General features: G+C 60.5%; 57 protein-coding genes and 1 tRNA gene. 48 read left to right on the top strand and 10 right to left on the bottom strand.

Going from position 1 to position 48,646, the window contains the following annotated elements:
- Positions 1 to 112: 112 nt before the first annotated feature.
- The 23 genes from KVQ74_RS27165 (at position 113) to KVQ74_RS27055 (ending at position 17,556) form a co-directional block, all read left to right on the top strand.
- Positions 113 to 445: a phage holin, lambda family gene (locus KVQ74_RS27165; protein WP_085731213.1), complete on the top strand. Its 333-nt coding sequence runs from the start codon at positions 113 to 115 to the stop codon at positions 443 to 445.
- Positions 446 to 640: 195 nt separating this feature from the next.
- Positions 641 to 955, top strand: a complete 315-nt coding sequence (locus KVQ74_RS27160; protein ID WP_217834454.1) for a hypothetical protein — start codon at positions 641 to 643, stop codon at positions 953 to 955.
- Positions 956 to 1,006: 51 nt separating this feature from the next.
- Positions 1,007 to 1,630: a putative metallopeptidase gene (locus tag KVQ74_RS27155; protein WP_217834453.1), complete on the top strand. Its 624-nt coding sequence runs from the start codon at positions 1,007 to 1,009 to the stop codon at positions 1,628 to 1,630.
- A 31-nt stretch (positions 1,631 to 1,661) separates the two neighbouring features.
- A complete protein-coding gene (locus KVQ74_RS27150) occupies positions 1,662 to 2,138 on the top strand; it encodes a DUF2280 domain-containing protein (protein WP_217834452.1) in 477 nt (158 codons plus the stop codon).
- A complete protein-coding gene (locus KVQ74_RS27145; RefSeq protein WP_217834451.1) occupies positions 2,110 to 3,411 on the top strand; it encodes a terminase large subunit domain-containing protein in 1,302 nt (433 codons plus the stop codon). Before KVQ74_RS27150 ends, KVQ74_RS27145 begins: the two co-directional genes overlap by 29 nt.
- Positions 3,408 to 4,826 (top strand): DUF4055 domain-containing protein, encoded by a 1,419-nt coding sequence (locus KVQ74_RS27140; RefSeq protein WP_217834450.1) that lies wholly within the window; start codon positions 3,408 to 3,410, stop codon positions 4,824 to 4,826. The genes KVQ74_RS27145 and KVQ74_RS27140 overlap by 4 nt, the downstream gene beginning before the upstream one ends.
- Positions 4,801 to 5,889 (top strand): minor capsid protein, encoded by a 1,089-nt coding sequence (locus KVQ74_RS27135; RefSeq protein WP_217834449.1) that lies wholly within the window; start codon positions 4,801 to 4,803, stop codon positions 5,887 to 5,889. The genes KVQ74_RS27140 and KVQ74_RS27135 overlap by 26 nt, the downstream gene beginning before the upstream one ends.
- Before the next feature lie 24 nt (positions 5,890 to 5,913).
- Positions 5,914 to 6,525, top strand: coding sequence for an Asp23/Gls24 family envelope stress response protein (locus tag KVQ74_RS27130; protein ID WP_217834448.1), 612 nt, complete (start codon positions 5,914 to 5,916; stop codon positions 6,523 to 6,525).
- Positions 6,526 to 6,617: 92 nt separating this feature from the next.
- Positions 6,618 to 7,346, top strand: a complete 729-nt coding sequence (locus KVQ74_RS27125) for a beta-N-acetylhexosaminidase family protein (protein WP_217834447.1) — start codon at positions 6,618 to 6,620, stop codon at positions 7,344 to 7,346.
- Between the two features lie 12 nt (positions 7,347 to 7,358).
- Positions 7,359 to 8,321, top strand: coding sequence for a major capsid protein (locus tag KVQ74_RS27120; RefSeq protein ID WP_217834446.1), 963 nt, complete (start codon positions 7,359 to 7,361; stop codon positions 8,319 to 8,321).
- Positions 8,322 to 8,366: 45 nt separating this feature from the next.
- A complete protein-coding gene (locus KVQ74_RS27115) occupies positions 8,367 to 8,957 on the top strand; it encodes a hypothetical protein (protein WP_217834445.1) in 591 nt (196 codons plus the stop codon).
- A 57-nt stretch (positions 8,958 to 9,014) separates the two neighbouring features.
- Complete coding sequence (locus KVQ74_RS27110; RefSeq protein WP_217834444.1) at positions 9,015 to 9,518, top strand: DnaT-like ssDNA-binding protein; 504 nt, start codon at positions 9,015 to 9,017, stop codon at positions 9,516 to 9,518.
- A gap of 16 nt (positions 9,519 to 9,534) precedes the next feature.
- Positions 9,535 to 9,903: a hypothetical protein gene (locus tag KVQ74_RS27105; RefSeq protein ID WP_217834443.1), complete on the top strand. Its 369-nt coding sequence runs from the start codon at positions 9,535 to 9,537 to the stop codon at positions 9,901 to 9,903.
- The gene (locus KVQ74_RS27100) at positions 9,900 to 10,556 is read left to right on the top strand and encodes a hypothetical protein (RefSeq protein WP_217834442.1); all 657 of its coding nucleotides are present in this window, start codon (positions 9,900 to 9,902) and stop codon (positions 10,554 to 10,556) included. Before KVQ74_RS27105 ends, KVQ74_RS27100 begins: the two co-directional genes overlap by 4 nt.
- Positions 10,553 to 10,981: a phage tail terminator-like protein gene (locus KVQ74_RS27095; protein WP_217834441.1), complete on the top strand. Its 429-nt coding sequence runs from the start codon at positions 10,553 to 10,555 to the stop codon at positions 10,979 to 10,981. Before KVQ74_RS27100 ends, KVQ74_RS27095 begins: the two co-directional genes overlap by 4 nt.
- A 39-nt stretch (positions 10,982 to 11,020) precedes the next feature.
- Positions 11,021 to 11,680, top strand: coding sequence for a phage tail protein (locus KVQ74_RS27090; protein WP_217834440.1), 660 nt, complete (start codon positions 11,021 to 11,023; stop codon positions 11,678 to 11,680).
- Between the two features lie 9 nt (positions 11,681 to 11,689).
- On the top strand, positions 11,690 to 12,070 hold the full coding sequence (locus KVQ74_RS27085; RefSeq protein WP_217834439.1) for a phage tail assembly chaperone: 381 nt from the start codon (positions 11,690 to 11,692) through the stop codon (positions 12,068 to 12,070).
- Between the two features lie 53 nt (positions 12,071 to 12,123).
- Positions 12,124 to 12,393 carry a DUF1799 domain-containing protein gene (locus tag KVQ74_RS27080; protein WP_217834460.1) on the top strand — a complete coding sequence of 90 codons (270 nt, stop codon included), beginning with the start codon at positions 12,124 to 12,126 and terminating at the stop codon, positions 12,391 to 12,393.
- 27 nt (positions 12,394 to 12,420) lie between these two features.
- Complete coding sequence (locus KVQ74_RS27075; protein WP_217834438.1) at positions 12,421 to 15,477, top strand: phage tail tape measure protein; 3,057 nt, start codon at positions 12,421 to 12,423, stop codon at positions 15,475 to 15,477.
- Positions 15,477 to 15,815, top strand: a complete 339-nt coding sequence (locus tag KVQ74_RS27070; protein WP_217834437.1) for a phage tail protein — start codon at positions 15,477 to 15,479, stop codon at positions 15,813 to 15,815. Before KVQ74_RS27075 ends, KVQ74_RS27070 begins: the two co-directional genes overlap by 1 nt.
- 9 nt (positions 15,816 to 15,824) lie before the next feature.
- The gene (locus KVQ74_RS27065) at positions 15,825 to 16,574 is read left to right on the top strand and encodes a phage minor tail protein L (protein ID WP_217834436.1); all 750 of its coding nucleotides are present in this window, start codon (positions 15,825 to 15,827) and stop codon (positions 16,572 to 16,574) included.
- 2 nt (positions 16,575 to 16,576) lie between these two features.
- Positions 16,577 to 17,341 carry a C40 family peptidase gene (locus tag KVQ74_RS27060; protein ID WP_217834435.1) on the top strand — a complete coding sequence of 255 codons (765 nt, stop codon included), beginning with the start codon at positions 16,577 to 16,579 and terminating at the stop codon, positions 17,339 to 17,341.
- A gap of 26 nt (positions 17,342 to 17,367) precedes the next feature.
- Positions 17,368 to 17,556 (top strand): hypothetical protein, encoded by a 189-nt coding sequence (locus tag KVQ74_RS27055; protein WP_217834434.1) that lies wholly within the window; start codon positions 17,368 to 17,370, stop codon positions 17,554 to 17,556.
- On the opposite strand, the gene KVQ74_RS27050 is transcribed toward KVQ74_RS27055, so the two are convergent.
- Entirely contained in the window at positions 17,547 to 17,771 is a 225-nt protein-coding gene (locus tag KVQ74_RS27050; RefSeq protein WP_217834433.1) for a hypothetical protein, read from the bottom strand. The genes KVQ74_RS27055 and KVQ74_RS27050 overlap by 10 nt on opposite strands.
- 81 nt (positions 17,772 to 17,852) lie before the next feature.
- Positions 17,853 to 18,158, bottom strand: a complete 306-nt coding sequence (locus KVQ74_RS27045) for a hypothetical protein (protein ID WP_217834432.1) — start codon at positions 18,156 to 18,158, stop codon at positions 17,853 to 17,855.
- A 678-nt stretch (positions 18,159 to 18,836) separates the two neighbouring features.
- Here KVQ74_RS27045 and KVQ74_RS27040 point away from each other — a divergent pair.
- From KVQ74_RS27040 to KVQ74_RS26995, 10 genes are all read left to right on the top strand, one after another.
- Positions 18,837 to 19,181, top strand: coding sequence for a hypothetical protein (locus KVQ74_RS27040; protein ID WP_217834431.1), 345 nt, complete (start codon positions 18,837 to 18,839; stop codon positions 19,179 to 19,181).
- 88 nt (positions 19,182 to 19,269) lie between these two features.
- Positions 19,270 to 19,836: a tail assembly protein gene (locus KVQ74_RS27035; RefSeq protein ID WP_217834459.1), complete on the top strand. Its 567-nt coding sequence runs from the start codon at positions 19,270 to 19,272 to the stop codon at positions 19,834 to 19,836.
- A gap of 58 nt (positions 19,837 to 19,894) precedes the next feature.
- Positions 19,895 to 23,449: a host specificity protein J gene (locus KVQ74_RS27030; RefSeq protein ID WP_217834430.1), complete on the top strand. Its 3,555-nt coding sequence runs from the start codon at positions 19,895 to 19,897 to the stop codon at positions 23,447 to 23,449.
- A 1-nt stretch (position 23,450) separates the two neighbouring features.
- The gene (locus KVQ74_RS27025) at positions 23,451 to 23,753 is read left to right on the top strand and encodes a hypothetical protein (protein WP_217834429.1); all 303 of its coding nucleotides are present in this window, start codon (positions 23,451 to 23,453) and stop codon (positions 23,751 to 23,753) included.
- On the top strand, positions 23,753 to 24,607 hold the full coding sequence (locus KVQ74_RS27020) for a hypothetical protein (RefSeq protein WP_217834428.1): 855 nt from the start codon (positions 23,753 to 23,755) through the stop codon (positions 24,605 to 24,607). Before KVQ74_RS27025 ends, KVQ74_RS27020 begins: the two co-directional genes overlap by 1 nt.
- 63 nt (positions 24,608 to 24,670) lie before the next feature.
- Positions 24,671 to 25,672, top strand: a complete 1,002-nt coding sequence (locus KVQ74_RS27015; protein ID WP_217834427.1) for a phage tail protein — start codon at positions 24,671 to 24,673, stop codon at positions 25,670 to 25,672.
- A gap of 10 nt (positions 25,673 to 25,682) precedes the next feature.
- Entirely contained in the window at positions 25,683 to 25,973 is a 291-nt protein-coding gene (locus tag KVQ74_RS27010; RefSeq protein ID WP_217834426.1) for a hypothetical protein, read from the top strand.
- Positions 25,970 to 26,212: a hypothetical protein gene (locus tag KVQ74_RS27005; RefSeq protein ID WP_217834425.1), complete on the top strand. Its 243-nt coding sequence runs from the start codon at positions 25,970 to 25,972 to the stop codon at positions 26,210 to 26,212. The genes KVQ74_RS27010 and KVQ74_RS27005 overlap by 4 nt, the downstream gene beginning before the upstream one ends.
- Before the next feature lie 57 nt (positions 26,213 to 26,269).
- Positions 26,270 to 26,695, top strand: coding sequence for a cell wall hydrolase (locus tag KVQ74_RS27000; protein WP_217834424.1), 426 nt, complete (start codon positions 26,270 to 26,272; stop codon positions 26,693 to 26,695).
- Positions 26,695 to 27,201: a lysis system i-spanin subunit Rz gene (locus KVQ74_RS26995; RefSeq protein ID WP_217834423.1), complete on the top strand. Its 507-nt coding sequence runs from the start codon at positions 26,695 to 26,697 to the stop codon at positions 27,199 to 27,201. Before KVQ74_RS27000 ends, KVQ74_RS26995 begins: the two co-directional genes overlap by 1 nt.
- Positions 27,202 to 27,366: 165 nt before the next feature.
- Here the strand turns inward: KVQ74_RS26995 and KVQ74_RS26990 are convergent, their stop codons facing one another.
- The 4 genes from KVQ74_RS26990 to KVQ74_RS26975 form a co-directional block, all read right to left on the bottom strand.
- On the bottom strand, positions 27,367 to 28,080 hold the full coding sequence (locus KVQ74_RS26990; RefSeq protein WP_217834422.1) for an SOS response-associated peptidase family protein: 714 nt from the start codon (positions 28,078 to 28,080) through the stop codon (positions 27,367 to 27,369).
- 121 nt (positions 28,081 to 28,201) lie between these two features.
- Entirely contained in the window at positions 28,202 to 28,585 is a 384-nt protein-coding gene (locus tag KVQ74_RS26985; protein ID WP_318837882.1) for a hypothetical protein, read from the bottom strand.
- A gap of 79 nt (positions 28,586 to 28,664) precedes the next feature.
- Positions 28,665 to 28,874, bottom strand: a complete 210-nt coding sequence (locus tag KVQ74_RS26980; RefSeq protein WP_217834421.1) for a hypothetical protein — start codon at positions 28,872 to 28,874, stop codon at positions 28,665 to 28,667.
- Between the two features lie 200 nt (positions 28,875 to 29,074).
- Positions 29,075 to 29,162 (bottom strand) — tRNA-Ser (locus KVQ74_RS26975).
- A gap of 123 nt (positions 29,163 to 29,285) precedes the next feature.
- On the opposite strand from KVQ74_RS26975, the gene KVQ74_RS26970 reads away from it, so the two are divergent.
- Positions 29,286 to 29,957 carry a Bax inhibitor-1/YccA family protein gene (locus KVQ74_RS26970; RefSeq protein ID WP_217834420.1) on the top strand — a complete coding sequence of 224 codons (672 nt, stop codon included), beginning with the start codon at positions 29,286 to 29,288 and terminating at the stop codon, positions 29,955 to 29,957.
- A gap of 87 nt (positions 29,958 to 30,044) precedes the next feature.
- On the opposite strand, the gene KVQ74_RS26965 is transcribed toward KVQ74_RS26970, so the two are convergent.
- Both KVQ74_RS26965 and KVQ74_RS26960 read right to left on the bottom strand, forming a co-directional pair.
- Positions 30,045 to 30,371, bottom strand: a complete 327-nt coding sequence (locus tag KVQ74_RS26965) for a YceK/YidQ family lipoprotein (protein ID WP_217834419.1) — start codon at positions 30,369 to 30,371, stop codon at positions 30,045 to 30,047.
- Positions 30,372 to 30,428: 57 nt separating this feature from the next.
- Positions 30,429 to 30,866, bottom strand: coding sequence for an Lrp/AsnC family transcriptional regulator (locus KVQ74_RS26960; RefSeq protein WP_038368669.1), 438 nt, complete (start codon positions 30,864 to 30,866; stop codon positions 30,429 to 30,431).
- Between the two features lie 149 nt (positions 30,867 to 31,015).
- Here KVQ74_RS26960 and KVQ74_RS26955 point away from each other — a divergent pair, with 149 nt between their 5' ends.
- Positions 31,016 to 31,909, top strand: coding sequence for a DMT family transporter (locus KVQ74_RS26955; RefSeq protein ID WP_217834418.1), 894 nt, complete (start codon positions 31,016 to 31,018; stop codon positions 31,907 to 31,909).
- A 3-nt stretch (positions 31,910 to 31,912) separates the two neighbouring features.
- Here KVQ74_RS26955 and KVQ74_RS26950 read toward each other — a convergent pair whose 3' ends face one another.
- Together KVQ74_RS26950 and KVQ74_RS26945 are read right to left on the bottom strand one after the other, a co-directional pair.
- Complete coding sequence (locus KVQ74_RS26950; protein ID WP_217834457.1) at positions 31,913 to 32,953, bottom strand: FUSC family protein; 1,041 nt, start codon at positions 32,951 to 32,953, stop codon at positions 31,913 to 31,915.
- 46 nt (positions 32,954 to 32,999) lie between these two features.
- Entirely contained in the window at positions 33,000 to 34,625 is a 1,626-nt protein-coding gene (locus KVQ74_RS26945; RefSeq protein ID WP_217834417.1) for an NADP-dependent glyceraldehyde-3-phosphate dehydrogenase, read from the bottom strand.
- Between the two features lie 278 nt (positions 34,626 to 34,903).
- On the opposite strand from KVQ74_RS26945, the gene KVQ74_RS26940 reads away from it, so the two are divergent.
- The 13 genes from KVQ74_RS26940 to KVQ74_RS26880 form a co-directional block, all read left to right on the top strand.
- Entirely contained in the window at positions 34,904 to 35,266 is a 363-nt protein-coding gene (locus KVQ74_RS26940; protein ID WP_217834416.1) for a c-type cytochrome, read from the top strand.
- 76 nt (positions 35,267 to 35,342) lie between these two features.
- On the top strand, positions 35,343 to 36,671 hold the full coding sequence (locus KVQ74_RS26935) for a D-arabinono-1,4-lactone oxidase (RefSeq protein WP_217834456.1): 1,329 nt from the start codon (positions 35,343 to 35,345) through the stop codon (positions 36,669 to 36,671).
- Positions 36,672 to 36,745: 74 nt separating this feature from the next.
- Positions 36,746 to 37,954 (top strand): DSD1 family PLP-dependent enzyme, encoded by a 1,209-nt coding sequence (locus tag KVQ74_RS26930; RefSeq protein WP_217834455.1) that lies wholly within the window; start codon positions 36,746 to 36,748, stop codon positions 37,952 to 37,954.
- Between the two features lie 481 nt (positions 37,955 to 38,435).
- On the top strand, positions 38,436 to 39,047 hold the full coding sequence (locus tag KVQ74_RS26925; protein ID WP_217834415.1) for a transposase: 612 nt from the start codon (positions 38,436 to 38,438) through the stop codon (positions 39,045 to 39,047).
- A 67-nt stretch (positions 39,048 to 39,114) separates the two neighbouring features.
- Entirely contained in the window at positions 39,115 to 40,713 is a 1,599-nt protein-coding gene (locus tag KVQ74_RS26920) for a ShlB/FhaC/HecB family hemolysin secretion/activation protein (protein ID WP_217834414.1), read from the top strand.
- Positions 40,714 to 40,726: 13 nt separating this feature from the next.
- A complete protein-coding gene (locus tag KVQ74_RS26915; protein WP_217834413.1) occupies positions 40,727 to 42,526 on the top strand; it encodes a DUF2341 domain-containing protein in 1,800 nt (599 codons plus the stop codon).
- 11 nt (positions 42,527 to 42,537) lie between these two features.
- Positions 42,538 to 42,963 (top strand): ExbD/TolR family protein, encoded by a 426-nt coding sequence (locus tag KVQ74_RS26910; protein ID WP_217834412.1) that lies wholly within the window; start codon positions 42,538 to 42,540, stop codon positions 42,961 to 42,963.
- A 3-nt stretch (positions 42,964 to 42,966) separates the two neighbouring features.
- On the top strand, positions 42,967 to 43,671 hold the full coding sequence (locus KVQ74_RS26905) for an energy transducer TonB family protein (protein WP_217834411.1): 705 nt from the start codon (positions 42,967 to 42,969) through the stop codon (positions 43,669 to 43,671).
- Positions 43,672 to 43,710: 39 nt separating this feature from the next.
- On the top strand, positions 43,711 to 45,408 hold the full coding sequence (locus KVQ74_RS26900) for a putative porin (RefSeq protein WP_217834410.1): 1,698 nt from the start codon (positions 43,711 to 43,713) through the stop codon (positions 45,406 to 45,408).
- Between the two features lie 17 nt (positions 45,409 to 45,425).
- Positions 45,426 to 46,055, top strand: a complete 630-nt coding sequence (locus KVQ74_RS26895) for a DNA repair protein (RefSeq protein WP_217834409.1) — start codon at positions 45,426 to 45,428, stop codon at positions 46,053 to 46,055.
- Positions 46,056 to 46,073: 18 nt separating this feature from the next.
- Complete coding sequence (locus tag KVQ74_RS26890; RefSeq protein WP_217834408.1) at positions 46,074 to 46,547, top strand: YbjN domain-containing protein; 474 nt, start codon at positions 46,074 to 46,076, stop codon at positions 46,545 to 46,547.
- A complete protein-coding gene (locus KVQ74_RS26885) occupies positions 46,544 to 47,491 on the top strand; it encodes a peptidylprolyl isomerase (RefSeq protein ID WP_217834407.1) in 948 nt (315 codons plus the stop codon). Before KVQ74_RS26890 ends, KVQ74_RS26885 begins: the two co-directional genes overlap by 4 nt.
- A gap of 194 nt (positions 47,492 to 47,685) precedes the next feature.
- Positions 47,686 to 48,646: LysR family transcriptional regulator (locus tag KVQ74_RS26880; RefSeq protein ID WP_217834406.1), on the top strand; the 961-nt coding region annotated here is incomplete at its 3' end.

Below are 48,646 nucleotides of genomic sequence, written 5' to 3'. Positions count from 1 at the left end.
CCCATGGTTCCGTCCATCGTTTTGCTGTAGGGCTGTGACGATAGCACGGAGCTATATACCCGCCACCGAGCGGGCTTTTTTATTCCTTACTCCCTTACGGGGAGGAACCGAGATGCCAAACATGCCAGACAAACCAGACACATGGGCGATAGCGCTTGCGTGGTTGAGCCAGCATTCGCCGATCCTCTATGCGGCTGCGCTGTCCTGCGCCATGGCTGTATTGCGGATCACCTACGGAGGCGGCACCCGTCGCCAGATGTTGGTGGAAGGCGCGATCTGCGGCGGGCTGACCCTGACCATCATCAGCGGCCTGGACTTCTTCGGCCTACCACAGAGCATGGCCACCTTCGCCGGCGGCTGGGTTGGCTTCCTGGGCGTGGAGAAGATCCGCAACATCGCGGATCGGGTGACCGACTTCAAATTGCCGACTCGCAAAGCCGAGTAAGTTGCGACACGTTTCGCGAGTCATCAAATCGTGTCGCGATACGTGATAACTGGACAGATATCGAAAAAACGCCGTGAATTAATTTGTTACAAATAACTCGTTAATTTTTCAATGAAATGGCCGTTTTTTGCGATTTTGGTTGTAGTCGCCCACTAAATACCTATGCCAATCCTGGCTAAACAAAAAGGTATGAAAGTGAACATCACAACACAATCCATCCGTTTCAAGACGGCATCGCACAACACGTCCATCTATTTGTCTCGTCCCATCTGGTCCGAGCGAACCACTGTCCAATTCATTCGGGACGGTTGGTTTGTACCCGGTCAGATTGAAACCTTCACCTCGAAGGACGAGGCACTGACCTACGGATTAACCGTACTGAAGAACAAAATTGACGACGAAATAATGTCAATCAACGTTGAAGTATCGTGTGAAATGCTGACCGGCCAAGAGGTCGTGGACCTACTGGGTGAATCCGGTATTCAACTGACGACCGTCAATTTCGTCTGATGACAACGTTTACTCCTCAAGGACCAGACCCTCCCCTGATAGGTAATCACCATGAAAAGGCCAATGCCACCAAAGAGCCTTGGCCTGTTGAGTGACAGCGACAGCTCCCCGTCTAGCGTTATCCCAGCTCCCGAAGTGTGGGACTGGCTCCAAGCCGAGATCCTCGCCGACACCGGCAGTATCCACAACGAAGAACACGCCCATCTAATTGATGCGGACATTCGTGTGATGTGGGCGTCTGCTGCCTTTACGAAGAAGGGGCGCACGGTGGTTGGCCAGGCCGAGCAGGTAGCGTTCCGTGCCGGCGGTTGGCAGAAAGCCCGGATGGAGCAACAGATGCGAGATTGGTTCGGCGATGTGCCGGCCTACATCATCACACTGGCAGCCGACTACTGCGCCCAGTGCTCCGACGCTGACTTCTGCGCCCTGGTTGAGCACGAGCTGTATCACATAGCCCAGGCTACCGATAAGTACGGTCAACCAGCTTTCACCCAGGAAGGACTGCCCAAGCTTGAAATGCGCGGACACGACGTCGAAGAGTTCGTCGGTGTTGTCCGCCGCTACGGTGCAAGCCCTGCGGTACAAGAGCTGGTGGATGCTGCAAACAATCCTGCCGAGGTAGGGCAAATGAACATTGCGAGGGCCTGCGGAACCTGTCTGCTCAAGTCGGCCTGATGTGAGACAGGCATGAGACGGAATCCAATCTATGGCAGCCCTGAAAAACGATGTCAAAGCCTTCATCGTTCAGGCTTTGGCGTGCTTTGACACCCCGACGCAAGTCTCACAAGCGGTAAAGCAAGAGTTCGGCGTTGATGTGAGCCGCCAGCAGGTAGAGCAGCACGACCCAACGAAGCGTGCCGGGGCGAACCTGGCCGTCAAATGGCAGACCCTGTTTCACGATACCCGCCAGCGTTTCCGCGAAGAAACCGCCGAGATCCCGATTGCAAACCGTGCCTACCGCCTCCGCGCCATGAACCGGTTCGTCGAGAGGGCCGAGTCGATGAAGAATATTGGTCTGGCTATGCAGATTCTGGAGCAGGCCGCGAAGGAAGTCGGCGACGTCTACGTGAACCGGCAGAAAAAGTCCGACGACGAGAGTGAACCCTCAGTGCCGACCGCTGTGACGGTTCAAGTGATCAATGCGAGGAAACCGGATGCCGAGCCTGAATGTTCCGCAGGCTGATTTCCTCCAGCTTCCGCATAAATTCCGTGGTTTCGTTGCTGGCTTCGGCTCGGGCAAGACGTGGGTTGGATGCGCGGCGCTGTGTAAGCACGTATGGGAATGGCCGGGCATCAACTCCGGCTACTTCGCACCGACCTACCCGCAGATCCGCGACATCTTCTTCCCGACGATCGAGGAAGTGGCCTACGACTGGGGGCTGAAGGTCAAGACGAAGGAGAGTGACAAAGAGGTCGATTTCTACAGCGGCCGGCAGTACCGCAGCACGACGATCTGTCGCTCGATGGAGAAGCCGCAGACCATTGTCGGTTTCAAGATCGGCCACGCGCTGGTGGATGAGCTCGACGTTCTCCCGTCGCTGAAGGCTCAGCACGCCTGGCGCAAGATCATCGCCCGGATGCGCTACAACGTGCCTGGGCTGAAGAACGGCGTGGATGTGACGACGACCCCGGAAGGGTTCAAGTTCGTCTTCCAGCAGTTCGTGAAGCAGCTCCGCGAAAAGCCGGCGCTCAAGGACATGTACGGTCTGGTGCAAGCCAGCACGTTCGATAACGAGCTGAACTTGCCGGATGACTACATCCCATCGCTGATGGAGTCGTATCCCGAGCAACTGATCCGCGCTTACCTGAACGGCCAGTTCGTCAACCTGACGTCTGGATCGATCTACCACGCTTACGACCGCAAGCTGAACCAGTGCTTCGACAGTGTGCAGCCGGGCGAGCCGCTGTTCATCGGCATGGACTTCAACGTCGGCAAGATGGCGGCGATCACCCACGTCAAACGTGATCAGGGTCTGCCGCGCGCCGTGGATGAGCTGATGGATGGCTATGACACGCCGGACATGATCAAACGCATCAAGGAACGATATTGGCGGCACAACGGCAACGACTTCGAGAAGACCTGTGAGATTCGGATCTACCCGGACGCCTCGGGTGATTCGCGAAAATCGGTCAATGCCAGTGTCACCGATATCGCCATGCTCAAGCAGGCAGGCTTTACGGTCATCGCGCCGGCGGCCAACCCGCCAGTGAAAGATCGGATCAACGCCATGAACGCCATGTTCTGCAATGCGCAGGGCGAGCGTCGTTACCTGGTCAACCCGTTCACCTGCCCGACATACGCCGACGGCCTGGAGCAACAGATCTGGGCGCCCAACGGCGAGCCGGACAAGAGCCAAGGCAACGACCACGCCAACGACGGCGGCGGTTACTTCATTCACCGCGAGTACCCGATCATCAAACCGGTCACCGCCATCAAAATGGGATACGCCCGATGAGCAACGACGTCTCCTTCAAGCGGGCGGATTACATCGAAGCGCTGGAGCGCTGGTCGACCGTTCGCGACGTATGCGCCGGCCAGCACCGAGTTGTCGACCGACTGCCTTACATCAACGCTCATGATGCTTCGCCTGAAAATAAGGATCGCAACAAGGCTTACCGTGAGCGAGCGGTGTTCAAGAACGCCACCGGTCACACCCGAAACGGACTGCTCGGCCTGGCCTTCCACAAGGACCCGACGCTGGCTGTTGGAAAGAAGCTGGAGTACCTGCAAGACAACGCCAACGGATCCGGCGTGAGTGTCTACCAGCACTCGCAAGGCACGCTGGAAAAGGTGCTTGAGGCCGGGCGGCATGGTCTGTACGTCGACTATCACCAAGACGACGGAACCGGTGGCCATTCCGTGATCCTGTCCTACTGCGCCGAAGACATCATCAACTGGCGTACGGGCATGGTGAACGGTCACAGCGTGCTGACTCTGGTGGTCCTGCGCGAATCGCCGGAGATCGAAGACGGCTTCGGTTTCAAAGTGGTTGAGCAGTACCGGGAGCTGGCACTTGAGGCTGACGGCTTTGTTTGTCGAGTTTGGCGCCGGTCCGGGCCGAAAGGTGGTGGGCCGCTGGCGGTGGTTGAAGAGTTCAAGCCCATCGGTACCGCCGGGCGCTTGAAGGAAATCCCGTTCACCTTCGTCGGTGCGCAGAACAACGATCCGAGCATCGATGAGTCGCCGCTCTACGACATCGCCATGATCAACCTGGGCCACTACCGAAACAGTGCCGACTATGAAGACAGTGTCTTTTGGTGCGGCCAGGCCCAGCCATGGATTTCCGGCCTGGATGAGCAGTGGCGCGACTGGATGGAGAAGAACGGCGTTTACGTCGGTTCCCGCGCACCGATGATGCTGCCTGCCGGTGGTCAGTTCGGTTACGCCCAGCCTCTGCCGAACACGCTGGTGAAGGAGGCCATGGCAGACAAGAACCAGATGATGATCGAGCTGGGCGCCCGGATGGTTGTGGCTTCTCTCTCGTCCAAGACGGCGACCGAAGCTCGTGGTGATCAGTCTGCATCGACGTCGGTGCTCGCAGGCTGCGTGGCCAACGTCAGCGAGGCGTACACCCGCGCGATCATGTGGTGCTGCAACTACATGGGTGTCGACGACGCGAAGGTCGCCTATCAAATCAATCAGGAGTTTGTGGAGCTGACGGCTGATCCGCAAATGATCACTGCACTGGTCGGCCTTTGGCAGAACGGCGGCTTCGCCAAGGCAGATCTGCGGGCGTACCTGCGCAAACTGGGTCTGATCGCGCCGGAGCGCACTGACAAGCAGATCGATGGCGAGCTGGCAGAACAGGGCGACGGCCTGGGCCTGGACGATGAGGATCCACTAAATGGCGGTCAATCAAGCGGTACTTGATGCCACAATCCGGCACGCGGTCTTTCTCGAAAAGCTCAAGGCCGGGGAGGTTGGCAAGTTCGCCCCCTTCTTGAAGGAGATCGACCGCTCGATCCGTGATCGGCTCACACAGTCGGATCTGACTGAGTACAACGTGAAGCGACTGGAGGCGCTGCTGAAGGAGGTCGACAGTCTGCTGCTGGGCATCTTCGACCGATATAGCGCGCTGCTGAACCTCGACCTGATTGATATCGCTAACTACGAGGCTGAGTTCGAGGCGTCGAGCCTGGCTCGCTCTGCGCCGGTCGGTGTTTCGCTGGATGTGGTAGCGCCAACGGCAGCGGCTATCCGTACCGCAGTGCTGACCAATCCTCTCAGCGTACGCGGCACCGGCGGCGGCAAGCTGCTGAAATCGTTCATCAAGGGATGGACCAGTGCTGAGCGCGATCGAGTGACCGGCACGATCCGACAGGGCTTCTTCGAAGGCCAAACGAACTTCCAGATTATCCGCAACATTCGTGGCACCAAGGCTGCCGGATACAAGGACGGCGTTCTCGCCACCACCAACCGCAATGCCAGCACGGTCGTGCACACGGCTATTCAGCATGTGTCGTCACAGGCGCGCATGGAGGTGGCCAAGGCCAACACTGACATCGTGTCCGAGGTTGAGATGGTTGCCACGCTGGACAGTAAGACCAGCCAGCAATGTCGGTCGATGGATAAGCGAAGGTTTCCGGTCGATTCAGGGCCGCGTCCGCCTTTTCACCCCAATTGCCGTACAACGTTCGTGCTGCTGACCAAGATCAGCGAGATCTTCGCCAAGGGCGCTACCCGAGCGTCGGTGGGCGCCAATGGTGCGGGGCAGGTGAGTGCCAGCCTCGATTATTACCACTGGCTTCAGCAGCAGCCTACGTCTTTCCAAGACGTGGCAATCGGCCCTGTGCGGGCCAAGTTGTTTCGTGAGGGTGGATTGAGTGTTGAGCGCTTCACAGAGCTACAACTCGATCGCAATTTCGCGCCGTTGACCCTATTGCAGATGAAGGGGTTGGAGCCGCTAGCCTTCGAGCGAGCAGGATTGTTATAACGCCTTCATTCAAAAGGAGGTGGCATGAAATATTTAACAGTTTTGGGAGTGATCATTGCATTCGTCCTCGGTGGCCTATTCGGTTTGACAGCAGGAATAAATCTAAATCCAGATGCGACAGTCCGGTTTGTGCCGAATTGGGGAAGCGTCGGCGATTGGGTCTCTGGAGTGGGAGCACTGTTAGCGGTCGTAGTCGCTATATGGCTGGCGGACACCCAGCGAAAAGATAACGCGGAAAAGCTGAATCTGAAGTGCGCAGTAAAGCCGGTCAGCGATGCCTCTATGATTTTTGGAGGTAAAGATCTCGTCGTGGAGTTGATTTCATCAGGTAACAGGCCAGTGAGGGTGAGCGGAGCGCAAATCGGTGCAAAAGGTAAGGAGGGCGGATGGACGGCGCATATGGCGGGCCCTACAGGGAAGGGATTTCCATTCACCCTTAACTATGGTGAGCACGAAGAAATACGGCTTTCGTTCCGTGATGTGAGTGACGTACTCGAGCACTTCAATAGTCAGCACAACGGAAACCTATCCAACGCCCGAGCTAGAGTCTTCTCCACGCTCGGTCACTGGGAAGTGGACGTATCAGATACGTTGCTAGAGCTGAAAAAGCTTCGAGATAAATTAAGCAATAACTAACTACAAATTCACGAATTCAATGAACCCCGGTGCTTGCTGGGGTTTTTTTATGCCTGCAAAGCGGGCAACACATACCCAAGGGGTGCATCAACGTGGCAGAAGAAAACGAAATCGACCTGGAGAATCCGGCAATCAAGGCCGCTATCGCGACTGCCGTTGAGGCCTCCGTTTCTGGTCTGAAAACCAAAAACTCCGAACTTCTGGGCAAGCTGAAGGACACCACTACCAAGCTGTCGCAGTTCGAAACTCAATTCGAAGGCATCGACATCGACGCCGTCAAAGGCTTGCTCAGCCGGGCCGGCCAAGACGAAGAAACCAAGCTGCTGACAGAGGGCAAAGTGGACGAGGTATTCAACCGCCGCACCGAGCGCCTGCGTGGCGACTATGACAAGCAGTTGAAGACCGTCACAGCGCGCGCCGAGAAGGCCGAAGCATTCGCCACCAAGTTCCAGGGCAAAGTTCTGGGCGATTCGGTACGTGGTGCGGCACTCAAAGCCGGCGCACTGCCGGAAGCAACCGACGACATCATCCTGCGCGCCAAGGGCGTGTTCACCTTGAACGAAGAGGGTGAAGCGGTCGCCGTTGATGAATCCGGCCAGGTCATCCTCGGTAAAGACGGCAAGACCCCTCTGACCCCGCTCGAATGGGCGGAATCCTTGCGCGAAAGCGCACCTCATCTGTGGCCAAGGGCTACAGGAACAAATGCCCCGGGCGGGGGTGGCGGCCAGGCTGCATTGAAGCGCTCCGAAATGAATGCCGAGCAGAAGCGCGACTACCAGCGCAAGCACGGCCAAACCGCATACCTGCAATTGCCCAAGTAAGGGGATTCACCCATGGCAACGACTGTGAACAGCGACCTGATCATCTACAACGATGAGGCGCAAACCGCATACCTGGAGCGTGTCCAGGATAACCTGGATGTGTTCAACGCATCGTCCAATGGCGCGATCGTGCTGGACAACGAGTTGATTGAAGGCGACTTCCGCAAGCGCTCGTTCTACAAGATCGGCGGCTCGCTGGAGCATCGCGACGTCAACTCCACCGGCAAGGTGACCGCGAAGAAGATCGGTGCCGGTGAGGCCGTTGGCGTGAAAGCGCCGTGGAAATACGGCCCGTACCAGACCACCGAAGAGGCGTTCAAGCGTCGTGGCCGTCCGGTTGACGAATTCTCCCAGATCATCGGCGCCGACGTCGCTGATGCGACTTTGGAAGGCTTCATCCAGTACGCCACTGCTGCGCTGCGCGCTGCAATCGGCTCCAACGCCGGCATGGTGGTCACCGCCAACATCGAGACCGACGGCAAGAAGACCCTGACCCGGGGCATGCGCAAGTTCGGCGACAAGTTCGGCCGTATTGCTCTGTGGGTCATGCACTCCAGCGCCTACTTCGACATTGTCGACGAGGCGATCACCAACAAGATCTACGAAGAAGCAGGCGTCGTCATCTATGGCGGCCTGCCTGGCACTCTCGGCAAGCCGGTGCTGGTAACCGACAGTGCGCCGGCCGATGTGATTTTCGGTCTGCTGCCGAATGCAGTGGTGATCACCGAGTCCCAGGCCCCGGGCTTCCGCTCCTACACGGTCGACGACGAAGAAAACCTCGGTATCGGTTACCGCGCCGAAGGGACCGTGAACATCGACGTGTTGGGCTACAGCTGGAAGGACGCCACCGGTGGTTCGAACCCGACGTTGGCTGCGGTCGGATCCGCCGCCAACTGGGTCAAGCACGCCGAAAGCAACAAAGTCACCGCCGGCGTGATGATCACCCTGACCACTACGCCACCAGCCGGCGGCTGATTCTGGCCCTGACAGCGGCCAGCGATGGCCGCTACGGAGACTTTTATGGAACTGGTTTACTCCACTCAGAATTCGGATTTCGATCCGGAAAAGCGGTACCGCAATCCGGCTCACTTTGATCGGCCAGAGTCCGGTGTGAGCCACGCGGTCGTGATTGGCGACTGGCCGAAGGTGGTCGACGCATATGAGGCGTTAGGCGTCGAGGTTTCGGTACTGCAGCCTATGATCAGCCAACCGATTGATTCGGGTAGTGCTGACGCCATTGTCGGTCTGGAACAGGACAACGCCGCGCTGCGCGCTGAGCGCGACGGCATTTTGCGACTGATCGACGCCGTCGAGGGGCAATCGGATCTGGAGCATCCTGGCGCTGGCGAATTGCCGATCCGCTTGTTCGGTGCGCTGAAAGCCATTCATGATGGATTCGAAAACCTCACGGGCGAATGCGACACCCTGGCACGAGAGGCCGAATCGCTGCGCGTTGAAATCGTACAGCTCAAGGCGGCAGCAGGACCGGGCGACAGTGCGGAGAAGATCGCAGGCCTGAAAGCGCAACTCGACACTGCCGGCGTGCCTTACCGGGCGAACGCTTCGGTAGAGTCGCTGGAAAAAGCGGTCGCTGAGCTTCCGAAGGCGTAATAATCCGGGTGCCCGGTAACGCGGCGCCCGACCCAGAACACCACAGCGAGCTGATTCATGACTCTCATCATCGAGGATGGCACTGGAAAGCCTGACGCCGAAAGCTATGCATCCGCCGAAGACCTGGCCATGTACGCCGTGAAATTCGGTGTGGTCATCCCGGCGGAAGTGCCAGCACAGGAAGCGCTGCTGCGTCGTGCCGCACTGGCGATGGATGGCATGACGTGGAAAGGGCGGAAGACCAGCAGCGAGCAGGCCTTGTCCTGGCCGCGCAGGGGCGTTGAACTGGATCGCGAGATCAAGCCTGACAACTACCTGCCAGCGCGGATCCAGTACGGCCAGATGGCGCTGGCTGCCGAGATCCACACCGACGACGTCGACCCTATCGAGAAACGCAAAGGCGCGGTGACGCTGGAACGAGTCGAAGGCGCGGTGACACGCGAGTACGCAACGATCCCCAACACCAGTGGGCGACTGTTGCCAGCAGCCCCGGATCGACCGAGTGCGACGCAGTTCGCGGACTATCTGCAAAAGCGAGGGCTGTTCGCCGTCCGCGCATAGCTGAACAGGAGCCACCATGGCCTTCTACGACGAAATGGCCGTGATGGCTCTGGAGATGATTACAGAGTTAGGCCAGCCGGTAATCATCCGCGCCACAACCGTCGGCGAGTACGACCCAGAAGCCGGTTCGGCACCTCCCGACAGCACCAAAGAGCAGACTGCCCAAGGCATCCTGCTCGACTTCACCGGTCAGGAATTTCAGAACAACAGCCTCATCAAGCAGGGCGACAAGAAGCTGAAGATCGCCGCGCAGGGGCTGGAGTGGGTGCCGGATCTTCTGAACAAGGTGATCATTCAGGGGCGCACCTGGTCCATCGTGCCGCCGTTGAAAGAGGTCAGTCCGGCCGGTACGCCGATCCTGTATGAGCTGCAGGTGCGGTCATGAGTCGGGCAGGTGCCGGCCAATCCGGCAGTTTCGCCCTGAGCCTCGCCAAGTTCGCCGCCCAGACCAGCGAAGCAATCGACGCCAGTGTGCGCGAGATCATCATCGAGCTGGGCAGTAGCCTGATTCGCATGTCGCCCGTGGGCAACCCTGAGATCTGGGCAGCGAACGTCGCTCACCGGCAGGCGAACACCCGGGCGGCCGACGATTACGACTTCAAGGTGGCTGTGCGGAACACGCTCATCAACTTGGACGAAAGCAATTTCAACAAGGCCGGGAAGCTGAAGCGGGGCGTGAAGTATGCCAAGCCCCTGACCAAGGCTGAGCGAGACCAGAACTTCAATGTGAACGGTTTGGTTGCTGGCAAGGACTACGTCGGCGGTCGATTCCGGGCGAACTGGCATCTGTCCATCGGCGTTGTCGAAAACGTCACATTCGACGAGGTGGACCCGAGCGGAGCCGAGACTATCGCGGCATTGGTTACCGCCATCAGCGACTTCACCGCCGGCCAGATGGTCTACCTCATCAACAACTTGCCCTATGCGATTCCGCTGGAGTTCGGACACTCGACCCAGGCTCCGAACGGCATGGTTCGGGTAACTGTGGCTCGCTTCCAGCAGATCGTGCAGGAGGCCATCAGGAACAATCAGGTATGAGTCACGCACGCGCCCGTCAGGCCATCGAAACGAAGCTGGCCACATGGTCGGCTGCGCGCCCGATACGAGTGGCCTTTCCGAATCAACCATTCACACCGAATCCTTCTGAAACCTACCTTCGTGCCTTTCAACTTCCTGCCAGCACGACCTGTCGATATCTCGGCGGAGAGGCCTACGAGTACACCGGCATCTATCAAATCAGCATCGTTTGCCCGGCTGGCCAAGCCATGGCTACGGCAGAGGCGCTCGTTGAAGAGCTGACACGGCTCTTTCGCGTAGACACGCCACTGGATCGCAACGGGTTCGACGGCCTCATCACTGAACCAGTGGATCAGGGGCCAACTATCACAGAGTCGGCGACCTATACGGTCCCGGCCAGCTTCACCTACGCAGGTGTCGCAGACCAACCGCCCGCTGGGGCATAACCTACCGCCGTCAGGCGGGCATTCAAGAGGAAACACACCATGGCCGCACGCTTTCCGCTGCCGAACGGCGCTGTGCTGGAGATCGCCAGCATCATGGGATCCGCCGTCCCTTTCACTGCTTTGACCAATGCGAAGCCGCCGGTAGCGTCCTCCGTTGGCCACGACATCGAAAACGGCGATGTTTTGCTGATCGACTCCGGCTGGGCGCTCATCAATGATCGCGCCGTAAAGGCGTCCGGCGTTACCGCTGATGCTTTTTCGTTGGCAGGCCTTAATACCACCAATACCGACAAGTACACCGTCGGAGCAGGGGTCGGATCCGTTATTCCGGTGTCTGGCTGGACGCAAATCTCGAAAGTCACCTCTTTCACCTCTTCCGGCGGTGAGCAGCAGTACCAAACTGTCGGCTACCTGGAAGATGACGATGACAAGCAGTTTCCAACGAACCGCAACCCAACCACGATTACCATCGTGGTCGAGGATCAGCCAACCGCTCAATACGTCGAGACCGTTGAGGGCTTTGACGACACCAAGGAGCTTGCCGTCGTGCGCATGAAGTTGCGCAATGGCGATCAGATCCTCTACCCGGGTTATGTGAGCATCACTCCAGATCCGACGATGGAGCGCAACAACGTCATGACGCGAACCATCAGCATCGGGCTTTCTGCCCGCTCGCTCCGCTATCTGGCTGGCGCATAAGGAGTTCCCATGGCAAAGATCAGGATCGCTCAGAACCCTACGTTCAAGACTCTCGTACACATACCCATTGTCGGGTGTGAACCCGAGGCAATCGAATTCACCTTCAAGTATCGCGATCGCCCGGCGCTCGCCGCTCTGTTCGACGAGTGGAATTTGAAGGCGAAAGAAATGCGCGCGGGATTTGGTGAAGCCACCACGCTGTCGGATGTCGTCGCTGCCGAGACCGAGTATCAGGTGCAGCAGATCAAGGATCTGGTCGCTGGCTGGGCGTTCGATGACAAGTTCGATGACAAGAGCATCATTGCCCTCGTGAAGTCCTGTCAGGGTACCGCCGAAGCGGTGGTGAACGCCTATCAGAGCGCATTCAATCAGGCTCGCCTGGGAAACTGACGGCGGCAGCCAAAGCACTTTACGAAACAGGGCCATCTGCTGAGCAGTTGGCCATCCTCGGGCTGACGGCTGCCGATTTGTCAGATGACGATGTTGAGGTCTGGCCATGCAATTGGCCGTCGTTCCTTCTGTTCAACCGAATGTCCACGCAGTGGCGGGTCGGCGCCGGGGGCGCCATCGGCCTGGATTACAACTGCATCCGCGACGTCGCCGGATTTCTCGGCATCAAGAAAAAGAAACTCGCTGAAATCTTTCCTGACCTTCAGGTGCTGGAAGGCGAAGCCCTGCGCGTCATGGCGGAGGAAAGGGAAAACAGCCCGTAAGCACGGGCACTTATTCAAGGTGAGTCGATGAACATTTCCGAACTCGGCATCAAGATCGACTCGGCCGATGCAATCGAGGCAAAAGCAAGCCTTGATGATATGGCGAAGGCTGGCGGCCGGGCCGAGCAATCCGCCGTTTCGCTGATGAATGAAATGCAGGCGCTGGAGAAGTCGCTCTCTACCAACGCCAAGACCACGCAGGACCTGGCTAAACAGCGTGACGCGCTGGCCAAGCTGACGAAGACCGGCGCCTATGGCGAAGCCGAAGCCGCGAAAATCTCTGCGCAGCTCGACAAGCAGCAGGTGGCCCTGGCCAAGTCGGCCATGGATGAGCAGAAGGCGCTGAACAGTCTTTTGGGCGCCATTGACCCGGCACGCGCAGCGCTGGCGAAGTTGGACACTCAGGTCGAGCAGCTCGGCAAGCACTTGGATGTCGGCCGTATCAGCCAGGAGCAGTACAACGCCGCGCTGAGCAAGATCGACAAGGACTATGACAAGCTCAACAAAACCACCACCGGCTTCGACAAGCTGCGCCTCGGCACCCGTCAGGCGCAGGAAAACGTCGTGCAGTTGGGGAATGCGCTGTCTTCGGGTGATTGGGGTAGCGGTGTTCGAGCAGTTGCGCAGTTGGGTGCCGGTGCAGGCGCTGGTGCTGCGGGGTTACTCGCAATGCTTGCGCCAATCGCGCTCGCTACGGCGGCCATTGGCGGCCTGGCGTACGCCTTCTACAAGGGCAGCGAGGAGCAGGACAGCTACAACAAATCGCTTATCCTGACTGGCAACTATGCCGGGGTAAGTGCCGGGCAATTGGGCGACATGGCTCGCCAGGTCAGCGCAACCGTTGGCACCACCGGCCAGGCCGCAGCCGTGCTGGCGCTACTGGCCGACAACGGCAAGATCGCCGGTGAGAGCTTCACCAGCATCACCCAGGCTGCGGTGTCGATGCAGGAAGCAACTGGCAAGGCCGTGAGCGAGACGGTGGCCGAGTTCTCCAAGCTCGCAGACGACCCGGTCAAGGCGTCTGCCGCGCTGAATGAGCAGTACCATTACCTGACCGCATCGGTTTACTCGCAGATCGCCGCGCTGGAGAAGCAGGGCGACCATGCTGGCGCGGTCAAGCTGGCGACTGAGCAGTACGCCGACGCAATCAATCAACGCACGCCGAAGATCTTGGAGAACCTGAGCTTTTGGGAAAAAGGTTACAACGCCGTAGCCCGCGCCGCTGATGGACTGAAGAACATCGGCCGTCGAGACATCAATGCAGAGATCGAGACCGCACAGAACGATCTCCGTGAAGCTGAATCCATGGACGGCTTGTTTCAAAGCCAAAAGTCGAAGGATGCGCTCATTGAATTCCGGCGCAACCGCCTGAACATGCTGGAGGACCAAAAGGCCGCAGAGGCCGATATCGCAAAGTGGGAAGGCGAGCAGGCGAAGGCCCAACAGGATGCCGTTACCGCCATGGGGAAGGTCGACTCCCTGACCAAATCTGCATGGACGAACGAGCAGAAGCGGACCGAGGCGATCAAGGAGTATAAGCGACAGCTCGAAGACATCCGCAAGGTGGCGCCCAACGATCCACGCTTGAATCAGGCGGTGATCGACAAGAACTTGGCGAACATCAACGACCAGTTCAAGGACCCGAAAGCGGCTGGCACCCAAGTCGATCTGACCAGTTTCAACAACGCCAAAAACAATCTGGCTGCCATCAGCGAGGAGTACAAAAACGCCCAGAAGGAACTGGACGCGGCGCAGAAGGCCGGGCTCGTTTCTCAGGCTGACTATGCCCTGAAACGCGAAGCGCTGATCGGTAACGAGCGCGATGAAGTGACCGCAGCCTACGAGGCTGAAATCACCGCGCTGGAAGCCGCCAAGGCAAAGAAAACCACTTCTGCTGCGCAAAGCATTCAGCTCGACCAGAAGATCGCCGATGCGCGAGCTGGGATGGTCAAGGCGCAGAAGGAGGCTGACAGCCAGCTCGAGGTTCTGGCTACGAATGAGACTGGTCGCCTTGCTCGACAAGAACGGTCGATCACGACCTACGTTCAGGCACTGGCTCAGCAGCAGCGTGCTCTCGAACTGGCCGGCCAGCGCGCCGTTCTCGGAGTTGGCCAAGGTGATCGGCAGAACGCGCTCAACAACGAGTTGAACAGCCAGCAAGACCGGTTTGCTCAGCAGTCGCTGGAGCTCGCAAACCAGAAGTCCGATCCATCGCGGAATATGTCGGAAGAGGAGTTCGCCCGTAAGTCGCAGGCGCTCGCCGACGCGAACAAGGCCGCTACTGACCAGATTCGACAGAACTACGCGGATGTGGAAAAAGCGCAAGGCGACTGGACCAAGGGCGCGACGTCGGCCTGGGCCAATTACCTGGATTCAGCAAGCAACATTGCCGGGCAGACGAAAACCCTGTTTGGGAACGCCTTCAGTTCGATGGAGGACGCGATCGTCAACTTCGCCATGACCGGGAAACTGTCGTTTGCCGACTTCACCAAGTCGATTCTGGCGGACATGGCGAGGATTGCGACCCGGCAAGCCAGCTCGGCATTACTGAGCAGTTTGGTCGGTGCCGCAACCAGCTACTTCACTGGCGGTGGCGGCGGTAATGGGCTGGCGGCTGGATCTGCTGGCGCAACGTCGTCGAATCTCGGCGCGTCTTCGGCCGGCTATTCCGGCAGCTACTTCCCGCAGGCGCTCGGCGGCGCCTGGTCATCAGGCGTGCAGATGTTCGCCAATGGTGGCGCCTTCACCAACAACATCGTGAGCACGCCGACTGCCTTCGGGATGTCCGGTGGTCGGGCGGGAGTCATGGGTGAAGCGGGGCCGGAGGCGATCATGCCGCTGACCAGGACGTCCAGCGGCAAGCTCGGCGTTATTGCCGCCGGCGGTGGTTCTGGCACCTCGATCAGTATCAGCGCCCCGGTGACGGTGGTGACCGAGGATAGAGGCTCAGAGGGTATGCAGATCGATCAGCAGGCCCTGTCAAAAAGCCTTCAATCGCAGATGCAGGCCGTGGCCGAAAAAGCCGTTGCTGATTCTTGGCGCGCTGGCGGCACCAGCTTCCGAAATGCAAATGGGAGGGCCTGATGGCCATCGAGAAATTCACTTGGCCAACCGAGCGCGGGGAAACACCCGATATCAACTATCGGGTGCGCACCTCGAAGTTCGGCAATGGCTATGCACAGAACGTCGGCGACGGCCCGAACAACAAAGAGGACTCCTATCCAATCACCTTTGCCGGCCAAAAGGCCAAGGTGCTGGAGGTCATGGCCTTCCTCGACCGGCACGCCGGGGCAAAGGCGTTTCTCTGGACAACGCCACTCGGCGAACTCGGCCTGTTCACCTGCAAAAATCCCGCTCCCACATCAATGGGCGGCGGCGTCTTCAAACTCACTGCCACTTTCGAGCGGGCATTCCAACCATAAGGGGCAATCATGCCGCTGATCAGTGACATCCAGGTGCTTGAGCCTGGCAGTGAAGTGCTGCTCTTTGAATTGGACGGCACGGACTACGGCGCGGACGTTCTGCGCTTCCACGGGCACGCAATTCCGCACACGTCGGCCGAGCTGATCGCCGCCGGCGACGACGCGGACCAACTGCCGGCGAAGGCGATCTACTGGCAGGGCAACGAGTACAGCGCGTGGCCGGTGCAGATCGACGGGATCGAGGCCAATGGCGACGGTACGGCGGTACGCCCGACATTCTCGGCCGGCAACGTCAACGGACGCATCACTGCGCTCTGTTTGGCGTTCCAGGATCTGCTCGAGTTCAAGTTGACCATGCGTCACACGCTGGGCACGTACCTGGACGCGGCGAACTTCCCGGCCGGTAACCCGACAGCCGATCCAACCCAGGAAACGATCGAGGTCTGGTACATCGACCAGAAGACGAACGAAGACGGTGAGAACGTCAGTTGGGAATTGGCCAGTCCGGGCGACGTTGGCGGCGAGTCCATTGGGCGTCAGGCGACGACGCTTTGTCACTGGGCGCTGACCGGTGGATATCGCGGGGCGAACTGCGGCTACACCGGTCCGTATCGGGACAAGGACGGAAATCTCACTGATAACCCCGAACTGGATTTCTGCGATGGAACCCTGGGCAAGGGATGCATCCCCCGTTTCGGCGAGGGTAACGCGCTGCCGTTCGGTGGCTTCCCGGCCGTTTCACTGATCGCCAGGAGCTGACCATGCGCAAGCACATTCTCAACGCGATCCAGGCGCACGCGGCGGCCGAGTACCCGAAAGAGTGCTGCGGCCTGCTGCTGGCCGTGGGGCGAAAGCAGCAGTATTACCCATGCCGCAACGTCTCCACCGAGCCGAATGAGGAGTTTCGTATCGACCCGGAGGAATACGCCCAGGCCGAAGACGTCGGCGAGGTGATCGGCGTGGTGCATTCGCATCCAGACGCCACCAGTCGCCCGTCACCGCGCGACCTGGCCATGTGTGAGGCCACCGCGCTGCCGTGGCATATCCTGAGCTGGCCCGAGGGCGATTTGCGGACGGTCATGCCTTCCGGCGAAGTGCCGCTGCTCAAGCGCCCATTCGTCCATGGCGCCTGGGACTGCTGGCAGGTCTGTGCCGACTGGTACAAGCGCGAGTGGGGGCTGGAGTTCGAAGCCTTCAAGCGCGCAGACGGCTGGTGGGAGAGCAAGGACAACACCAGCTTGTACGAGGCGAACTACGAGGCTGCCGGCTTCTATCGGGTCGACCAGCCGCAACGCGGCGACATGATCGTGATGGAGGTGGGGCGGACGGTTTATCCGAACCACGCCGGGATCTTCCTCGGCGCCGATCCGGCGCTGCCTGGCGAGGATGCCGCGACCTTCGGTCCCGGACCGTTCCTGCTGCACCACCTGTACGGCAGGCCTTCTGAAGTCATCGTTTTCGGTGGCCCGTGGCATGATCGCACGCGCCTAATCCTCAGGCACAAAGACGCACGACCAAAAACATGAGATGCGGCGCAGCCGTTGGAGAAGAAATGAAAAGTGTGATCGAATCAGCAGCAAAAACCGCCAGCGGAGAGCCGGTCTGGCGGCTTACAAAGGGACAGTTCATCATTGATGCTGGCAAATTCACTCTGGAGTCGGATGCCAGTGTAAATGAGAGACTTAGTCTGCTCGAAGAACGCGTGATTTCGATTGAGCAGGCTGATAAACGTTATTTATAGCTATTGAAAAACGCCTCAATACCGGGAATATCCGGCGCTACATCAGGATTTGGTGGGTACGATTTTGCGGCCTTGACCGCATGCTGCTTCGCGGCTTCAACGGCTGCCGGGCCGCCCGCTTCGCTAAGCTGCTTTGTCAAGCCACAGATCATGCAGTGCAGAGTAGCCAGTGTAGAACCGGTGTAATTCAATACGTCCTGGACGTCGTTACTCATTTTAACTTTCCTTGCGTTATCCGCGCCGAAATTGGCGCAATCCCAGTCCTTGGGCTTGCAGGCAAAGGACTGAGGAATCCTTCACCAGCCCCACGTAGAAGGAGAGTCAGATACAAACGTGGGCATTAAAACCTGAAACAATTCCTTGTCTTGGTACACAGTTTGGTAAGGCGAAATTCCAGTGACATTGCCCAAGAAATCGCGCTGTGTGTATCGGGTACTTTCTATGGCGGTTTTTATCTGGGTTGCTGAGATTGGTTTATCCAATTGCTTCTCGAGATCTTTTCGTAGCACCTCTACATCAGTGTAAAAACCCGCTTTACCAGTTTGATTCTTGATCAGTAAATATTGGAAAACGGCCTCATCCAAATCCGTGTTATTGGCCACGCTGATTCCTCATCGCTCAGTTGATGTTGGCGCAACGCTACTATGAGTGGATCCAATCTTGGTACTGTCATTTCATCCACGCTGGATGCCCGGCCAGGTCCGCGCTACAGTCACCCATTTCAATGGAGGGATCACATGCGATTTTTGATAGGAGTAATGGGCGTACTGGTTTTGACTGGGTGCTCGACGATGGATGAAAAACGCGCGGGAGGGCCTTCGCGTAGCCTCACAAGCCAAAAGGACGCATCCACTGTTGCCGAATGTACGTTGTTTGCCTGGCAGAGCCAGAAGTGGGGAGGGGCGATTCATGAGGTGTCCCTTCAGCCGCGTCAGGGTGGTGGCAAAACTGTGGTGAGTGCTGGTGAAGTCGAGTTTGCTGATTTCATTCCTACTGCAACTGGCACTGAGATCGAGGTTTACTTCATGTCTACGATCTTCGAGTCGCGGCGCGATCGGAGAGCTGACGCAATACGCGGGTGTCTCTGAGCGTGCGTACGGGGTCATAGCGTTGTGCTCTGACGTGATGTTTTTATCAGGCGCAACCCCATGCTGGGCTTGTTGCGTCTGGGTTCAGCCAACTGGGATGATCATCAGAGTGAACCCCCGGCCCAGTGCAGGCTTTTTCAGTTCCAAACGCCCCAGTGATATCGTCCACCCTTTCCCACAGGAGTGACCTGCATGAAATTGATCGTAGGAGCGCTGGCGGTAGCGCTGTTGGCGGGGTGCGCCTCACCGGGAGACGTGAAAAAGAACGATCCAACCATCAGTGCATCCAGTACCAAATCGGCCAAGAAGTACGCTCTTTGCGTATTCCCGAGATGGCAAGAGCAGCGCTCGACTTCGACTATGTCTGAAACAGAGAACGGATATCGACTGGTCGTCGCAACGGACATGACAACCGATGAGGTTCTTGAAGTTTCGAGCGCTGGCACGGGTAGTAGAGTTGCGCTGTATCAGCGAATGCCTTGGTCAAAGATGTGGGGCAGAGGAGCGCTTGAAGCTGCTGTGCGCGAGTGCTTGTGAGTCGATAAATTTAATCAAAACCGCCAAATGGCGGTTTTTTTTCGTCAGGAGAAAACCTGTGATTACGGCAACACCCTCGGGTTCAGCAATGACAACCATTCTACTTTCCGGTCCGCTGGCTCGGCTTTTCGGGCGCGTGCATTACCGGGAGCTCGGCAGTAAGTCAGTTGGCGAGGCATTCAAAGCATTGAAATACACAATCGACGGGTTTGAGTCCGCGATCAAAGATTTGGATCGAAAAGGCATGCGATTCGCCATTTTTCGTAATCGCAAGAATGTCGGCGAGACAGATTTTGCACTGGGAGGAGCGCGTGAAATTCGCATTGTTCCAGTGATCTCCGGGAGCAAGCGAGCTGGCGTACTCCAAACGATTATTGGCGTGGTGCTGATTGCAGCATCTTTCTTCGCTGGCGGCGCCGGACCATCCCTATTTTCTGCTGGCATTGCAATGACTGCCGGCGGCGTCATCCAAATGCTCAGCCCGCAGGCGTCAGGCCTGAAGCAGAGCGCATCCCCCGAAAACTCCCCGTCATATGCCTTCGGCAGCGCCAAGAACACCACAGCCAGTGGCAACCCGGTGCCGATCTGCATCGGTCGGCGCCGGTGGGGCGGGATGATCATCTCGGCCTCGATCCTGGCTGAAGACAAAATGTAATCAGGACAGCAGCACACCGACCGCCCGCGAGGCGGTTTTTTTATGCCTGGAGGAAAGCATGGGCGCAGCGGAAAACATCGAGATCCACGGCGAGAAGGGCGGCAGCAGCAAGCCGAAATCGCCGGTCGAAGCCAGCGATAGCCTGCGCTCGACCAACCTCGCGAAAATCCTGATTGCCGTGGGCGAGGGCGAGTTTGATGGCGTACCGACTGATTACGACATCTACTTGGACAACACCCCGATCCGCGATGCCAGTGGCAATTACAACTTCCCGAACGTGAAGTGGGACTGGCGGCCCGGTTCGGTCGATCAGACCTATATCCCGGGCATTCCGTCCGTGGAGAACGAGACGTCGTTGAACGTCGAGCTGCGCAGCGATGCGCCGTGGGTGCGCTCGATCACCAACACTCAGTTGTCGGCCGTCCGTATGCGCTTCGCTTGGCCGGCACTTCAGCGTTCGGACGACCAGGGCAATGTCGGCGGTTACCGCATCGAATACGCGATCGACATCGCCACGGACGGCGGCGCTTACCAACAGGTGTACCCTGGCGCCGTTGACGGCAAAACCACCACACGCTACGAGCGCTCGGTCCGGGTTGACTTGCCAAACGCTACCACCGGCTGGCAGATCCGCGTCCGGCGCCTGACGCCCAACCAGAACAGCAACAAGATCGCCGACACCATGCTGATCGCAGGCATCACGGAGGTGATCGATGCCAAGCTGCGTTACCCGAACACCGCGCTGCTCTACATCGAGTTCGACGCCGAGCAGTTCACCAACATCCCGGCCGTGACCGTGGAGTGCAATGCCCGCCGCTGGATGGTGCCGAGCAACTACGACCCGATCCTGCGCACCTACACGGGGACATGGGACGGCTCGATGAAGTCGGCCTGGACCAACAACCCGGCATGGATCACCTACGGCATCTGCACGAACGACATGTTCGGCCTGGGCAAGCGCATCAAGCCGTTCATGGTCGACAAATGGGAGCTGTACCGGATTGCCCAATACTGTGATCAGTTGGTGCCGGATGGCCTGAATGGGCAGGAGCCGCGCTTTCTCTGTGACCTGAACCTGCAGGGCAAGGCCGATGCGTGGTCGTTGCTGCGGGATATCTCGGCGATTTACCGAGGTATGACCTATTGGGCTCAGGGCCAATTGGTGATGCAGGCGGACATGCCGCGCGCCCAGGACATCGACTACGTCTTCACACGGTCCAACGTAATCAATGGCAAGTTCTCGTATGGCAGCGCCTCGGCGAAGACCCGGTTCACCCGCGCTCTGGTCAGCTACGACAACCCGGCCAACAACTACGACACCGACGTTATTCCGTTCGCCGATCTGGATCTGCAACGGCGCTATGGCGACCGCCCGACTGAGCTGAGCGCCATTGGCTGCACCCGGGCCTCTGAAGCTCAGCGCCGGGGCAAGTGGGCGATCCTTAGCAACAATCAGGACCGGACCGTGTCGTTCAAGACCGGCATGGAGGGCGTGATACCGCTACCGGGCCACATCATCCCGGTGGCCGACTCGCTGCTGGCCGGCCGGGAGGTCGGCGGGCGCATTTCGGCAGTGGCTGGTCGGGTGGTGACTCTCGATCGCGACACCCAGGCCAAGGCCGGCGACCGGTTGATCATCAATTTGCCAGGCGGCCGCGCGGAAGGGCGCACCGTGCAAAGCGTCAACGGCCGCGCCGTGACTGTCACGGTCGCCTACAGCGAGCCGCCGGTGGCGCAGTTGCAGTGGGCGCTCGACGCGGATGACCTGGCGATTCCACTGTATCGCGTGTTGCGGACCCGGCGCACGGTCGAAGGCGACTTCGAGATCAGCGCCTTGCAGTTCGACCCAAGCAAGTTCGCGCATATCGACACCGGCGCGCGCCTGGAGGAGCGGCCGATCAGCGTGATTCCGATCACCGTGGTGCCGGCGCCGGCAAGCGTCAGCCTGGCGTCGACATCGTCGGTTGTCCAGGGCTTGGCCGTGGCCACTATGACGATCAGTTGGCCCGCCGTGGACGGCGCGGTCGGCTATGACGTGGAATGGCGCAAGGACAGCGGCAACTGGATCAAGGTCCAGCGCACCGGCATGACCAACGTGGACGTGGTGGGGATTTACGCCGGTGATTACGTGGCCCGTGTTCGCGCGGTGAGCGCTTTCGACATCACGTCGTCATGGCGTAACTCGATCCTGACTCACCTGAAAGGCAAGGAGGGCTTGCCGCCGGCGGTGAGTTACCTGACGGCCACGCCGCTGATCTTCGGCATTTACCTGAAATGGGGTTTCCCTGCTGGTGCCGAGGACAGCCAGCGTACGGAAATCTGGTACGGCCCGACCACCAGCTTGGAGGTCGCCACCAAGCTGACCGATCTGGCCTACCCGCAGAGTGACTTTTCGATGCAGGGCCTGCGGGCTGGCGCTACGTTCTACTTCTGGGCGCGCATCGTCGACCGCATCGGCAACATCGGGCCGTGGTATCCGGCGGGCATCGGCGTCCAGGGTCAGGCTAGTTCGAACGCTGCCGACATCCTCGACATGATCGCCGGCCAGATCGGTCGCACGGAGTTGGGTCAGGACATTCTCGACGAGATCGACAAAATCCCAGGCCTTCAGGCGCAGATCGATGCTTTGGACAGCCTAAAGTCCTATGACCCCGATGCCACGTACATCGAGTATGACCTTGTGGTGGTCGGCAAGCGGATCTATCAGGCCACTGGAGATGTTCCGGTCAACACACCGCCGCCGAACCCGGCCTATTGGCTCGATGTCGGCCAGACGGTGCAAACCGCCAATGGACTGGCTCAGCAGGTCGCAACGAACACAGCCGAAATCACTGAGCTTGACGGAGTGGTCACTGCACAGGCGACAGCGTTCCAGGCGCTGCGCGCTTCGTATCGGGGCGACGATGGCAGAGGCGATCTTGCGGATGCGGTGGAAGGATTCACCAGCGTGGCCGCGATGGCTACTGAAACCAAGGTTCGAGCCTCGGAAAACGAAGCAACAGCCCGACGTATCACTACCTTCGACGCAAAAATTGCCGCAAACGAAGCGAACATCACCCAGTTGGAACAGGTGGTGGCAACCAACGCTTCAGCAACGGCGACACAGATCGACCAGCTCAACGTTTCGGTAGGCCAGAACTCGGCCGCTATTCAGCAGACTTCCTCGGCTTACGCGGATACTGCTGGCAAGCTGACGACGATGTGGTCGGTGAAAATGCAGATTACGGCAGGGGGGCAGTACGTCGCTGCTGGTATTGGGCTGGGCATTGAGAATAACGGTGCCGGCGTGCAGAGCCAGTTCCTGGTTGCGGCTGATCGGTTCGCGATAGTCAACACCATTGCGGGCGGAGCCATCTCGGTGCCGTTTGCGGTGCAGGGCGGGCAGGTGTTCATGAACTCGGCATTCATCCAGGACGGCACTATCACCAACGCGAAAATCGGCGGATCTCTCCAGTCCACCGACTACATCCCGGGCTATCAAGGCTGGATGCTGCCAAAGACCGGAGCTTGGGAAATGAACGGAACCAACGGTGCCGGGCGCCTGCAGATATCCAACACGTCAATCAAGTTCTATCACCCTAACGGTGTGGTGGGCATCGACATGAGCCTATGACATGACCGGAATGACGTTGAAGACTTCTGCTGGCGTGACACTGGTGGATATGACGATGAAGATCAGCCAGATGGTGGGTAGCGTAGTGACGGCTGGTGCCGACGGTTCTACCTCGATTCCGTCTCCACCGCCTGGTAAGACGATGTTCTTTATCGTTGTGCCTTTGGTCGATCTGCAGCGGGAGAAAGGCAAAAGACCAGCCGTAACGCTGTCTGGAACGACCTTGTCGTGGGGTTATTCCTACAACACTAACGGGTGGGGCTACTTCTCTGCCAACTGCCAGATCTACTTTGGATATTACTGATGGCCGCAAGAATCGTAGTGACGAAAGAAAGCGGCGAGCTTCTTTTTGATACCACCAAGATCTGCTACGGCTTGGTGAAGAGTGGAAACTTTACGTTCATTGAGAACTGGTCGCGATACTACTTGAGGTCTGCGGCGGATCCAGGGAACGGGGCCAGTTGGTCGCCGGATCCCGTGCGGGTCGATCCAGCCCACGGATTCACTGTGGTGAACGCGATCTCGCCGATTGTTTTCATCACCGGTTCCGGCTGCTTGAATGGCGTGTCCCGAAGCGGCAACAGCATGACGTTTATCTACATCAACGCTGACGAGAACACCAAATATTACTGCTTTGACCTGATGGCGAACAACATTGCCGGGAGCCCATATCTGAAGACGTTCTTGGAAGACGGTCGACTGTCCTTCAATTCGCTCCAGCCTCCGCTGAACGTCATCGCGGCTGTGCCTGCTCCAGCGAAACCAGAGCCTTGGCCGGGCAACTTAAGCGGTTGGTATCGCACGACATACGCTGGCGGTTACAACATCCAGCGGCGAAACGGTAATGCGCCGGCAATGGATTGCAGGGTGGATATTGCGCTGGGCGGAGAGGAGTACGCGGCCCATCTACCTTGGTCCCGTGCAGCGGTATGCATGAATAGCAGTGCCGGACCAGGTTACACAGTGTCTGCGTCAGAGGGTGCCTATGGTCGAACTGGAGGTATCAGCTTCATGTTCGGTGCCGCCGGAGCCACGACGATTGGGTTTACCACTCAAGGTCCTGGGGTTCCGGCGGGAGATAATTTCTGGGGAATCCCGGATGTTGCTCCCACTGCGTTGGTGATACGTACTGCTGGCCTGCCATTTCCGTATCAATGAATCAGCGTCGAATTATGGTGCCCGCTCAGTGCGGGCTTTTTTTTGCCAAAAATAGGATTCGCCATGCCTTGGCACAGACAGGGGACGGTTTCTGTCACCCAAAATTCAAACACCGTGACCGGCGTAAATACGGCGTTCGCGGCAAACACGCGCAACGGTGACGCATTTATTGGGCCGGACGGTCGCCAGTACGAGCTGGCGAACGTCGCGAGCGATACGGTGATCTCGATCATCCCGCCGTATCTTGGACCAACGGCATCGGGAGCGAGCTATGCGGTCGCACCAATTCAGGGATACCAGAAGGGTCTGGCTGACCAGGTCCGGGAATGGGTGAGCAACTACGGCCCGAAGATGTCAGCGCTCGGCACAACCGGCAACTACGACATTCTACCGCTCAGTAAGGGCGGCACCGGCGTAGCGGTCAACTCCAATACCGAACTGATGGCGGCGCTCGGCATTATGCCGACGGCTGGCGGCGCTTACGCACCGATCTTGAATTCTCTGCGAGTGATCACCGGCGCCGTGCCTTCCGGTGGCGGTGGGTTCTTTGCCTGGAATGAAACCGGTAACGGCAGTGGGATGTCTGGCGCGGTGTCGTTCACCTGCAACCAGGGCGGCGGGACTGGCGGCTTCAGTTGGAGGTCGGTCAACCAGGCCAACACCGCCGGCGGCCCCTTCATGACCTATTCCTATGCTGGGGTGTTGAACGTGCCCGTCGGCCTGCAATTGGCCGGGCGCAACGTGGTCGAGAGCGGGTCGAACGTCAACGGCACCTGGGTGAGGTTTGCTGATGGCACGCAAATTTGCTGGTATGTAACTGGTGCCACCACAGCCACTACGGCAACAGGTAGCGGTTGGAACAGTGCTCCGTCGACGTGGACTTATCCTGCCGCCTTTGCGCCAGGAACTGATCCGGTTGTTACCGGCGCGGTGAACACAGGCGGTGGAGTCATCGGGTTAGCAGCGGCGCCGACTGTCACTGCTGTCTCTTGGATCCGCGTAGCCTTTTACAGCGACTCAACCGGCCGGGCTTCGCGTCTCATGGCTGTCGGCCGCTGGTTCTAAGGAGAACTGCATGATTATCAAACTTTCCCCCGCGCGCATGGAGGGAGTAATGACCCTTTCCAAGTTGGGTGATGCGCTCACGATTGATGGTGAAACCTTCGACTTCACGGCACTGCCCGACGGCGCGCAACTGCCGGCCGAGGCTGTCGGCTGCTCCCGGGTGGTCCAGCCAGTGGAGCGCGTCGGAGGTCAACTGATCATCACGCTTCAGTTGCCCATCACCGTGGATGCCAGCGAAGCCGCGTGCTTTCCCGCCGATATCGCCAACCCGCCCGACGGCGAAGTGAGCCTGCCGCGATGAATATCGACTTCAGCAAAATGATCACCGCCGAGCAGCGCCGCGCGGAGCAATTCAAGGCCCAGCGTGATGCCGTCTATGCCCAGCGTCGGGCGGCCTATCAGGAAGAGTCAGACCCTTTGCGCCTCGAAATCGCGTACGACGCGCTGAGTCAGGGCCTTGAACCCGACTTTTCGCCCTGGGTGACATCCGTCGCCGCCATCAAAGCGCGGTATCCGCTGCCAGATGCCGATCCGGCCTGACGCAACGAAGAACATCCGACCGCCCGTGAGGCGGTTTTTTTACGCCTGGAGAAAAGCATGACCGTTACCGAAAAAGACCGCGATGTCCTCGCCAGAACCCTGTGGGGCGAGGCACGCGGCGAAAGCCTGGCTGGACTGATTGCCGTGGCCTGGACCATTCGCAATCGCGTGTTCGACGGCAAGACCAATTCGTGGTGGGGCGAAGGCTATGCCGGCGTGTGCCAGAAGCCTTACCAGTTCAGTTGCTGGAACAAAGGTGATCCGAATCAGCCGTTCCTGTCCGGCGCCCGGCAGATCCCGTTCCGCGAACTGGCGCGGTGCCGGGGCGTTGCTGACCAGGTGATCGACGGCAAGGTGCCGGATCCCACCGAAGGCGCCACGCACTATTACGCGCTCAGCATGAAGACGGCGCCCGGGTGGGCGGCGAAGGCGAAGCAGACTCTGGTGCTGGGTGGGCATGTCTTCTTCAAGGATGTGCCGTGATGGTGGTGCCGTGGAAAACCATCTGGGCGGTGGTGCTGGTGCTGATCGGCGCCGGCAGCGCCTGGCAGTTTCAGGACTGGCGTTACGGGCAACAGTTGGCTGAGCAGGCCCGGCTGCACGCCGAAACCCTCAACCAACTGACCCAGGCCGCTGCTGCCGCCCAGCAGGCCGAGCAGGACAAGCGCCTGGCGCTCGAGCAGAAGCTGACGGCCAGCGAGCAAACCCACTTCAGGAAAATGACCGATGTCCAACGTGACCAAGATCGCCTGCGCGATCGCCTTGCCACTTCTGATTTGCGGCTGTCAGTCCTCCTCGACGCAACCGACGCTGCCAAAGGCTGCGGTGTGCCAGCCACCGCCGGCACCGGCGGCGTGGATCATGCAGCCGTACGAGCCAGACTTGACCCAGCGCATGCTCAAAGAATTGTCGCCATCACCGACACCGGCGACCGGGGGCTGATCGCGTTGCAGGCGTGCCAGGCCTATGTGCAGAGCCTACAGCACTGATGGCCGTGAGCCACGCTTGCGGGGTCGTCGGTAGTGAACCATCATTCTTGTTTGATTGGCGTCATCTGCATGGACAAGCGACTCGCTGGGCTTTCGTTTTTGATGACTCTCGTTTGGGTATCGGTCGTCTTATTGGTGATGCATTGGATGTCGAAGTGAATGTAATCAGCCGTTTCCCTTGTAATCCCCGCCTGTGATTTTCCCTTTCGGTTGAATCAGTTCTGGCCCGCTGTTCCGGACGTTGCCTATGGCTGGGTCGACCTTGAACCACTCGAAGGTTTCCGTCGGCTCTCCTTGATGCATCACCATTTGCTCGGCGCGCTCTTTCGGCGTAGCCGGGTTCAGCCACTCCCTGGCGAAGTCGGCTGACAATGCCACCGGCCGGCGGTCGTGAATATCAACCATGCCACCCGCGCTGTCGGCGGTGATGATCACGAATCCGTCGTGTTCGCTCGGCTCATGGTCAGCATTCGGGTACTGGCCTATCGCGGCGCACAGGATGGGTGACTGGTCACGGTGCCGTATGAGGTAGGGCTGCTTCTTCGGGCCTCCTTCGTCGACCCACTCGAACCAGTTGTTGATCGCGATGATTGCCCGGTTCGGCCAGATCGCCCGGAAGAACGGGCCATGGGCGACTTTCTCAACCCTGGAATTGATCGGCGCCGCCCGATCCTTCGCCCAATGCGGTCGCCATCCCCACCTGACCATGTCGGCGTGCAGGTACTCGTTTTCCTGGTGAAAGAGGGCAAGCTGTGTGGTCGGCGCTGCGTTGTAGCGCTGGAAGGGCTGCTCACCGGTAGAGTTGACCAGAGCATTTGGCATGCTCAGCGCTGCGACGAAGTCGTGGATGCCGCTGTATTGGGAGAGACGTCCGCACATTGCCAGATCCTCGCATTGAGCTTTCAGCGTAGACCTGTTGGTGAAGGATATTGCGCAAGTCAGTATCCAGTAGGCCAGCGCAAGCGCGCGGCTTCAGAGTCAGCATCATGTGCTTAGCTATTCAATCCGAATAGGGCCTGGGCGGAAGAGAGTCTGGAAAAGGTTTCTTGCCTTGCATGGCCATGATCTGAGTGTTCAGTTCGCAGATGTGTTTGCCCTTGGCCATCAGCTCCCAGTTGCTTCGGGTTTCGATCTCAGTGGCCCTTCGACTTTCCTTGGCGGCCCGCTTGTCAGCCTCAGCCAGTTTTGTCCGGAGCGTTTCGCACTCCTTCGAGGCTTCGGCATGCATCTCAACCAATTTGAATATCCGCTCACGCGCCTGGCGCAACTGCAGGTTCAATTCCTCGAACTCGTTTTCGTAGAGCCTGAGCTGGTGCTGGCAGGTTTCGAGCGGGGTCGGGCAACCGAGCCAGTCGTCGGTGTTTTCGATTTCGGGGATGTCCACGGAAGGCGCCTTACTGTGTACTGTTTGGATATACAGTAATCGAGGCGCGCCAAGTGGGCGAGGGTGAGGCGACGAGCTGTTACTCCGGCGCCATCAACACGGCCAGGGTCATCTTGATGAATTCCTCATTGTTGTCGATGGCCCATAGCGCGCCGCGCACATTGTCGGCGACTTCGGACGATCCTTGCTGTTCAACCCAGTTCGTCAATTCCATGATGGCGGCTTCGAGGGCGAGCTGATTTTCGTTGAGCTTGAAGAGCAGGGAGGGGAGTAGGTCAGAATTGGGCATTTGGTTTCCTCCAGAAGACGAAACCAGTGTAGCGGTAGATGGGTCTGTGTACGTCGGCAGAGCGCCGGGGGAGGGTATGAAATCAGTCAGTTATGGAACGCGTCCATAATAGTTATGGAACGCATCCTGATATCAGCAGAATTTCTGGAGCGCCAGAAACGACAAAGCCCTGAATAATCAGGGCTTTGTCGTATCAAATATGGCGGAGGCGATGGGATTCGAACTCATGGACCTGTTACAGTCGACGGTTTTCAAGACCGTTGCCTTAAACCACTCGGCCACACCTCCGTTTGCGTTGCGGGCGCCATAATACCTGAATGAAACACACTGTCAAACTCTCTGCATGGCTTGTTACAGAGCGTCTGTTATGATCTTTGCCACTGAACGTTTCAAACCAACAGGAGTGTCGCCATGCGCGAACAGGATTACGCAGTTAATAACAGCGTGCAGGCTGAGCAGCTAGAGGTTAGCCGCGTCCTGCGCAACACTTACGGCCTACTGGCGCTGACCCTTGCATTCAGCGGCGTCATGGCTTTCGTGGCGCAGCAGATGCGTGTTGGCTACCCGAACATTTTCGTGGTGCTGATCGGCTTCTACGGTCTTTTCTTCCTCACCAACAAACTCCGTGATTCCGCGTGGGGCCTGGTGTCGGCGTTTGCGCTGACCGGTTTCATGGGTTTCCTGCTCGGCCCGATCCTCAACCGTTACCTGGGCATGCAGGGCGGCGCTGAAGTGGTCAGCTCGGCATTCGCGATGACCGCGCTGGTGTTCGGTGGTCTGTCGGCCTATGTGCTGATCACCCGCAAGGACATGAGCTTCCTCGGTGGCTTCATCACCGCTGGTTTCTTCGTGCTGCTGGGCGCGACGCTGGCGAGCTTCTTCTTCCAGATCAGCGGCCTGCAACTGGCGATCAGTGCTGGTTTCGTACTGTTCTCGTCGGTCTGCATTCTGTTCCAGACCAGCGCGATCATCCACGGCGGCGAGCGCAACTACATCATGGCGACCATCAGCCTGTATGTATCGATCTACAACCTGTTCGTCAGCCTGCTGCAACTGTTCGGCATCATGGGCCGCGACGACTGATCGTATTATCGATAGCAACAAAAAACCCGCTTAGGCGGGTTTTTTGTTGCCTGCAAAATGGCAAGCGGGGCGGATGCCGGCAATCGATCAATTGATCTCAATGCTGCCATCGGCGTGTTGTTTGTAGATCGTGTAGGGCAGGAGCAAGGTGTCGAGGGCGCCTGAGGCGACGGCATCGATGGCAATGCCCAGCGGTGCATTGTTATAGGTGTAGGCATCGACGTCGTCCGGCCGTTCCGCATGCAACATGCAGAAGTCGAAGGTCACGCCGCTATAGATGCGCGGTACGGCGCCGCAGTAGGTTTTCTTCGCCTTCAACTGCTCGGAAGCCTTCTTGTCGCTCAACGCAACCGTCTGCACCGTCCCGCAGCCGGCGAGCATCAACGCCGCCAGCATCATTGCCTGAGTTTTCATACCGCCAATCCTTCGCCGGAAAAACCTCAATCTACGCCGAACCTGCCGGAAAAGCACTCACGCCATCGGCGGCAGGCGGCGCTTGACCGGGGTTTTCTTGACGATCGCGGTATTGGTCTCGGCGAGAGTGTTGAGGCGATCGAGCAGGGTGTCCAGTTGCTCCATCGAGCGCACGTGCAGGCGGGCGATGAAGCAGTCTTCGCCGGTGACCTTGTCGCACTCGGTAAACTCCGGGATCGACATGATCTGCCGTTCCACTTCCTGCAATTGCCCCGGTAGCGGCCGCACCCGGACGATGGCCTGCAATTGATAACCGAAACATTTCGGATCGATCTCCACGGTGTAGCCCTTGAGCACGCCGCGTTCTTCCAGGCGGCGCAGGCGTTCGGCCACGCTCGGTGAGGACAAGCCGCTGATCTGCGCCAGGGCCTTGAGCGAGCGCCGGGAGTCTTCCATCAGGGCGCTGATGAGGATCTGGTCGATGTCGTCGGTCATGTTGCAACTCCCGTATTAGGCAATTGATCGAAACCACCCTCGATAAAAAAGGCAGATGGCGAGTTTAGCCTGCTTTTTGCGCTGGAGAAGGCTGGCACCCACTTGGCATACTTTTGCCACAGTTTTGCCACAGCCAGAGGAGATCGATCATGGACAACCCCATCCGTCGCGGTTCATTGGAAATGACCGCCGCCATGCTGATATCCGGGACGATCGGCTGGTTCGTGCTGGTGTCCGGGCAACCGGTGCTCGACGTGGTGTTCTGGCGCTGCGTATTCGGCGCCGGCACGTTGCTGCTGATCTGCGCTGCGTTCGGCTTTCTGCGTCCGGGCATTCTGACCCGCACCACGTTCCTGCTCGCGGTGCTCAGCGGCATGGCGATTGTCGGCAACTGGGTGCTGCTGTTCGCCTCCTATTCCCGGGCCTCGATTGCCATCGGCACGGCGGTGTACAACGTGCAGCCGTTTATGCTGGTCGGATTGGCGGCGCTGTTTCTCGGCGAGAAAATCACCGTGCAGAAACTGTTCTGGCTGGCAGTTTCCTTCCTCGGCATGCTGGCGATTGTCAGCGCCCATGGCGGGCAGGGCGAGGCTGGCAATGATTATCTGACAGGCATCGCATTGGCCCTCGGCGCGGCGTTTTTGTATGCCATTGCCGCGCTGATTATCAAGCGCCTGACCGGCACGCCGCCGCACCTGATTGCGCTGATCCAGGTCTGCACCGGGGTGTTGATGCTCGCGCCGTTCGCGCACTTTTCCGCGCTGCCGCAAGCGCCGAGTGCCTGGGCCAGTCTGGTGACGCTGGGCATCATTCACACCGGTCTGATGTACGTGTTGCTGTACGGTGCGATCCAGAAACTGCCGACTGCATTGACCGGCGCGCTGTCGTTCATTTACCCGATTGCAGCGATTTTCGTCGACTGGTTCGCCTTCGGCCATCAACTGCAAACCCTGCAATGGGTCGGGGTGGCGGCGATTCTGCTGGCGGCCGCCGGCATGCAGCAGGGGTGGGGGGTGAAGTCGCGGCGGCTGGCGACTTCGTAAACCTCAGATGTTCCAGCGCGGCGCGGTTTTTGCCAGGCGCTGGCGCATCTCGCCGATGTTCGCCGCCAGTTGCCGGGTCAGCAAACGATAACCGTCGAGGGCGCTGTAGACCGGTGCATCGAGACCGGCATCCGGCAATTCCATGGGGCGTCCCAGACGTTGGGTCGCTCCGGATTTCAAGGCGCGGGCCATGCCGATCAGTTGCACGCGGATCTGCCGGTGCTCGGCGTTCAGCGCCGATTGCAGGTGGGCCATGGCTTCGGGATCGTTGGCGTCCGGGCGGGTGTTGCCGAGGATTTCCAGGGTGCTGACGCACATCCGCAAGTTGCGCTGGATCGCGTCGAGTTCGGTCATCGACACCTTCACTTCCTTGGACACCGACGGCATCAGCGAGCGCAATTGCACCAGCATGGCGTTCAAGCGGCCCATCAGTTTCAGGTGTTCATCGGCGGCAACCGCTTGGCCGCTGATGATTCGTCCATACAACGTGGCGCAGTCGCGTAGCGCATCGGCCAGGTTGTAGCGCCACGAATACACCGCGTACAGCGGTAGGGCGAAAGAGAAGGCCAAGGCCAGGGCGATGCCGATCAGGATGTCGACCCCGCGCCACAAACCGTCGGTGATCGGGTTGTCGCCATGGCCGGCGACGATGAACACGGTGATCGCCGAAAGCAGGGCGGTGTAGCCGCCCTTGCCGATGGCGTGGTACGAGAAAAATCCGCAGACCACCGCCATCGCGAAATAGGTCAGCCATGGCAGGCCGAGCCATGCCTGCTGCGCCACCAGAAGCAGTCCGACACCGGCGCCGATCAAGGTGCCGATAGCGCGTTCGGCAGCCTTCTTGCCGATGTTGCCGTGGTGTTGCAGACCGCCGATCACCACCAGCATGGTCACCGAGGCCCATTCACCATGGGGCAGGTTGATGCCGGTGGTCAGCAGGATCGTCGCCAGCAACCCCAGCGCCACCCGCACCGCGTGGATCAGCCGGGCATGCCGGTAGCGGCGGTACGGGTCCAGCAGCGGGCGCAAAATCCGCCGCAACAGTGGTGGCCAGCGGTGGGGGCTGAAGGTACTCAGGGGCGGTTTCTCCTCAGAAGATGTAGTCGGTGGCGATGAAGTTCGAGTCCCGGCCGCGAATGATCTCGCTGATCAGATCCTTGTTGCTGTCCTGGAACTTGGTCGCCACCAGGGTGCGGATCGAAAACACCCGCAACGCATCGTGTACCGACAGCGTACCTTCGGCGGAGTTCTTGCGGCCGTTGAACGGGTAGGTGTCCGGGCCGCGCTGGCACTGGGCGTTGAGGTTGATCCGCCCGACCTGGTTGGCAAAGGTGTCGACCAGCCGGCCGACCGCCACCGGATTGGTGCCGAAGATGCTCAGTTGCTGGCCGAAATCCGACTCCAGCACGTAATCGATCACGGTATCGAGGTGACGGTACGGCACGATCGGCACCACCGGGCCGAACTGCTCTTCCTGGTACACGCGCATCTGCGGCGTGACCGGGTACAGCAGCGCCGGGTAGAAGAACGAGGCGCGGGATTCGCCGCCATTCGGGTTGACCACTTCCGCGCCTTTGCTCACGGCGTCATCGACCAGGCCGTGCAGGTAGTCGACCTTGCCCGACTCCGGCAGCGGCGTCAGCGCCACGCCGCTGTCCCACGGCATGCCGGGTTTGAGCGCGGCCAGTCTGGCGTTGAATTTCTCGATGAAACTGTCGACCACATCCTCATGCACGAAGAGGATTTTCAGCGCCGTGCAGCGCTGGCCGTTGAACGACAGCGAGCCGGTCACCGCTTCGCTGACCGCGTTGTCCAGGTCCACCTCGGGCAGGACGATGCCGGGGTTCTTCGCGTCCAGCCCGAGGGCGGCGCGCAGGCGGTGCGGTTTCGGGTGCAGTTTCTTCAGGTCGCTGGCGGCCTTGTTGGTGCCGATGAAGGCGAAGATGTCGATCTTGCCGCTGGCCATCAGCGCGCTCACGGTTTCGCGGCCGCTGCCGTAGATCACGTTGATCACGCCGGTGGGGAAGCTGTCGCGGAAGGCTTCGAGCAACGGGCGAATCAGCAACACCCCGAGCTTGGCCGGTTTGAACACCACGGTGTTGCCCATGATCAGCGCCGGGATCAGCGTGGTGAAGGTTTCGTTCAGCGGGTAGTTGTAAGGCCCCATGCACAGCGCCACGCCGAGGGGAACGCGGCGGATCTGCCCGAGGGTGTCCTGTTCCAGCTCGAAGCGGCTGGAGCGGCGGTCGAGTTCTTTCAGGGCATTGATGGTGTCGACGATGTAGTCGCAGGTGCGGTCGAACTCTTTTTCCGAGTCCTTGAGGTTCTTGCCGATTTCCCACATCAGCAGTTTCACCACGGCGTCGCGCTGCTGGCGCATGCGTCCGAGGAACGCTTCGACGTGTTGAATGCGCTCGGCCACGCGCATGGTCGGCCACAGACCCTGACCGCGGTCGTAGGCGCGCACGGCGGCGTCGAGCGCGGTGAGGGCGGTGTCGGCATCCAGCAGCGGGGTGCTGCCGAGGATGACCTGTTCTTCGCCGTTTTCACCCTGAAGGTAGACCGGGCTGCGCACCGTGGCGAGCGGGCCGTCCCAGCGGCGCAACTGGCCGTCGACCAGGTAGTCGCGTTGTTCGATCTGGCCGTCGAGGCGGTATTTTTCCGGGATGTCGCTGACAGAAGGGAACAGGTTGCCAAGGATGTTTGCTGTGGTCATGTCGCTACCCCGTGTGTGATGTCGGCGTGCAGATTGGAAAGTCTGTACAGGTTATACGCCTGAATGCGCTGGAATTTAACCCGGCAAATGTCACGCGAATGTCACCCGGAGGCGCGGAACAGAGCGCTGAGGGGCGGATGAAAACCATGGTGGCCGTTCGAAGGACCTCCACTGGCCCCCGAAGCCCCCCTCACTGTCCCGCATTGCCCTCAACCCGCTGGCGCGCCTGCCTTAAGGTGTGATCACAACAATAAGCGGTATCCCACGCGAGGATCGTTATGCGGGCATTCCCGTTCACCTTACTGCTGGCGCTGTCGATGGCGCTGCCCGGCTGCGGCGATGAGGCCAAATCCCCAGCCGCCAACGGCGTCGCCAGCAGCGCCACACCCTCCGACCCGGCCCTGGCGCAGATCTACGCCAACAGTTGCCAGCTCTGCCACGCCAACCCCGCCGCGAACGCGCCGCTCACCGGTGACCGCAAGGCCTGGGAGCCACGGGTGCGGCAGGGCACCGACACGCTGCTCGACCACGCCATCAACGGCTACAACGGCATGCCGCCGATGGGCCAGTGCGTGGAGTGCTCGGAAGAACAGTTCCTCCAGTTGATCGGCTTCATGGCCGACCAGCCCCTCCCACAATAAGGAGCCTGGCATGCCGATAGATCTGACACGCCGGCAGCTGTTGCAGCGGGCAAGCATTGTCGGGGCGTTCAGCGCGCTGGCGGCGACTCCGGCGTTGGGCCAGTTGCTACGCGCGCCCCGGCTGATTCCGTGGCGCAACTGGTCGGGCGGGCAGAGTTGCCAGCCCGCCGCACGGCTCGCGCCGAAAAATCTTGACGAGTTGACCAGCGTGATCCGCCAGGCACCGGGCAAGGTGCGCCCGGTCGGCTCGGCGCATTCCTTCAGCGCCCTGGTGCCCACCGATGGTACGTTGCTGTCCCTCAGTTACTTCAGCGGGCTGCTCGATCACGATCCGAAAACCCTGCAAGCGGAATTCGCCGCCGGCACCCCGATGTCGCGCATGGGCGTGCCGCTCAAGGACATCGGCCAGGCCTTGCAGAACATGGCCGACATCGACTACCAGACCCTCGCCGGCGCGATTTCCACCTCGACCCACGGCACCGGCAAGACCTTCCAGTCCTACTCGGCGCACGTCTGCGGTCTGCAACTGGTGACCGCCAACGGTGACGTGCTCGACTGCGACAGCCAGCGCCATCCCGACGTGTTCAATGCCGCGCGGGTGTCCCTCGGGGCGCTCGGAGTCGCCAGCAAAATCCGCCTGCAAAACCGCCCGGCTTATCGTCTGCGCGAGCGTCAGTGGATCGCCAAAACCGAAGAGCTGCTCGAAGACCTGGACAAGAACACTTCGGAAAACCAGCACTGGGAAATGCTTGTCGTCACCCATTCCGACTACGCCTTGTCCATCGCCCTCAACGAAACCGACGACCCGGCCACGCCGCCGATCAGCCCTGAAGAGGAGGGCGGCAACGAGTTCGTGACCCTGATCGAAAAGATCGACAAGTACGGCAGTGATTTCCCCGATCTGCGCCGCCACCTGCTCAACAGTCTGCGGCTGCTGGCGAGCTTCGAGGATCGGGTCGGCGACTCGTTCGATGTCTACGCCAACGTGCGCACCGTGCGCTTCAACGAGATGGAGTATTCAGTCCCGGCAGAATACGGCCCGGCCTGCCTGCGGGAGATTCTCAAGCTGATTCAGGACAAGGACCTGCGCACCTGGTTTCCCATCGAGTACCGCTACGTCAAGGCCGACGACATTCCCCTGAGCATGTTCGAGGGTCGCGACAGCTGTTCGATTTCGGTCCACCAGCATTACCAGATGGATCACCACAACTTTTTCGCCGCCATCGAACCGATCTTCTGGAAATATAACGGTCGTCCGCACTGGGGCAAGTTGCACACGCTCAACGCGAGAACCCTGCAGACCCTGTACCCGCGTTGGCAGGAGTTCATTCAGGTGCGCCAGGCCCTCGACCCGAGCGGCAAGTTTCTCAATGCGCATCTGTCATCGATTCTGGGGGTGAGCTGATGGCGGTCAATCGACGCAATTTTCTGTTCGGGACATTGGGTGTCGGCGCGCTGTTGTTCGGGGTTGGCGCATGGTTGCGGCCGGGGGATCGCGGCGGGCCGTACAGCGATTACTTCCGTGGGCTGAATCGCGAACTCAAGGACAAGGGGCCGATGCGCCCGGTGTTGCTGATCGATCTGGATCGCCTCGATCACAACATCGCCGTGGTGGTGCGCTCGATCAAGAAAACCGGCAAGCAGCTGCGTCTGGTGGAGAAGTCGCTGCCGGCACCGGGGTTGCTGAGCTACATCGCCCAACGCGCCGGGACGCAGCGCTTGATGTCGTTTCATCAGCCGTTTCTCAACCACGATGCGCTGACGTTTCCGCAGTCCGACATCCTGCTCGGCAAACCGCTGCCGGTGCGTTCGGCGCAGCTGTTTTATCAAACCCACACAGGCCCGTTCGATCCGTCGAAGCAACTGCAATGGCTGCTCGATGGTCCTGAACGTTTGCAGCAATACCTGGCGCTCGCGCAGGGCTTGGGCACGCGGATGCGGATCAACATCGAACTGGATGTCGGCCTGCATCGCGGTGGGGTCAGCGACCTGAATGTGCTGGGGCAGATGCTCACGCTGATCGGCGCCAACCCGCAGCATCTGGAGTTCGCCGGGTTCATGGGCTACGACCCGTTCGTGGGCATGGGCGTGCCGGGGATTCTCGGCTCGCCTGAAGAATTGTTCGCCAAGGTGATGGTGATTTATCAGCGCTGCGTCGACTTCACCCGCCAGCAGTTTCCGGCGTTGTGGCGCGAAGACTTGTGCCTGAACACCGCAGGCAGTCCGAGCTATCGCATGCATGAAAACGAGCGCCTGAGTACGGAGGTTTCGGTGGGCACGGCGATGCTCAAACCGACCCATTACGACTTGCCGTCACTGGTCGAGCACGAGCCTGCCGCTTACATCGCGACCCCGGTGCTGAAGAGCACGGGGGCGGTGAACATTCCGGCGCTGGATGACAAATCGAAACTGTTTTCGTGGTGGGACGCCAACCAGCGCCAGACTTTTTTCATCTATGGCGGCAACTGGATGGCTGAGTTTGAATCGCCGCCGGGGCTTCAAAGCAATGGCGTTTACGGGCGCAGTTCGAATCAGGAGATGGTCAATGGCTCCAGTGCCGTGGGGCTGAGTGTGGAAGACCAGGTGTTTTTGCGGCCGACCCAGACCGAAGCCGTGCTGTTGCAGTTCGGCGATTTGCTGGCGGTACGGGGCGGCAGGATCGTTGATACCTGGCCGGTCTATGCCTGACCCTGAAATCACTACCCCTCACCCCAGCCCTCTCCGGAGGGAGAGGGGGCCGACCGAGGCGTCTGGCGATGTACATCGACCTGAGCGACCGTGTCGATTATGGATTCAGCAAAGCGGTTTCAGGGCGACGAATTTTCTGGATTTTCCTCCATTGGCTCTCCGGAGGGAGAGGGGGCCGACCGAGGTGTCTGGCGATGTATATCGACCTGAGCGAGCGGCTCGCTTATGGATTCAAAGATGACTTTTCAGGTCGGCGGATTTCGCCAATATCCCCCAATCGGTTCCCTCTCCCTCCGGGAGAGGGCTAGGGTGAGGGGGCTGCGATCTGAAATACGAACGCTCACCTTCACCCCTTCGGTAATGAAGCTTTTATGACAAAAGTTCGGTAGCACATCGCCGCGCCGGTCATGCCTATGTAACGCGCTTGAGGGGCCTTGGGGCCGCTTTTTACAAGCCGAGGCGGGACGCCGGGAGTGAGGCAATGGGGACTATGGAACGCTACTCGAAAGTGGGCATGCAGGAACTCGATCAACGCCTGTCGAAGATCGTCGAGGCCGCGCGCAAGAAGCCGGTTTCGGTGTATCGCTACGGCGCGCCGTGGGTGTGGATCGTGTCGCAGGATGACTGGCAGGGCGCCTTGAAAGAAGTGTCCAGCTACATCCCACCGGGCCACTCGCTGGTGCTGCTGCGTCCGCAGATCGACGATTTGCTCGACGCCCACCGCGACATCCTGCACGACCTCGACGCCCAGCCCGGCATGCTGATCGCCCCGCAGACGGTCATGCACATCCTGCTCCTGCAACTTTTGTATTCGGTGCCCAGCGAGCAGCAGCTCTACGAACAGCTCAATTACAACCTGCTGTTCCGCTGGTTCGTCGGCCTGGGCCTGAACCAGAAAGTCTGGAGCTTCAACGTCCTCAGTCGAGACATCGCCACGCTGCTCAACAACCCGCGTGCGGTGCAGCTCATCCAGAAAATCATCGGCGAAGTGTTCTGCGGCGCCTTGCTGCAAATGCCCGAGTTCTCCTTGAACTTCGCGCTGCTGCACACGTGGCTGGGCAAGCACGCAGGCCCGGCGGCAACCGGCAACTAACCGCCGTCATCGACGAACACACAAGGCGTTCGAGCGCCATCAGGTCATCGCGAATTCAGGGGGTAGTGTGGATCAGATTTTCACGTCACGGCTGGCGCTGTGGGGCTGGCTGCTGGTGACGGCCGGCGTGCAGCCTGCGATTGCCGAAGAAGCGGTTGAGGCCGCCGTGCCGCCGCGTCTGGTGGACGTCAACGAATACTTCGTGCGCGGCAACACCGTGCTCGACGCGCGGGCCATCGAAGAGGCGGTGTACCCGTTTCTCGGCCCGCAAAAAGCCCTGAGCGACATCGAAGGCGCGCGGGATGCGTTGCAGAAGGCCTATCAGGAACGCGGCTACCAGTCGGTGTTCGTCGAACTCCCGGAACAGGCCGTGGCCGACGGCATCGTCTACCTGCAAGTCAGCGAAACCGAGGTCGGCCGGGTGCGCGTGGTCGGCGCCAAACACTATTCGCCGCTGGACATCCGCGACAACGTGCCGGCCCTGAAGGAAGGCGAGGTGCCGGATTTCGCCAAGGTCCAGGGCGAACTGGCGCAACTCAACAAGACCCCCGGTCGCCAGGTCATGCCGCTGGTGCGCGAAGGTCAGCGCCCCGGCACCATGGACGTCGATCTGCAGGTCGAAGACCAGAACCCGTGGACCGCCAGCGTCGGCCTCAACAACGACTACAGCGCCGACACCGAGAAACTGCGTGCCGTCACCAGCCTCGGCTACAACAACCTCTGGCAGCTCGGCCACAGCATCAACCTGACCTACTTCACCGCGCCCCAGGACACCGACAACGCCAAGGTCTGGTCGGGCTCCTACACCGCGCCGCTGACCGATCGCTGGAGCCTGCAATTCTCCGGTTACCAGTCCGACAGCAACGTCGCCACCATCGGCGGCAGCAACGTGCTGGGCAAGGGCCATTCCTACGGCGTGTCGGCGATCTACACCTTGCCGTCCAGCGGCAGTTGGTCGAACTCGCTGTCGGCGGGCATCGACTTCAAGGACTTCGACGAACGCCTGACCCTGGCCGGGGAGAGCGACAAGGTGCCGCTCAAGTACGCGCCGTTCACCTTCGCCTACAACGGCTATCGCTACACCGAAAAGAGCCAGCTCGGCCTCGGCCTGAGCCTGGTCGCCGCCACCCGCAGCATCTTCGGCTACGGCAGCTCCGACGAAGATTTCGACTACAAGCGCTACCGCGCCAACCCGAGCTTTGCCGTGGTCAAGGGCGACACCAGTTTCACCTGGACCTTCGACAACGACTGGCAGAGCGCGAGTAAAGCCGCGTTCCAGCTGGCCTCCGGGCCGCTGGTGTCCAACGAGCAATTTTCTGCCGGCGGCGCGACCTCGGTGCGCGGCTATCTGGCCGCCGAGCGCACCGGCGATGACGGCTACCTGTTGAGCCAGGAGCTGCGCACCCCGTCACTGGCCAAGTACGTCGGCGGCTGGATGCAGGAGTGGCGCTTCTATGCCTTCGCCGAAGGCGCGCAACTGTACCTGCGCGACGAACTGCCGGATCAGGACGCCGATTACGCCCTCGCCAGCGTCGGCCTCGGCACCCGCGCGAGCCTGAGCAAATGGCTGTCCGGCAGCCTCGATTGGGGCTACCCGCTGCTCGAAGGGCCGAACACCTCGAAACAGGAATCGCGCCTGCACTTCAACCTTCAAGCCACTTTCTAAAGGAGCACGTTTCATGCAGCGCCTCTTCCTTTCGTTGTTGATCTGCCTGGGCTTCGTGCTCCCGGCCACGGCCCAGGCCTGGTGGCAGGACGACTGGCATTACCGCAAACAGATCACCGTCGACACCACGCCACAAGGCGCCGGGATCAATCAGGCCCTTGGCCGCACCGCGCTGCTGGTGCGTCTGCACACCGGCAATTTCACCTTCGACGGGGTGAAGGAGGACGGCTCGGACCTGCGCTTCGTCGCCGCCGATGACAAGACCGTGCTCAATCACCAGATCGAAAGCTTCGATGCGCTGATGGGCATGGCGCTGATCTGGGTCGACGTGCCGAATGTCGAGGGCGGTCAGCGCCAGGATATCTGGATGTACTACGGCAACCAGAAAGCCCCGGCCACCGGCAACGGGCAACTGGCGTTCGATCCGAATTACACCGCGCTCTACCACTTCGACGGCGCCACCGGCACCCCGGCCAAAGACACCACCGCTTACGGCAACACCGCACAAAGCGCCACCGGCGCGGCGATTGACGGCGTGATCGGTCGCGCCTTGCAGTTCAGCGGCCAGCCGCTGCTGTTGCCGGCCAGTCCGTCGCTGCAGCACAACGCCGGCAGCGCCTTCACCTTCAGTGCCTGGCTGCGACTGGATCAGGCCAACGGCGAGCAACTGATCCTGGCCCGCCGCGAAGGCGCCAACAGCTTGCTGGTCGGCCTCAACCAAGGCGTGCCCTTCGTGGAAATCGACGGCCAGCGTGCGGTCGCCACCCAGGCGCTGAACCCCGGCCAATGGCAACACCTGGCGCTGACCGCCGAAGGCGCGAAGGTCACGCTGTACCTCAACGGCCGCGAAAGCGTGGCGCTGGCACAGGCGATGCCGGCGTTCAATTCGGTGCTGGCGATCGGCGGTGACCTGGCCGCCGGCCCTTACCAGCCATTCGTGGGCGCGATCGATGAACTGCGCCTGTCGAAAGTCGCGCGTCCGGCCGCGTTGTTGCTGGCCGACGCCACCTCCCAGGGTGCCGAGTCGAAACTGGTCACTTACGGCGTCGATGAAGAACAGTCGGGCTTCGGTTTCGGCAGCCTTGGTTTCCTGCTCAACGCGGTGCCGGTGGACGCCTGGGTCATCATTGCGGTGCTGGTGCTGATGATGTTCCAGTCGTGGATCATCATGCTGCGCAAGAACCGCACCCTCAGCCGCGTCAGCGCCGCCAACGAAGATTTCCGCACGCAGTTCGCCAAGGTCGGCACCCGCCTGGAGATGTTCGCCGACGACGCGCAACTCGCCCAGCGCTTGCAGCATTCGCCGCTGTGGCGCCTGTACCAGGTGGCGGTCAAGGAGATCCGCACCCGTCGCGAGCAGGGCGCCGACACTTCGTCGGTGTCGGCGGCGACCATCGAGGCCATCCGTTGCTCCATGGACGGCGTGCGCACCCGGGAAAACCAGGCCCTCAGCTCGAAACTCTCGACCCTGTCCAACGCCATCGCCGGCGGCCCGTACATCGGCCTGCTCGGCACCGTGCTGGGGATCATGGTGGTGTTCCTCGGCACCGCCATGGCCGGCGACGTCAACATCAACGCCATCGCCCCCGGCATGGCCGCCGCGCTGCTCGCCACCGCCATGGGCCTGTTCGTCGCGATCCCGGCGCTGTTTGGCTACAACCGGCTGATTACCCGCAACAAAGAGGTCAGCGCCGACATGCGCGTGTTCGTCGACGAGTTCATCACCCGTCTGGCGGAGATGCACGGCGAAGGCCAATCGAGTGAAGCGGCGCATCCGCGCGGGCATCACGCCAACCACTCCGTACCGGCCTGAGGAGCATCGACATGGCGTCCGTAAATGCCTCCCACGACGATGATGAAGATGCAGCGGTGGACAGCATCAACATCACGCCACTAGTGGACGTACTGATGGTGGTGCTGGTGATGTTCATCCTCACCGCCACCGCGCAGGTCTCCGGGATTCAGATCAACCTGCCCAAGGCCAGCGCCGCCGTGTCGCTGTCGGAGGCCAAGACCAAGGCGATTTCGGTCAACGATGGCGGCCAGGTGTTCCTTGATGCCTACCCGGTGACCCTGGCGGAGCTGGAAGAGCGCCTGCGCATCGAGAAGGCGCAAAACCCGGACTTCCCGGTGATCGTGCGCGGCGACGCCACGGTGCAATACCAGAAAGTCATCGAAGTGCTGGATCTGCTGCGCCGGCTCGAACTGTCCCAGGTCGGTCTCGTCACCGGCAAACCGACCCAGGGCTGAACCATGACCGCACAACTGCCGATCGAGCCACTGCCGGTGAAGAAGTCGCCCCTGCGCTTTGTGAAGTGGGGCGCCGGGCTGCTGCTCGGCGCGCTCGCCGCTTACCTGCTGTGGCAGTGGGCCAACGACATGAGCGGCGTGCGCCGTGAAGCGCCGAAAGTGCCGACGATCATTCCGTTGCCACCACCGCCACCTCCGCCGCCGGAAAAACCGCCGGAGCCGGAAACCCCGGTGGAAGAAAAAATCGTCGAGCCGGAACCGACGCCCGAACCGCAAGAGGTCAAGCCCGAGGAAGAAGCACCGCCATCGCCGGCTGACGATCTGGCCAACCCGATGCAAATGGACGGCGACGCCCAGAGCGGCAGCGACGCCTTCAACATCGGTGCGGGCAAGGGCGGCGGCATGGCCGGTTCCGGTGGCGGGCGCGTGGGCAATGGCACCTACAGCCAGTTCCTCGCGTTCACGTTCCAGAAGCTGCTGCGCGAGAACCCGGACCTGCGCAACCTCGCGTTTGCCCTGCAAGCCGATGTGTGGCTGAGCAGCGTGGGCGAGATCACCCGGGTCGAGCTGGTCAAGTCCAGCGGCAACCCCGAGATCGATTCAAACGTCATCGCAGCGCTGCGCAACGCGCCGCATCTGAGCGAACGGCCACCGGCCTCCATGACCTTGCCCGTGCGCCTGTCCCTGCAAGGGCGGCGTCCGGGTTAACCCCATTTTTAGAGAGTTGCCAAAAGGAGTTGTGTGCAGATGATTTCCAATGTGAATCGATTGTCCCTGGCGGTCGGCATGGTCATCGCGACCCTGGTCGGTCAGGCCGTGGCAGCGCCTGCGCCCTCGGAAAACGCCACGATCAATCTGATCCGCTTGCTGGTCGAGCAGGGCATTCTGAAACAGGACAAGGCCGACGCGCTGATCGCCCAGGCCCAGAACGAAGCCGCCCAGGCCAAACAGGCAGCGGCGTCCACCGCCGTGGCGGCCGGGCCGGTCGCGGCACCGGGCGATGTGCGCGTGCAGTACGTACCGGCGGCGGTACGCGACCAGATCCGCGATCAGGTCAAGGCTGAAGTCATGGCCACCGCCAAGCAGGAAAACTGGGCCGCGCCCAACACCTTCCCGGACTGGGCCTCGCGCATCAGCTTCGATGGCGACATCCGTCTGCGTGACGAATCGCGCTACTACTCGGGCAACAACAGCAACGAAATCGTCGACTTCGCCAAGCTCAACAACAACGGCCCGTACGACGTGAACCCCAACAGCAGCACCAATCTGCCGCCGTTGCTCAACACCCGCGAAGACCGCGAAAACCTGTTCCGCCTGCGCGCGCGCCTGGGCATGAAAGCTGTGATCTCGCCGGAATGGACCGCCGGCATCCGCATCGGCACCGGTTCCGACAACAACCCGGTGTCGACCACCCAGACCCTCGGCGGCGGCTTCGCCAAGAAAGACATCTGGCTCGATCAGGGTTACCTGACCTGGAAGCCGTCGGATGAACTGACCCTCACCGGCGGGCGTTTCGCCAACCCGTTCATGTCCACCGACATGCTGTATTCCAACGACCTCAACTTCGACGGTGTGGCCGCGATTTTCGACCACAAACTCAGTCACGATTGGGGCGTGTTCGGCACCGTCGGCGCATTCCCGGTGGAGTACACCAACGACACCACCACCAGCAACGGCTTCGACAAGGAAGACAGCGACAACAAGTGGCTGTACGGCGCGCAGATCGGCGCCAAATGGGCAATCAACAGCAACAACCGCGTGAAGGGCGCCCTGGCGTATTACCGCTTCGACGACATCGAAGGCCAGCGCTCCAGCCCTTGCGAACCCTGGGCCGGTGCGCCGGGTTGCGACAGCGACGGCACCCGTGCCTCGTTCATGCAGAAGGGCAACAGCGTATTCCTGCTGCGTGACATCACGCCGAACCCGCTTAACCCGACCACCACGCCGCAGCCGCAATTCGTTGGCCTGGCCTCGGAGTTCAACCTGTTGGACCTGAACCTGGTGTGGGACGCCGATCTGCCGCACGACTTCAAATTGCGTAGCCAGGGCAACTACATCCACAACCTCGGCTACGACGAAGGCGACATGCGCAAGCGTTCGGCCGGGCAACTGGTCAACAACCTCGACAGCAGCGGCGACATCGAAAGCGGCGCCAACGCGTGGATGGTGCAATTCACCCTCGGCAATGCGCTGGATCTGAAGAAGCAGGGCGACTGGAACCTGTTCGCCGGCTACAAGTACATCCAGCCGGATGCCTTGCCGGACGGCTTCAACGACTCCTCGTTCCACCTCGGCGGCACCAACGCCAAGGGCTACTTCCTCGGCGGCAACTACGGTCTGGCGAAGAACGTCTACGCCACCGGTCGCTGGCTGAGTTCGGAAGCGGTGTACGGCGCGCCGTTCGACATCGACGTCTTGCAGCTTGAGATCAACACGCGCTTCTGAGGCGCCGGGAGAGTCTGATGAATACGCGATTGTTCTTGCTCGGGCTGGGAATGCTGATCGCCGCCGGGGCCAGCGCCGAGGGCATGGAAGAGCGTCTGCGCACCCAGTTGCGCAGCACCACCCAGCAGTTGCAGGCCTTGCAAAGCCAGCAGGCCCAGGCCAGCGCCGCGCAACTGGCGGCGCAGAACGAGGCCAAGGCCGCGCAGGCGCAGATCAGGCAATTGACCGCTGAACTTGCCAAGGCCAAAGGCCTCGCCGAGCAACTGGCCGGCCAGCAACAGAGCCTGCACAGCCAGGCCCAGGCGCAAGTGGCGGCCAGCAACGAGCAGACCGGCAAGTTCAAGAAGGCCTATGACGATCTGCTGGTCATGGCCCGTGCCAAAGAGGCAGAACGGTCTAAGCTTCAGGCGCAATTGGCTGAACGTGACACACAAGTGCAGCAATGTTCAGTCAAGAATCAGCAAATGTACGGCGTCGCCAAGCAGATCCTCACTGCCTACGAAAACATCGACGTGGCCGAGGTGATGAAGATCCGCCAGCCCTTCGCGGGCAGCGCCCGGGTCAAGTTCGAAGAACTGGCTCAGGGCTTCGGCGATGACCTGTACAAGACTCAATTCGATGCGCCACGAGCGGCGCTCGCTCACTGATTTGACAAGGAAGACACCATGACTCAATTGATCAGCCACGTATCCGCGCAATCCCTGACCGATGTCCTGCAAGCCGCCGGTTATCGCGTCAACCAGACCGAACAGAACGGCATCGTCCAGTTGCTCAGCGCCAGCCAGGGCATCGGCTACGCCGTGCGGTTCGGCAACCCGGCGGTGGCGGAGCAGGGCAGCTACGTCGACTTCACGTTCAGTTGCGCGCTGCGGGTGCAGGGTGAGTTGCCGGGCGGCGTGGCCGAGCAGTGGAACGCGACCCGACGCTTCGCGCGGCTGTCGTTGCAGGGCGAGTTTCTGGTGATGGAAATGGACGTGGTGGTGGCCGCCGGGGTCAGCGCCGATCACCTGCGTGGCAACCTGGAGTTGTGGGATCGCCTGCTTCAGGAGTTCATCGTTTACCTGCGTGACTTCACTCAGGCCAATCAGGCGCAGAACGCCAAAGTCGCCGTGGCCGAGGAAGAGGAAGTCGCGCTGTGAAAAAGCCTGCCATGGTGATCAGCGCCGCTGCGGTGGCGCTGTTGGTGGTGGCCGCGGCGCTGGTGTTGCGACCGGGCAGCGACCCGGTCGCCGCTCAGCAACCGGCGCCGGTGGTAGGCGCCAGTGCCGGGCCTGCGGTGGCGCGGTTGGGCAATCAGCAGGTGTCGCCGGAAGAATTGCAGACCTTGCTCGCGACGCTGCCCGAGGCGAGCCGCGAGCAACTGCGCGGCAATCGTGAGGCGCTGGAGCGCTGGATTCGCGCGCGCTTGGCGGAGAAAGCCGTGCTGGAACAGGCCGACGCCCAGGGTTGGGCGCAGCGCCCCGACGTCGCCCGGCAGACCCGCGCGGCCACCGAGCAAATCGTGTTCCGCGACTACCTGCGCTCGGTCAGCCAGGTGCCGGCGGACTACCCGAGCGCCGCTGAATTGCAGCAGGCCTACGACGCCGGCAAAGCCAATTGGCAGACCCCGGCGCTGTACCGCGTCAGCCAGATTTTCCTTGGCGTGGCGGATGCCCAGAGTCTGGAGTCGGTGCGCAAACAGGCGACGGAACTGAGTAAAAAAGCCCAGGCCGCGCCGGGGGAGTTTGCCGCACTGGCAACCCAGTATTCTCAGGATCGTGTGACTGCCGAACGCGGTGGCGATACCGGTCTGCAACCGTTGCAGCAACTGGTGCCGGAAGTCCGGGGCGCGGTGGCGCGGCTGAAAGTCGGCGCCGTCTCCGACCCGGTGCAAAGCGCCGCCGGCTTCCATGTGATCAAACTCACCGAACAACAACCGGCGCGCGCCGCGACCCTCGACGAACTGCGCGACCAACTGACCCAGGCCTTGCGCAATCAACGCCAGGAACAAATCGCCCAGGCCTACCTCGACGGCATGCTCAACACGGCGACCCTGAGCATCGACGGCGCTGAACTCAACAAAGTGCTGGAGAGCAAGCAGTAATCCGGAGTGATGAAATGCCCCGGCACTTGTGGGAGCCGGGCTTGCCCGCGAAAGCGGCGTGTCAGGCACCGAAAAGGCTGAAAGTGCCGGCGCCTTCGCGGGCAAGCCCGACTCCCACAGGAAAGCGCCAACAGACTGAAAATGCTCCAAGCACCGGAAGCCGCCAAACAACAAAGATCGACAGGGAGTCATCGATGTCATTCACCGAACCCGCAGGCCGACAGAGCAGCCCCGACTACCGCGCCCCCGAGGACAAAAGCCAACCCTGGCTGGCCCAGGCCGCGACCCTCGACAGCGAAGTGGCCCAATACTTCCTGGTCAGCGCCCGGTGCGGCTGTTTCATGCAGGCGGCGCGCAGCCTCAATGTGCGATCGACCCTGTTGCGCAAACAACTGGCGCAACTCGAACAGCAACTGAAGCACACTCTGTTCAGCTTCCAGGGCAGCGCCCTGAGCCTGACCCGCGAAGGCCAGCAACTCCAGGCGCAACTGATCGCCCTGGCCCACGAACGCAAACTGCCGGTGATCGAACAACCGCTGGTGCGCCTCGCCGTCGCCGAATCGATCCTCCACGACATCCTCGGCCGCGACCTCATCGCACTGCTGCGGCGCAACGCCAGCGTGCGCCTGGAAATCATCGCCCTCGACAGCGAACTGGCCCTGCGCGCCGTCAGCGCCGACATCGTCCTGTGGCTGGCCCACGGCGACAGCCCCAACCCCGGCCCGACCTTCGCCACCAGCGAACCGCAACGCCTGGCCCGAATCGACTATCTGCCCCACATCGCCAAACGCTACTCCCGCGTCACCGCACGCCCCGACAGCACCGACGACCTCGCGGACTTCATGCTCGTGCAATGGCGCCACGACCACCAGATCGACAGCTTCCGCCCCTGGAACGACCTCGTCGCCCAACGCCTGGCCGGGGTGGTGCAGATGCAGTCCTACGAATTGATGCTGGAAATGATCCGCTGCAGCGCCTGCATCGGGTTATTGCCGATGTACATGAGCCAGTTTGATCGTGGCCTGGTGGCGTTGCCGGGGTTGTTTGACGAGCCGATGCAGTTGCAGGCGTGGCTGGCGGTGAACGAAGAGTCGCAGGGTGGGGCAGAGGTGGAGGGGTTGGTGGTCGTGGCGCCATTGCACGAGCATGAAGTCC

Source organism: Pseudomonas botevensis (genome assembly GCF_019145475.1).
Lineage (GTDB): Bacteria > Pseudomonadota > Gammaproteobacteria > Pseudomonadales > Pseudomonadaceae > Aquipseudomonas > Aquipseudomonas botevensis.
Note: the sequence above shows the minus strand (reverse complement) of the source record. Positions and strands in the feature narration are given on the sequence as shown.

Bases quoted from the DNA above. Each gene is read 5' to 3' on its own strand.
- KVQ74_RS27165 (WP_085731213.1), top strand. From the start codon at position 113: ATGCCAAACATGCCAGACAAACCAGACACATGGGCGATAGCGCTTGCG.
- KVQ74_RS27155 (WP_217834453.1), top strand. From the start codon at position 1,007: ATGAAAAGGCCAATGCCACCAAAGAGCCTTGGCCTGTTGAGTGACAGC.
- KVQ74_RS27150 (WP_217834452.1), top strand. From the start codon at position 1,662: ATGGCAGCCCTGAAAAACGATGTCAAAGCCTTCATCGTTCAGGCTTTG.
- KVQ74_RS27145 (WP_217834451.1), top strand. From the start codon at position 2,110: ATGCCGAGCCTGAATGTTCCGCAGGCTGATTTCCTCCAGCTTCCGCAT.
- KVQ74_RS27140 (WP_217834450.1), top strand. From the start codon at position 3,408: ATGAGCAACGACGTCTCCTTCAAGCGGGCGGATTACATCGAAGCGCTG.
- KVQ74_RS27135 (WP_217834449.1), top strand. From the start codon at position 4,801: ATGGCGGTCAATCAAGCGGTACTTGATGCCACAATCCGGCACGCGGTC.
- KVQ74_RS27130 (WP_217834448.1), top strand. From the start codon at position 5,914: ATGAAATATTTAACAGTTTTGGGAGTGATCATTGCATTCGTCCTCGGT.
- KVQ74_RS27120 (WP_217834446.1), top strand. From the start codon at position 7,359: ATGGCAACGACTGTGAACAGCGACCTGATCATCTACAACGATGAGGCG.
- KVQ74_RS27115 (WP_217834445.1), top strand. From the start codon at position 8,367: ATGGAACTGGTTTACTCCACTCAGAATTCGGATTTCGATCCGGAAAAG.
- KVQ74_RS27110 (WP_217834444.1), top strand. From the start codon at position 9,015: ATGACTCTCATCATCGAGGATGGCACTGGAAAGCCTGACGCCGAAAGC.
- KVQ74_RS27105 (WP_217834443.1), top strand. From the start codon at position 9,535: ATGGCCTTCTACGACGAAATGGCCGTGATGGCTCTGGAGATGATTACA.
- KVQ74_RS27100 (WP_217834442.1), top strand. From the start codon at position 9,900: ATGAGTCGGGCAGGTGCCGGCCAATCCGGCAGTTTCGCCCTGAGCCTC.
- KVQ74_RS27095 (WP_217834441.1), top strand. From the start codon at position 10,553: ATGAGTCACGCACGCGCCCGTCAGGCCATCGAAACGAAGCTGGCCACA.
- KVQ74_RS27090 (WP_217834440.1), top strand. From the start codon at position 11,021: ATGGCCGCACGCTTTCCGCTGCCGAACGGCGCTGTGCTGGAGATCGCC.
- KVQ74_RS27085 (WP_217834439.1), top strand. From the start codon at position 11,690: ATGGCAAAGATCAGGATCGCTCAGAACCCTACGTTCAAGACTCTCGTA.
- KVQ74_RS27075 (WP_217834438.1), top strand. From the start codon at position 12,421: ATGAACATTTCCGAACTCGGCATCAAGATCGACTCGGCCGATGCAATC.
- KVQ74_RS27070 (WP_217834437.1), top strand. From the start codon at position 15,477: ATGGCCATCGAGAAATTCACTTGGCCAACCGAGCGCGGGGAAACACCC.
- KVQ74_RS27065 (WP_217834436.1), top strand. From the start codon at position 15,825: ATGCCGCTGATCAGTGACATCCAGGTGCTTGAGCCTGGCAGTGAAGTG.
- KVQ74_RS27060 (WP_217834435.1), top strand. From the start codon at position 16,577: ATGCGCAAGCACATTCTCAACGCGATCCAGGCGCACGCGGCGGCCGAG.
- KVQ74_RS27055 (WP_217834434.1), top strand. From the start codon at position 17,368: ATGAAAAGTGTGATCGAATCAGCAGCAAAAACCGCCAGCGGAGAGCCG.
- KVQ74_RS27050 (WP_217834433.1), bottom strand. From the start codon at position 17,771: ATGAGTAACGACGTCCAGGACGTATTGAATTACACCGGTTCTACACTG.
- KVQ74_RS27040 (WP_217834431.1), top strand. From the start codon at position 18,837: ATGAAATTGATCGTAGGAGCGCTGGCGGTAGCGCTGTTGGCGGGGTGC.
- KVQ74_RS27035 (WP_217834459.1), top strand. From the start codon at position 19,270: ATGACAACCATTCTACTTTCCGGTCCGCTGGCTCGGCTTTTCGGGCGC.
- KVQ74_RS27030 (WP_217834430.1), top strand. From the start codon at position 19,895: ATGGGCGCAGCGGAAAACATCGAGATCCACGGCGAGAAGGGCGGCAGC.
- KVQ74_RS27025 (WP_217834429.1), top strand. From the start codon at position 23,451: ATGACCGGAATGACGTTGAAGACTTCTGCTGGCGTGACACTGGTGGAT.
- KVQ74_RS27020 (WP_217834428.1), top strand. From the start codon at position 23,753: ATGGCCGCAAGAATCGTAGTGACGAAAGAAAGCGGCGAGCTTCTTTTT.
- KVQ74_RS27015 (WP_217834427.1), top strand. From the start codon at position 24,671: ATGCCTTGGCACAGACAGGGGACGGTTTCTGTCACCCAAAATTCAAAC.
- KVQ74_RS27010 (WP_217834426.1), top strand. From the start codon at position 25,683: ATGATTATCAAACTTTCCCCCGCGCGCATGGAGGGAGTAATGACCCTT.
- KVQ74_RS27005 (WP_217834425.1), top strand. From the start codon at position 25,970: ATGAATATCGACTTCAGCAAAATGATCACCGCCGAGCAGCGCCGCGCG.
- KVQ74_RS27000 (WP_217834424.1), top strand. From the start codon at position 26,270: ATGACCGTTACCGAAAAAGACCGCGATGTCCTCGCCAGAACCCTGTGG.
- KVQ74_RS26995 (WP_217834423.1), top strand. From the start codon at position 26,695: ATGGTGGTGCCGTGGAAAACCATCTGGGCGGTGGTGCTGGTGCTGATC.
- KVQ74_RS26990 (WP_217834422.1), bottom strand. From the start codon at position 28,080: ATGTGCGGACGTCTCTCCCAATACAGCGGCATCCACGACTTCGTCGCA.
- KVQ74_RS26980 (WP_217834421.1), bottom strand. From the start codon at position 28,874: ATGCCCAATTCTGACCTACTCCCCTCCCTGCTCTTCAAGCTCAACGAA.
- KVQ74_RS26970 (WP_217834420.1), top strand. From the start codon at position 29,286: ATGCGCGAACAGGATTACGCAGTTAATAACAGCGTGCAGGCTGAGCAG.
- KVQ74_RS26965 (WP_217834419.1), bottom strand. From the start codon at position 30,371: ATGAAAACTCAGGCAATGATGCTGGCGGCGTTGATGCTCGCCGGCTGC.
- KVQ74_RS26960 (WP_038368669.1), bottom strand. From the start codon at position 30,866: ATGACCGACGACATCGACCAGATCCTCATCAGCGCCCTGATGGAAGAC.
- KVQ74_RS26955 (WP_217834418.1), top strand. From the start codon at position 31,016: ATGGACAACCCCATCCGTCGCGGTTCATTGGAAATGACCGCCGCCATG.
- KVQ74_RS26945 (WP_217834417.1), bottom strand. From the start codon at position 34,625: ATGACCACAGCAAACATCCTTGGCAACCTGTTCCCTTCTGTCAGCGAC.
- KVQ74_RS26940 (WP_217834416.1), top strand. From the start codon at position 34,904: ATGCGGGCATTCCCGTTCACCTTACTGCTGGCGCTGTCGATGGCGCTG.
- KVQ74_RS26925 (WP_217834415.1), top strand. From the start codon at position 38,436: ATGGGGACTATGGAACGCTACTCGAAAGTGGGCATGCAGGAACTCGAT.
- KVQ74_RS26915 (WP_217834413.1), top strand. From the start codon at position 40,727: ATGCAGCGCCTCTTCCTTTCGTTGTTGATCTGCCTGGGCTTCGTGCTC.
- KVQ74_RS26910 (WP_217834412.1), top strand. From the start codon at position 42,538: ATGGCGTCCGTAAATGCCTCCCACGACGATGATGAAGATGCAGCGGTG.
- KVQ74_RS26905 (WP_217834411.1), top strand. From the start codon at position 42,967: ATGACCGCACAACTGCCGATCGAGCCACTGCCGGTGAAGAAGTCGCCC.
- KVQ74_RS26900 (WP_217834410.1), top strand. From the start codon at position 43,711: ATGATTTCCAATGTGAATCGATTGTCCCTGGCGGTCGGCATGGTCATC.
- KVQ74_RS26895 (WP_217834409.1), top strand. From the start codon at position 45,426: ATGAATACGCGATTGTTCTTGCTCGGGCTGGGAATGCTGATCGCCGCC.
- KVQ74_RS26890 (WP_217834408.1), top strand. From the start codon at position 46,074: ATGACTCAATTGATCAGCCACGTATCCGCGCAATCCCTGACCGATGTC.